The following is a 56,095-nucleotide window of genomic DNA, read 5'->3' on the forward strand; positions in this document are numbered from 1 at the left end:
CTACCCGAAGCATACCGGCTGACGACACCGTGCTCGCCGCATCTCGCCGCCGAGATCGACGGTGTCAGCATCGATGCGGACCGGCTTGCGCTACCCGAAATCGATGGTCCGCTGGTGGTCGAGGGCGCGGGCGGCGTGATGGTCCCCGTGACACGCGACCTGATCTTCGCCGACCTGTTCGCGCGGTGGAACACGCCGATCGTACTCGTCGCGCGCACTGGGCTCGGCACGATCAACCACAGCCTGCTCTCGATCGAGGCACTGCGCAGCCGCGCTGTCCCCATCCTGGGCATCGCCTTCGTCGGCGACCCGGTCGAGGATAGCGAGGCGACGATCGCCACGCTCAGCAAGGTCCGTCGGCTCGGCCGCCTGCCCCGCCTCGATCCACTCAACGCTGCGACGCTGGCGCAGGCGTTCGCCGCGAACTTCGACCTGGAGGCGTTCCGGTGACCGACTCTCCCGTCTGGCACCCCTTCACGCAGCACGGCCTGTGCGAGCCGATCCCGCTCGTCACGCATGCCGAGGGCGCCGCGCTTTACACCGCCGACGGCCGCCGGATCGTCGATGCGATCTCGTCCTGGTGGGTTACGACACATGGCCACGCCAACCCGAAGATCATGGCGGCGATCGCCGAGCAGGCGGGGAAGCTCGACCAGATCATCTTCGCCGGCTGGACGCACCAGCCGGCTGAAGACCTCGCGCGCGGCCTGACCGCGATTATGCCGCCCGAGCTTACGCGAGTTTTTTTCTCCGACTCAGGCTCGACCAGCGTCGAGTGCGCGCTGAAGATGGCACTCGGCTACTGGCTCGACCGCGGCGAGGATCGCCACCGCATCCTGGTGCTCGAACACGGCTATCACGGCGACACGATCGGCGCGATGTCGGTCGGCGCGCGCGGCGTCTACAACCGCGCCTACGCGCCGTTGCTGTTCGACGTCGGCACGATCCCCTTCCCCGCCGCCGGGTGCGAGCAAGCAACGCTCGACGCGCTGGAGAAAGCCTGCGCCGCACACCCCGCCGCGTTCATCGTCGAGCCGCTGCTGCTCGGCGCGGGTGGGATGCACATTTATCCCGCGCATATCCTCGCCGAGATGCGGCGGATCTGTTCCGCGCACGACGTCCTGTTCATCGCCGACGAGGTGATGACCGGCTGGGGCCGCACCGGCACTTTGCTCGCCTGCGAACAGGCGGGCGTGGTGCCCGATATCCTCTGCTTGTCGAAGGGCCTGACCGGCGGCGCGATCCCGCTCGCGGTGACGATGGCGACCGAGGCGATCTACCAGGCGCATTACGGCACCGACCGGGCGCGGATGTTCTTCCACTCCTCAAGCTACACCGCCAACCCGATCGCCTGCGCCGCCGCCAATGCGAACCTCGCGATCTGGCGCGACGAGCCGGTGCGCGAACGGATCGCCGACCTCGCCGCCCGCCAGGCCTCGCGGCTGGAAGCTCTCGCCCGCCACCCCCGCATCGCCAACGCGCGCCAGATCGGCACTATCACCGCGGTCGAACTCCGCGGCGAGGACGGCTATCTGTCGCAGATCGGCCCGCGCCTGCTTGCGTTCTTCGGCGAGCGCGACCTGCTGCTCCGCCCGCTCGGCAACACCGTCTACGTCATGCCGCCCTATTGCATCGACGATCCCGATCTCGACCGGATCTACGCGGCGATCACCGAAGCGTGCGATACGATCAGGCATTGATCCTGACGTTCTTGCTGCACTGCAGCAACAAATGATGTACTTGCGACGTTGAGATAAGATCGCGGCCGAGTACGCTGGCGACGAAAGGCTCGTTTACCGTGAGAAACATCGCCGATACCCTCGCCCGCATGGCGCGCGCCGGAGCCCCGACGCCGCGCGACACCGCGCCCAGCCGCCTGACGCCACTGGCCGAGTTCGGGACCAACCCGGGGGCCCTGCTGGGCTTCAGCTACGTTCCCGCCGATCTGCCAGTGAACGCGCCACTGGTCGTCGTGCTCCACGGCTGCACGCAGACCGCGGCCGGGTATGACCACGGGTCAGGCTGGTCGAAGCTCGCCGATCGCGCGGGTTTCGCGCTGGTCTTCCCCGAGCAGACGCGCGCGAACAATCCCAATCGCTGCTTCAACTGGTTCGCGTCGGAGGACACCGCGCAGGCGGGCGGCGAGGCCGAATCGATCGCGCAGATGACCGAGACGATGATCGCGCGCCACGGCCTCGATCGCAGCCGCGTGTACGTCACCGGGCTGTCGGCGGGCGGCGCGATGACGATGGCGATGCTCGTCACGCGCCCGGACCTGTTTGCGGGTGGCGCGGTGATCGGCGGGCTCGCCTACGGTACCGCGACCGGCGTGTCGCAGGCGCTCGATCGGATGCGCGGGCATGGCGACACCAGCGATGCCGCGCTGGTCGACATGGTCCGCAGCGGCGCTCGTGGCCACGACGGACGCTGGCCGACGCTCGCGATCTGGCACGGCGGCGCGGACGCGACGGTGAGCGTGGCGAACGCGGACACGATCGCGCGGCAATGGCGCGGCGTCCACGGCGTCGACGCCAAAGCGATGCGCACGGAGCGGGTAGGCACCGCCGTCCACCGGATCTGGTCGGACGCGGAAGGGCGCGATGTCGTCGAGGACTGGACCGTCCCGGGCATGGGCCACGGCACGCCGATCGATCCATTGCGTGGTGAGCGCTTGGGGGTTGCGGGACCGTTCATGCTCGATGTCGGACTTTCGAGCACGGCGGTGATCGCGAAGTCCTGGGGCCTGCTAGCGGCGGCGAGGGTGGAAACTGCGGCCAAGCCGGCCTCGGTCGAACGCGTCGCCAAGATCGCCATTCCCGTCTCGCCGAAACCTGCGGCAAAGCCCCGCACCGAAGCCCCCGCCGGTATCCAGGCGACGATCGAGAACGCCCTCCGCGCTGCCGGGTTGATGCAGTAGAATAGAGGCCAGCGTGGGGTCGGACGTCAGCGTGCGCCAAACTCCACCCGTCATCCTGACGAAAGTCAGGACCCAGAGCCAAACCGGACGACGTTCGTTACCCTGGATCCTGACTTTCGTCAGGATGACGGAGTGGTTGGGAAGCGTTGGGCAATTCGACTCGTGCCGTTCGCACCGAATTTGTGCCTATCGATCCTCTTCCGCCAGGGGGAGGTGGCAGGCACTCGCCTGACGGAGGGGGCGGCATGGATGACATCCGTTGCGTTTCCTCCCCCTCCGTCGTCTCGAACGCCCCCGCTCCCGGGGGAGGATCGACGGGAGCAATCGACAAGCCGCCCAACCCGGCTAAAGCCAGCGCATGACGTCCACCCCGCCCCGCCCCTGGCGCACCGAGTTCGCCGCCACACTGAAACTCGCCTGGCCGCTGGTCGCGACCAACCTCGCCCAGGCGCTAGTCGGCGCGACCGACGTCGCGATGCTCGGGCGACTGGGGTCGGACACGCTCGCGGCGGCGACGCTCGGGCTGAACCTCTACCTCGTCTTCCTGATCTTCGGCATGGGCCTCACCACCGCCGCCGTCCCGATGATCGCGCGCGAGCGCGGTGCGCGGCCGCATGCGGTACGCGACATCCGGCGAACCGTGCGCCAGACGATATGGGTCGCCGCCACGCTCTGCATCCCCTCGTGGATCGTGTTGTGGAATGCAGAGCCGATCCTAGTCCACCTGCTCGACCAGGATCCACTGCTTGCGCACGAAGCGGCGCGGTTCGTCCGCGCAGTGATGTGGGGGATGCTGCCCAGCCTATGCTTCCTCGTGCTCCGCGCATTCGTCGCTGCGCTGGAAAAACCGGCATGGTCGCTGGTGGTGATGGTCGGGTTGCTGGTCGTCAACGCCGGGCTCAACTGGCTGCTGATCTTCGGTCATGCCGGTCTCCCCGCGCTCGGCCTGCTCGGCTCGGGGATGGCGAGCAGCATCGCGAACGGCCTCAGCTTCATCGCGATGGCAGCGGTCATCGTCTACGCCAGGCCGTTCCGCCGTTATCGCCTGCTCGGCCGGTTCTGGCGCGCCGACTGGCCCCGATACCGCGCGGTCTGGAAGCTCGGCCTGCCGATCGCGATCACGCTCGGGTTCGAATCCACCGTGTTCATCGCGGCGGTGTTCCTGATGGGGCTGCTCGGCACCGTGCCGCTGGCGGCGCATGCGATCGCGATCCAGATCGCCAGCGTCACCTTCATGGTCCCGCTTGGCATCGCGCAGGCGGCGACGATCCGCGTCGGCCTGGCGTCTGGGCGTGGCGACCGCGCCGGCATAGGGCGCGCAGGTTGGGCGGCGTTCGCGATCGGCGAGAGCTTCATGGTGCTGACCGCCGCATTGCTGATCCTCGCCCCACAACTGCTGATCGGGATCATCCTCGACGTCGATGCGCCTGCGAACGCGCCGGTCGTCGCGCTCGCGATCTCGCTGCTCGCGGTGGCTGCGATATTTCAGGTGGTGGACGGCGCGCAGGTGATCGGCGCAGGCATGTTGCGCGGATTGGGGGATACCACGGTGCCGATGATCTTCGCCGCGATCGGTTATTGGGGGATCGGCATCGGGGTCGGCGCGTGGCTCGCCTTTGCCCGCGGCTGGGGCGGCGTCGGTATCTGGACCGGGCTGGCGACCGGATTGGCGGTGGTGTCGGTGCTGATGATGGCCCGGTGGCAGGCGCGCGAGCGGCTCGGCCTTGGTTGACGCTCCGCTGGGCGTGTTTTCGCGATAGGCCGGTACCGTTAACGCGTAGAGCGCGTTAACTTATATTGCATCACGGGCGCCTAACATGTCCGACCCAGACCGTATCGTCGCGATCGGACTTCTCACGCAACGCGACGTGTTTGCGCTGGGGCACGATCTTTCGCGCGTCTATCCGATCGACGATGCCCCCTGCTTCGGCGCATTGCTTGGCGCGATCGACGACGCCGACCGCGCATTTCATCGCGAGCACGATGCCCGCCAATCGCTTGCCGATCAGCAGATCAAGGTTGCAACACAAGCACGCTAGCAGCGTTCGAGACCCGCTGCTCTAGCGGAGATCGATCATGACGCATTTACCGACGGAATTGCTGCTGCTCGGCTGGTCGACGGTCCTGCTGTTTGCGTACGTCATGATCCAGGGGCAGACGGCTACGCGCGATCGCGGGCTCGACTGGAACGCGGGCCCGCGCGACGGCGAACAGAAGCCGCTCGGCGAGATGGCCGGCCGCGCCGAACGTGCGCTCAAGAATTTTCAGGAAACCTACCCGGTCTTCATCGCGCTAGCGCTGGGCTTGGCCGTGACCGATCGCACCGGCGGACTCGGTGCGATCGGCGCATGGCTCTGGTTCGGTGCGCGGATCGCCTACATCCCGCTCTACCTGTTCGGCATCAAATATGTCCGCAGCCTGTGCTGGACGGTGTCGATCCTCGGCCTGCTGCTGATGCTGATCCGCTTCCTCTAAGACCTAACCGCGCAGCGTGCGGATGATCGCCGAGAAGTCGAGGCTACCCTGCCCGGCCTCGGCAAACGCCTCGTAACGCTCGGCTGCTTTCGCGCCCATCGGCGTATCCGCGCCGGTGTCCTTTGCCGCCGCCATCGCAAGCCGCAGGTCCTTAAGCATCAGCGCCGCCGCGAACCCACCCTGATAGTCATGATCGGCGGGCGTATCGGGACCGATGCCGGGCAGCGGCGCGTACGTGGTCATCGACCAGCTCTGCCCGGACGAGACGCTGGCGATATCGTAGAACGCCTGCGCATCGAGGCCCAACTTCTCCGCCAGCACGAACGCCTCGCAGGTCGCGATCATCGTCGCGCCGAGGATCATGTTGTTGCAGATCTTCGCCGCCTGCCCCGCGCCGTTCGCACCAGCGTGAATCACCGCCTTGCCCATGTCGGCAAGGATCGCCTGCGCCCGGTCGAACGCCTCCGCCGACCCACCGACCATGAAGGTGAGCGTCCCTGCGTTCGCCGCGCCGATCCCGCCAGAGACGGGCGCGTCGACCGCAACGAGGCCCTTGGCCTGCGCCGCGGCGGCGACCTGCTTGGCGGTGGCGACGTCGATCGTCGAACAGTCGATCAGGATCGCGGACGGCGACGCGACGCCGAACAGCGCGTCATAGACCTCCGCGACATGCTTGCCGGCAGGGAGCATCGTCACGATCGCCTCGGCACCGTCCGCGGCTTCGGCAGCGGACGCGACCGGCAGGCATCCGGCGGCCTTCGCCTTGTCCAGCGCGTCGGCGCTCAGGTCGAACGCGCGGACGTCGTGGCCTTTCTTGGCGAGGTTCGCCGCCATCCCGCCGCCCATGTTGCCGAGCCCGATGAAACCGATCCGTGCCATGTTCTCTCTCCTAAATTCTACTCCCCTCCCGTTCACGGGAGGGGTTGGGGGAGGGCAGTGCCGCAAACACGTCTCGCGTGGTCGCGGCACGCCCCTCCCCTGACCCCTCCCGCAAGCGGGAGGGGAATTACGATCATTTCCCCGTCCAGGTCCCGGCGCGCTTCTCGACGAATGCGGCCATGCCTTCGCCCTGGTCTTCAGTCCCAAACAGCCCGTGGAACAACCGCCGCTCGAACTGGACGCCCATCGCAAGCCCCGTCTCGAACGCCGCGTTGACCATTTCCTTGTTCGCCAGCACCGCCAGCGGCGCCATCGCGGCGATCGTGGTCGCCGTCTTCACCGCCTCCTCGACCAACTCGTCCGCCGGCACGATCCGCGAGACGAGCCCAGCGCGCTCGGCTTCTGCCGCATCCATCATCCGCCCGGTCAGGCACATCTCCATCGCCTTGGCCTTGCCGACCGCGCGCGTGAGCCGCTGCGATCCGCCCATCCCTGGCGACACCGCCAGCTTTATCTCAGGCTGGCCGAACTTGGCGGTATCCGCGGCGAGGATGAAGTCGCACATCATCGCCAGCTCGCACCCGCCGCCGAGCGCATAGCCCGCGACCGCCGCGATCATCGGTTTCCGCGTCCGCGCGAAATGCTCCCAGCCCGCGAAGAAGTTGCTCGCGTACATCTCCGCGAAGCCCTGTGACTGCATCTCCTTGATGTCCGCCCCCGCCGCGAACGCCTTGGCCGAGCCGGTCAGCACCGCGCAGCCTTGCGACGTATCCGCATCGAACGCGGCAAACGCGGCGATCAGGTCGGCGAGCACCTGCGAATTGAGCGCGTTCAGCGCCTGCGGACGGTTCAGCGTGACGAGCGTAACGCCACCGCGCTGCTCGACCAGGATCGTTTCGTAGGTCATTCACTTACTCCTTGTATCCCCGCGAAGGCGGGGACCCAGTTTGGGCTCCCGCCTTCAGGGCCCCTTCAAAGTTATACTTTGAAGGGAAACCCTTCGCGGGAGAACATCGTTCGATCAGCCCGGGGTCCAAGCCTCATGTTCCGGCAAAGGCGCGAAGATCTGGTCGATCACGTGATCGGTGACATCCTCGGGCGTCGCGGGGTCCCAGCGCGGCGCATTGTCCTTGTCGACGATCACCGCCCGCACGCCTTCGATAAAGTCATGCAGCTGCACGACATGCGCGCCGACCGCATATTCCTGCCGCATCTCGTCGGCGAAACTCGCCATCGCCGCGCCCTCGTGGAGCAATCGAAGAGAGACCTTCATCGTCTGCGGCGACTTGGTCTTCAGCGTCGTGAGCGTCTGAGTCGCCCACTCCCCACCATCGGCGTCGAGCGCGTCATAGATTTCTTCCAGCACGTCCGACGCAAACAGCCGGTCAATATCGTCTTTGCACGCGAGGATCTTCGCGTCGGGTGCCGACGTCGCCAATGCGTCCAGCACGCCCACAATATCCTGCGGCGTCTCCGCAATCCGCGCCTTGGCCGTATCAAGCGTATCGCTCGCGAGAAAATGCGTCGCCAACCCAAGCGCGAGACACTCCGCGCCATCGAACCGGTGCCCGGTCAGCGCGAGATACTGCCCGATCCGCCCCGGCAACCGCGACAGATACCAGCCGCCACCAACGTCCGGGAACAACCCGATCCCCGTCTCGGGCATCGCGAACTTGGTGTTCTCCGTCGCCACCCGGAATCGGCACGGCAGCGCGAGACCGACGCCGCCGCCCATCGTGATCCCATCCATGAACGCAACGATCGGCTTGGCATACGTGAACAGCCGATGGTTCATGCGGTACTCAGCATGAAAGAACGCCCGCGCCTCAACGCCATCGGTCGCGCCCGAGGCTGCAAGCATGCGGATATCCCCGCCAGCGCAGAACCCACGCCCTTCCGCATGATCGATCACGATCGCCTCGACCGCCGCGTCATCGCGCCACGCCTCCAGCGCCTCAATCACGCCTTCGCACATCGCCAAGTTCAGCGCATGCAAGGCCTTAGGCCGATTGAGACGAATACGGCCGATCGGGCCCTCAACAGTGGTGATCAGGTCTTCGGTCATTCGCTCTTCCTTGTTCTCCCGCGAAGGCGGGAGCCCAGACTGGACTCCCGCCTTCGCGGGAGAACATGCTATTGCCGCGTCAGTTCGCGACCGACGATCATCCGCATGACCTGGTTCGTCCCCTCAAGGATCGAATGCACGCGCAGGTCGCGCCAGAAGCGTTCGATGGGGTAGTCTTGCAGATACCCATACCCGCCATGCAACTGCAACGCGCGGTCGACCACCGACGAGCCGGTATCGGTCGCGAGCCGCTTCGCCATCGCCGCGAACTTGGTCTTGTCGGGCGCGTTCGCCGTCACCTTCGCCGCTGCCATGTAAAGCAGCGCCCGCGCCGCCTCCAATTCGGTCGCCATGTCCGCCAGCATGAACTGCGTGTTCTGGAAGTCCGCGATCGCCTTCCCGAACTGTTTCCGATCCTTGGTATACGCGATCGCCTCGTCGAGACACCGCTGCGCGCCCCCCAGCGAGCACGCACCGATGTTCAGCCGCCCGCCATCGAGCCCCATCATCGCGATCCGAAAGCCCTCGCCCTCGCCGCCGACCATGTTCGCCGCCGGCACGCGGACGCCATCGAAGATTACCTGCCGCGTCGGTTGCGAATGCCACCCGAGCTTCTTCTCGTTCGCGCCGAACGACACGCCCGGCATGTCCTTCTCGATCACGAGGCAGGAAATGCCCTTCGGTCCGTCCTCACCGGTACGGACCATCGTCACGTACACCTCGTTCTCGCCCGCACCCGAGATGAACTGCTTCGAGCCCGTCACGATCCAGTCGTCGCCGTCGCGAACCGCGCGCGTCTTCAGCGCAGCCGCGTCGGAGCCGGAGCCCGGCTCTGTCAGACAGTAGCTGCCTAGCCGGTCCATCGTCACCATGCTGGGGAGATACTTGTCCTTCACGCCCTGTGATCCGAACCGATCGATCATCCACGCAGCCATGTTGTGGATACTGATGAACGCCGACGTCGAAGGACATCCGTACGACATTGCCTCCATGATCAGCGCCGCTTCGAGCCGCCCAAGCGCGATCCCTCCGCTCTCCTCGCTGACGTAGATCGCCGCGAAGCCGAGTTCGGCCGCCGCCTTGATCGTCTCGCGCGGGAAGATGTGTTTCTCGTCCCACTCGGCCGCGTGCGGGGTGATCCGGTCGGCAGTAAAGCGGCGCGCCAGCTCTTGGATTTCGCGCTGGTCGTCGGTGAGGTCGAACTGGTTGGTCATAGGTCTCTCTTCCGTCATGCTGGGCTCGACCCAGCATCCAGAGCCAGGAACGCCGAAACTGGTGGCTCGGAATCCTGACTTTCGTCAGGATGGCGACTTGGGGGAATGGTATGGCTAGGCAACCGGCGGTCTATATCATGGCGAGCTGGCGCAACGGAACGCTGTACGTCGGCGTGACGTCCAACCTGATGGCACGGATCGTTCAGCACCGCGAGGGGACATTCGATGGTTTCTCAAAACGATACGGCGTGAACCAACTGGTGTGGTTCGCGATGGCCGACACGATGGAAGCCGCCATTACCCGCGAGAAGCAGCTCAAGGTCTGGAAGCGCTCCTGGAAGATCGAATTGATTGAAACCCACAATCCCACCTGGCGCGATCTGGCCGAAGACTGGGGTTTCGATCCCCTCCCGTCATCCTGACGAAAGTCAGGATCCAGAGCCACGGGCGTAGCGCCTCGTAACTCTGGATCCTGGATCAAGTCCAGGATGACGGGATGGGAGGGCACCACCCTACTCACCCCATCGTCGGGATAACGAACGCGTCGTTATTCCGCGCCGGACCGCCATCCTCGGCCATCGCCGGCAGCGCAGACCCATCCGGCCAGCGCTGCGTGATCGTCTTGACCTTGGTCCAGAACTTCACGCCTTCCATCCCGTGCTGGTTGGTGTCGCCGAACGCCGAGCGCTTCCACCCGCCGAACGTGTGATACGCCACCGGCACCGGGATCGGCACGTTGATGCCGACCATCCCGACGTTCACCCGCGCCGCGAACTCGCGCGCCGCGTGCCCGTTGCGGGTGAAGATCGCGACGCCGTTGCCGTATTGATGCTCGCTCGGCAGGCGCACGGCCTCCTCGAAATCGGCGGCGCGGACGATCTGGAGCACCGGCCCGAAGATCTCCTCCTTGTACGCCGACATCTCCGTCGTCACATGGTCGAACAGCGACGGCCCGATGAAGAAGCCCTTCTCATGCCCCTGCAACGCGAACCCGCGCCCGTCGACGACCAGTTCCGCGCCCTCGTCGACTCCGGTCTGGATCCAGTTCTCGATGCGGGTGCGATGTGCCGCGTTCACCACCGGCCCGTAATGCGCGTCGTTGTCCGTCGACACACCAACCCGCAAAGCAGCGATCGCCGGGATCAGCTTCTCGCGGAGGGCAATCGCGGTCTTCTCGCCCACCGGCACCACCACCGGCAGCGCCATGCAACGCTCGCCGGCCGAGCCAAACGCCGCGCCCGACAGGTCCGCGACGACCTGGTCGAGGTCAGCGTCGGGCATGACGATGCCGTGGTTCTTCGCGCCGCCCATGGCCTGGACGCGCTTGCCCGCCTCGACGCCGCGGCGGTACACGTAATGCGCGATGTCGGACGATCCGACGAAGCTGACCGCCGAGATCGCCGGATGATCGAGGATCGCGTCGACCATTTCCTTGTCGCCGTGGACGACCTGAAAGATGCCCTCGGGCAGCCCCGCCTCGACGAACAATTCGCCCAACCGCACCGGCACCGATGGATCACGCTCGGACGGCTTGAGGATGAAAGCGTTGCCGGTGGCGATCGCGACGCCCGACATCCACAGCGGGATCATTGCCGGGAAGTTGAACGGCGTAATGCCCGCACCGATGCCAAGCGGCTGGCGCATCGAATAGACGTCGATCCCCGGCCCGGCGCCCTGCGTATATTCGCCCTTCAGGATGTGCGGGATGCCGCAGCAGAACTCGATCACCTCGAGCCCGCGCTGGATGTCGCCCTTCGAGTCCGCGATCACCTTGCCGTGCTCGGACGAGAGCAGCCGCGCGAGTTCGTCCATGTTCGCCTCGACGAGCCGCTTGAACTCGAACATCACGCGAGCACGACGCTGCGGGTTGGTCGCCGCCCAGCCCGGCTGCGCCTTCTGCGCCGCAGCGACCGCACGGTCCAGATCGGTCGCGCCGGACAGCCGCACGCGCGCCTGCACCTCGCCCGAATTCGGGTCGAATACATCACCGAAGCGCTCGGCCGTGCTGGCCGCACCGCTAACGAAATTCTCGATAGTCCGCATGGCATCCTCTTCTTGTTGCACGCACCGTCGGGCATAAGCGTTTCGCAGCCAAGCGGGGTTGTTTGCAGAATCGCTCTGCGAATATGCAGCATAGGGTGAGGCGTTCATGGATTGGGACGACGTCCGGTATTTCCTCGCTCTGGCGCGCACGCACCGGCTTGGGCCAGCGGCAAAACTGCTGGGACAGGACGCGACGACGGTGTCGCGGCGGCTGCAACGGCTGGAGCGACGACTCCAGACGACGTTGTTCGAACAGACGGTCGCCGGATACGCGCTGACCGAACGCGGTGCGGCGTTGCTCGACCATGCGGAGACGATGGAAGCGTCCGCGCTCGGTATCCAGGAGGTCGTCGGCAACGATGCAGGCGTGCTCGCCGGCCCGATCCGGCTGAGCGTGTCCGAAGGGTTCGGCAGCCGCATCCTTGCGCCGCGGCTTGCGTCGTTCACCAACCAGCATCCTCGGATCGCGATCGATCTGATCGCGTCGACCGGTTTCCTCAATCCCTCACGGCGAGAGGCGGATATCGCGGTAATGCTCGCGCGGCCGAAGAGTGGCCCGTTGGTGGCGCGGAAGCTGACGGACTATCACCTCGGGCTCTACGCGCATCCCGATCACCTCGCACGGTCGGGACCGATCGCGACCACTGCAGACCTGATGCGGCACCGCCTGATCGGCTACGTACCGGACATGATCTACGCGCCCGAACTCCGCTATCTCGCGGAGATCGACGGGCGCCTGGATGCGTCGATCCGCAGTTCGAGCATCGTCGCGCAGGCCGAGCTTATCGCCGCGGGCGCGGGATGCGGGATACTTCCGTGCTTCATCGGTGACCAAATGCCGGGACTGGTGCGCGTGCTGCCCGAAGCGGTCGACATCCAGCGCTCGTTCTGGCTCGTCGTCCACCGCGACGTCCGCCGGATCGCGCGGATCGACCGGTTCATCGCCTGGCTGGACGTCACAATCGGCGACCTGAAGCCGCTGATGCTGGGCGCGTCCTCCCCGCCGATTGCCGCCCCCGAGTGACGCCCGTATAGATCGATGTTGCATGGCAGCATCGCCGGGCCTGGAGCAGCGCGTTGATCCCCAAACTCTATCACCAGATGATCGACGCGATCGGCGACGGCACCGGCCTTCCCGATATCATCCTCCATATTCATGCGGGCATGGCGCTGCTGATGATTGCCCGGCTGATCACGCGGCGGTCATTCGGGACGTTCATTCCATGGTGGGTGGTCGTCGCGGGCGAGGCGTTCAACGAGATCATGGACCGATTAAATTTCGGCTCTTGGCGTTGGGAGGATACCTCGCTGGACATCATCAACACGTTGCTGTGGCCGACGGTGATCTGCCTTGGGGTGCGGTTGCGGCCGATGATCGCGCAGCGGGTTACGATCAAGACGGGTGAGGTGGAGACCGGGCCGGATGCTGTTGTCCCGGTAGAAGGCGCTCTCGTCGAGACCAACCACTAACCCCAACCCCTCCCTGGAAGGGAGGGGTTGGGGTGGGTCGGCCGATTGGCCGGCGCTGTGGATCCCAAGCAGCCTACCCACCCCTAGCCCCTCCCTTTCCAGGGAGGGGAACGCGTCGTGGTCGTGATTGAGTTCAGCCCAGCGCGATGTAACGCTGCAGATGATAATCCTCATCACCCAACTGGTGGTCGATCATCACCAGCCGCTTGGCGTAGTGCGACACCGCATATTCCCACGTCATGCCGATCCCACCGTGAAGCTGGATCGTCTCCTCCGCGACCAATGCCCCAGTCCGCCCGATCGTATATTTCGCCGCCGCCAGCGCCCGCTCGCGCGCCTTCGCATCATCGCCATCGAACGCCGACGCCGCGTTGATGACCGCCGAATGCGCTTGCTCGATTTCCAGCAACACCGTCGCCATCCGATGCTGGAGCGCCTGGAACTTGCCGATCGGCACGCCGAACTGTTTTCGGTCGCGGAGGTAACCGAGCGTCGCCTCCTTGACGAACTCCATCGCGCCGACAGCTTCGGCCGAAAGCGCGAGCAACCCCGCGCCGACCGCCGCATCGACGATCGCCTGCCCCTGCCCTTCGCCACCAACGCGCGCATCCGCGCCGACAATAACGTTCTCGAACGTTACATCACCAGCCGCGCCGCCTTCGACAACGTTGAAGCTGCGCACCGATATCCCGGCCGTATCCGCCGGTACGAGCAATACGAGCGGATCGCCATCCTGCTCGACCGTCACGACGAACACCGATGCCGCACCCGCCTGCGACACGACTGCTTTCGTCCCGCTCAGCATCCAGCCATCGCCACTCTCCGTCGCAGTCACCGGCGTCGCGCCGTCGTCGTACGCGAACGCGGCGATCGTCTCGCCGGACACGATTCCAGCGAGCGTCTCGTCATGCCCGCCGGCCTTCGCCAGCGCACGCCCCGCCATCAGCGCGCCCAGGAACGGCTCGACCACCAGCGCGCGGCCGAGTGCCTCGAACACCACCATGATGTCGAACCCGCTGCCGCCGAAGCCGCCCGCCGCCTCGTCGAACAGCGCGGAGACGATACCAAGTTCGCTCAACTGCTGCCAGACCGCCGGGTCATACCCCGTGTCGCCATACGCGCCCGCGTTGCGCGTCTCGATCGGATAGCCGTCGCGCAACGCCCGCACGAGCGTGTCGGCGAGCATGCGGCGGTCGTCGGTGTGTTCGAAGTTCATGGTATCAGAGACCCAGGATGGCTTTGGAGATGATGTTCTTCTGGATCTCGTTCGACCCGCCGAAGATCGACAGTTTGCGGTTGTTGAAATAGCTCGGCGCCGCCATCGCCGCGTCCTCCGGGCCGACATCCTCGCCATTCCACCCGGCCTCCAGAGCTTCGGGTATGTAGGGCGCCGCGTACGATCCATAGGCGCGACGCGTCAGCGACGTGATCTCCTGCCGGATCTCGGTGCCCTTGATCTTGAGCATCGAGCTCTCCGCACCCGGCGCACCGCCACCAGCGACCGCCGCGAGCACGCGGAGGTTGGTCGTCTGCATGTTGGCCAGATCGATCTCGACCCGCGCCATCCTTGCCGCGAACAACGGATCATCCGCCAGCGAACGCCCGCCTTTCTTCTGCATCTGCGCGACTTCCTTCAGCCGCTCGAACGACGCGATCGAGAAGCCGACGCCGGCGATGTTGGTGCGCTCATAGGTCAGCAGATACTTTGCGTAGGTCCAGCCTAGATTCTCTTCGCCGACGAGGTTGGCGACGGGCACCTCGACATCGGTGAAGAACACCTCGTTCACCTCCTGCTCGCCGTCGATCAGCGTAATCGGGCGGACCTCGATGCCCGGCGACTTCATGTCGATCAGCAGGAAAGAGATGCCCTCCTGCTTCTTCGCGGTCGCGTCGGTACGGACGAGGCAGAAGATCATGTCGGCATGCTGGCCGAGCGTCGTCCAGGTTTTCTGGCCGTTTACGACATAGACGTCGCCCTTCCGGACCGCGGTGGTCTTGAGGCCCGCGAGATCGGACCCGGCGCCCGGCTCCGAATACCCCTGGCACCACCAGTCGGAGCCATCGAGGATCCGCGGCAGCCACTGCTTCTTCTGCTCTTCGGAACCGAATTTGATCAGCACCGGTCCGAGCATGTTGACGCCGAACGGCACCACGCGGGGCGCGTGCGCGAGCGCGGACTCATTGTCGAAGATGAAGCGCTGGATCATGCTCCAGCCGGGGCCGCCCCATTCCTCGGGCCAGTGGTTCGCCAGCCAACCGCGTTCGTTGAGGATCGCGTGCCATTCCTCCATGTCCGACTTGCGCAGCCGCTTACCCTCGCGAACCAGCGTCGAGAGGCGCGCGGGCAGTTTGTCGCGGAAGAAGCTGCGGACTTCCTCGCGAAAGGCTTCTTCCTCGGGCGTGAAGCTGAGATCCATGGCCATGTGACTCCTGATGTTGGAGCCTGTGTGCCACAGTCGATCGTAGAATTGAAGGACCGGTATGGTCCGAAACGAAGAAAACGCGGCGCCGAACGACGCAGGTTAATCCAGACGGTATCCGACGTCTTTCCCCTCCCTGAAACGGAGGGGTCGGGGGTGGGTAGGCCGCTCGAACCACGCGCGTTCGACCATGCGGAAGCCGACCCACCCCCAGCCCCTCCCTTCCAGGGAGGGGGGAAAACGTCAAAACCGGTAGCTGATCCAGCCAGCCAGGAAGTCAGAGTTCTTGTATCCCGCGTTCGTCAGCGCAGGCCCGGCGATCAGATGCTCGTAGCGCCCGGTGAAGGACAGCCGCGAGGTGAACGGGTACACCGCCTGGAACCGCAGCGTATCGGCGATCTTCTTGCCCCCGAAATTCTGCGTGCCTGCAAACGCCGAGCCGTTCGCGCGGTACACCGCATCGCTCGTCGTATCGCGCCACGAGCGCTGATATTCCGCGGTCAGCCGCAGCTTGTCGAACACGCTGAACGTCACGTTCGGCGCCAGCGCGACCAGGTTGGTCGGCGTCGCGAACAGCTGATAGCTGTAATAGATGTTGTTGCCGAACGGCGCCAACGAGTTGCGCAACGTGCCGTTACCGTACGCGCCGCCGCCGCTCGCATAATCGGCGTGGAAGCCGACGCGGGGCGCGGACTTGCCTTCGCCGAGCTTGTAGGTCTGCGCCAACAGGATCAGCCACGCCTTGATCGAGCGATTGTCGTACGAACCGCCCTGGTAATTGATCGTCCAGTCGAGATTGACCGGCCCGGCATCACCCCAGACGTGCAGGCCGTAGAAGTTGCGAACTTCGCGCGCATTGTCCGTGCCCCATACCGCCGCGCGGTTGCGCAGGCGCCAGAGGAACGGATCGACGTACAGCTTCGAGCCCCCGAACAGCGTCTCCGGCACGACGATGCCCGTCGAGATGCCCGAGAAGCGCCGCGCGCTCTCCGCATTGTCATCCTGTGTACCGCCATTGCCATACGCAGTCGGCTTGAAGTCGAACACGTCGGCGCGGACGCCGGCGGTGCGTGCCCAGGCGCGGAAGCCGTTGAAGCCGAAGAACAACGTGTTGTTGTCGCGCGGCACGACCAGCAGGTTGGGACCGTCCGCAAACGTCTGGCGGCCATAGCGCACGCCGACGTCGACATCGGCGACCGTCCCGGTCAGATCGACGAACGCCTGCTGCACCGCAAGCTTGTTGCGCAGGTTGGGCAATGCGGTGCCGAGATTTCGACCGTCCAAAGTACCGTGGGCCAACTCGCCGTAGAAGCGGAGATGCTCACCGACATGCAGATCGGCCCCTCCAAACAGGCGGAGAATGTCCTGCCGCTGTGCCTCGGCATCGCGCAGATTGGGGTTGGTCGTCTGGTTGACGCGCAACCGCGCCTCTCCCGACAGCGTCAGATAGACGTCGCCATCACCCGAGATCGAGATGAACTTCAGCTGGTCGACGATGTCCTTGCGCTTCTTCGGATCGCGCAGCTTCGACCAGTCCTCCGCCCAGCGCGACTGGTTGTAACCACCCGCCGTCACGCCGTCACCGATCGCGGCATTGGGATAGCTCTCGGCGATCGGCGAGGCCTCGGCGATGCTCGACACGTCCTTGGCGCCGGCATTCGCCTGTCGCGAGGGCGGCGCTTCGGCCTGCGCCATGGCCGCGCTCGAAAAGGCCAGGGTCGAAAGTGCGGACGCGGCAAAGCCGGCCGCATACGCCATGCGGCGGATCGTCATCGAGGTCATAAGCAAATATCCGGTACAGGACGCGGGACCGGCGAACCGGCCCCGTACGCGTCAGTGGGCGGTAGCAGCGGCGGGGATCGCCGCCGGCACGAACTCGGGGAGCTTGCCCGACAAGGCGGCATCGAGCTTGTCGCGGTCGAGACCGCCTTCCCAACGGGCGACGACGATCGTCGCGACCGCGTTGCCGATGAAGTTGGTGAGGCTGCGGCACTCGCTCATGAAGCGGTCGACGCCAAGGATCAGCGCCATGCCCGCGATCGGCACCGTCGGCACGATCGACAACGTCGCGGCCAAGGTGATGAAGCCCGCGCCGGTGACGCCCGCCGCACCCTTCGAAGAGATCATCGCGACGACCAGCAACAGCAGTTCCTGGCCAAGCGTCAGGTGCGTGTTGGTCGCCTGCGCGATGAACAGCGCCGCCAGCGTCATGTAGATGTTGGTGCCGTCGAGATTGAACGAATAGCCGGTCGGCACGACCAGCCCGACGACCGACTTCTCGCAGCCTGCCGCTTCCATCTTCTGGATCAGGTTCGGCAGCGCGGCTTCCGACGACGAGGTGCCGAGGACCAGCAGCAGTTCCGCCTTCAGATAACGGATCAGCTTGAAGATCGAGAAGCCGGTCAGCCGTGCGACGGTGCCGAGGATGACGATCACGAACAGCGCCGCGGTCAGATAGAAGGTCGCGACCAGCGCGCCGAGATTGGCGAGGCTGCCGATCCCGTACTTCCCGATCGTGAACGCGATCGCACCGAACGCGCCGAGCGGGGCCGCGCGCATCAGGATGCCGACCAGCTTGAAGACGATCAGGCTGAGCCGCTCGAGGAAGTTCAGCACTGGCTTGGCAGGCTCGCCGACCAGGCTCAGCGAGATGCCGAACAGGATCGCGACGAGTAGGATCTGGAGGATGTTGCCCTCGGTGAACGCGCTGACCATCGTGTCCGGGATGATGCTCATCAGGAACCCGGTGATCGTCGTCTCGTGCGCCTTCACGGTGTAGTCGGCGATGCCCTTGGTATCGAGCGTGGCGGCGTCGATGTTCATCCCCGCGCCCGGCTGGACGACGTTGGCGACGATCAGACCGACGATCAGCGCCAGCGTCGAGAAGAACAGGAAGTAGGCGAACGCCTTGCCCGCGACGCGGCCGACCGAGCCGAGCTCCTTCATCCCGGCGATACCGGTGACGAGCGTCAGGAAGATCACCGGTGCGATGATCATCTTCACCAGCTTGATGAACGCATCGCCGAGCGGCTTCAGCGCCGCGCCATAGGTCGGATAGAAATGCCCGAGCGCCGCGCCGAGCGCGATCGCGATCAGGACCTGGATATAGAGCTGGCCGCTCCAGCGCTTCCGTGCGGGCGTTTCCGCGACGCCATATGTCTGAGTGGGTAGGGTCAACATCGCCTCCTGGTATTCTCGTCCACTCACGCGGGACGTTATGTGCGACGGTAATGCCGGGCCGGACCGGGGACTACAAGACCAGCCCCTTCATCGCTTAGAACGTTGGTTTTCAGCCATTTACCAGCATACCCATTGTTCGGACGTGTGGAAATCGCCGCGTTTCACCAATGGCGCGGCCAGTGCGTGTGTGATAATCCGCACAAAATGACGCGACTCCGATCTTCCCTTTTCATCACGGCGTTGACGGTGCTGATGGCGTTCGCGGCGCTTGGCACGATCGTCGCGGGAGTCGCCTCGATCTACGGCCAGCGCGCCGCTCAAGACGCGCGCGCAGGCGTTCGGATGCGCGCGGTCCAGCAGACGCGGAGCAACCTTCGCCTGCTCGAAGCCGAGTTGCAGACCTATCGCCTGCTACCGATCATGCTCGGCGAATATCCCGACGTCCGCGCGGCGCTGGCCTCGGGCAAGGTCGACCCGGCGCTCAACACCAAGCTCGCGCTGCTGGCGGAACGCACCGGCGCCCCGGTGATCTACGCACTCGACACGCAGGGCATGGCGATCGCCGCCTCGAATGCCGGGCGCCCCGACAGCTTCCTCGGCCACGACTACCGGTTCCGCGACTATTTCACCAAGGCGATGGTGTCGGGCGCGACCGAGTTCTTCGCGCTCGGCAGCGTCAGCGGGCGGCCGGGCCTGTACCTGTCGCGACGGATCGACCGCGCCGGTCGACCGCTCGGCGTGGTCGTGGTCAAGGTCGAGTTCGAGAAGATCGCGCGCGCGTGGATCCAGGACCGGATGGCGACCTTCGTCACCGATCCCGACGGCGTCATCCTGATCTCCAGCGATCCGAAGCTCGAATTTCGGACCACCCGCCCACTCTCGCCTTCGCGCCGCGCCGAGCTGGTCGAGACGCGCCAGTTCGGGGCATCGCCATTGGCCCCCGCCCTACTCACCCTTGCCGAGGGGGTTTCGCGGCTGCCCGACGGATCGCCTGCGATCACGGTGTCGCTGCCCGTGCCGATCTCGGGCTGGCGGCTGGTGCATATGGAGCCGCTCGACGCCGCCCTGCGCACCGCCGCCGCCCGCACGCGCTGGGCCACCGCGATCGCCGCGATGCTGACGATCGCGGCGATGCTCGGCGCGTGGTGGCTGTACGAACGGCGCAAGCGCAACGTCGGCGCGCGCGCGGAACTGGAGGCCGAGGTCGCCCGCCGCACCGCCGAGCTCCGCGCCACCGCCGACCGCCTCCAGATCGAGGTCGAGCAGCGCGAAGCGTCCGACCAGCGCTTCCGCCAGGCGCGCGAGGAACTGGCGCACGCCAACCGCGTCGGCTCGATCGGCACGATCACCGCCAGCGTCGCGCACGAGATCAACCAGCCCGTCGCCGCGATCCGCACCTTCGCCGACAATGCCGCGGCCTTCCTCGACCGCGGCGAACCGGCACGCGCGGCAACCAATCTCCAGTTGATCGTCGACCTCACCAGCCGGATCGGCACGATCACCGCCGGGCTCAGGCGCTATGCCCGGCGTGGCGCAGGCTCGATCGGCCCCGTGGCGCTCGACGAGGCGATCGACGGCGTCCGCTTGCTGATCGGCGACCGCTTCCGCGCCAAGGGCGTGACGTTAGACCTCCCAACCGGCCCCGAGGCGCGCTTGACGGTGATCGCCGGCCGCGTCCGCCTGGAGCAGGTGCTGGTCAACCTCCTCCAGAACGCGCTCGACGCGGCCGCCGACCGCCGAGATGCCCGGGTGAGCGTCACCGTCGGTCGGAAAGGGCGCGACGTCGTGCTGACCGTCGCCGACAACGGTCCCGGCATCGAGGCCGACATCGCCGACCACCTCTTCACCCCGTTCGCGACGAGCAAGAAGGACGGCCTCGGGCTCGGTCTCGGCATCGCGCGCGACATCATGACCGAGTTCGGCGGCACGCTCGACCTCGTCCCCGCTCCAGAAGGCGCCATCTTCCGTATGATCCTGGTGAAGGCATGAGCGAGCAGGCCGTCTTGCTCGTCGACGACGACGACGTGTTGCGCGGGGCGCTGGAGCAATCGTTCGAACTCGCCGGGATCGCGGTGATCGCCGAGCGCGACCCGACCGTCGCGCTCGCCCGCGTGACCGCCGGGTTCGACGGCGCGGTGGTGTCCGACATCCGCATGCCGAAGATGGACGGGCTCGAACTCTTCCGCCGGATCGCCGCGATCGACCACGAGATCCCGGTGCTGCTGATGACCGGCCACGGCGACGTCGCGATGGCGGTCGCCGCGCTCAAGAACGGCGCGTTCGACTTCATCCCGAAGCCCTTCGCCACCGATCACCTGATCGCCGGAGCGCGCCGAGCGCTCGAAATGCGCCGCCTCGTGCTCGACAACCGCCGCCTCCGCGCCGCCGCCGAGGAAACAATCGGTGCCGAACCGCTGATCGGCGAGACACCGGTAATGGTCCGCCTGCGCGAGACGATGCGCCAGATCGCGCAGGCCGATATTGACGTGCTGGTCGAAGGCGAAACCGGCACCGGCAAGGAACTCGTCGCGGTCCTCCTCCACCGCTGGAGCAACCGCCGCTCCCGCCCCTTCGTCGCGGTCAACTGCGCCGCATTGCCCGAGGCGGTCGCCGAGATCGAGCTGTTCGGCCATGACGGCGACTCGCGCCTGCCCCGCACCGGCCGGATCGAAGCCTCGAATCGCGGCACGCTGTTCCTCGACGAGATCGAGAGCACACTCCCCGCATTCCAGGCGAAGCTGCTCCGCGTGCTGGAGGAGCGCGAGGTGATGCCGGTCGGCGGCGACCTGCCGCGTGCGCTCGACCTCCGCGTGATCGCCGCCGCCAAACCCGGCCTCGAACAGGCAGTCGACGAAGGGCGGTTCCGCGCCGACCTACTCTTCCGGCTCGACGCTGTTCGCCTCCGCATCCCGCCCTTGCGAGAACGCCGCGACGACATACCGCTGTTGTTCGGCCACCTGCTCCATCAGGCGGCAGAGCGGTTCGGCCGCGAGGTGCCGACGATCGACACCGCGACGCTTGCCTATCTCGGCCAGCACGACTGGCCCGGCAATGTCCGCGAACTCGACAACCTCGCGAAACGCCTAGTGCTGCGCGTCGAGGCCGAGGATGCGGCGGACGAAGACGGCATCCCCCTCCCCGCCCGCGTCGACAAGTTCGAGGAAGCGACGATCCGCGCCGTGCTCCAACAGGTCAGCGGCGACGTCCGCTCGGCCTTGGCCGCACTCGGCATTCCGCGAAAGACATTCTACGACAAGCTCAAGCGCCACGAGATCGACGTCGAGGCGTATCGCCCGACGAAGGGCTGATAGCGCTCAAGCGATGCCCAACCAGTCTTCCGTCATGCCGGGCTTGTTCCGGCATCCACGGTCCCGCACAGTCAACGGCCGATGAGTATGCGGAACGGTGGACCCCGGAACCAGTCCGGGGTGACGGATCGATCGGGCAAGACCTCTCAATCTAAGTCGGAATACCCGGCGGCGGCACTCTGCCCTGCCGCGTTACCACGAACTTCGCGAGCGGCGGCCCGATCAGCAACACCCCCAGAAACCGCAACACCTGCAACGCCATCACGAACGGCACGTCCACCGGGCTCGACGCAGCGATGATCGCGACCGAATCCATTCCTCCCGGGCTCGTAGCCAGATACGCGGTGACCGGATCGATCCCCCACCAGCGCGTCAACGCCGCCGCGATCCCGCCGCAGAACGCGATCAGCAACGCCACCGACAACAGGATCCGCGGCATCGCCTTGCCCGCCACCCGCAACGTATCGCGCGTGAACGACAGCCCGATCCGCCACCCCACCACCGCATAGCTGATCGCCAGCAGCCACTGCGGCAACACTGGCTGCGCAACGCCGGTGACGTTGAGCGCCGCCCCAGCGACCAGCGACCCGAGCAGCGCGCCGGCGGGAAGCTTCAGCACGACGCCAACGCTCGCACCGACACCGGCAATCGCGATCGTCCGCAGCACGGCGACCGGGTCTACAGAGGCGAACCACGTCGCCGCGACATGATGCCCGCTCCCACCGCCGACCATCACCGCCGCCAGCACCGACGCGACCACCGCCACGCTCACCACCCGCGTGTAGGTCATCACCGCGACCAGCCGCGAATCCGCGCCATAGGCCTGCGCCATCAACACCATCGCGCTCGCCGCGCCCGGCGTCGATCCCCACACCGCGACGGTCCCCGGAAGCACCTGCCACCGGCTCAGCAAGTATCCAAGCACGCTGCTCGCCGCGAGCGTGACGAAATTGACCATTAGGAAAACCGGCCAGTGATCCGCCACCGTCGCGACGATCCCGGTCGTGATCGACCCCGCGATCAGCGTCCCGACCGCCGCCTGTGCGCCGCGAAACGCAGACGTCGGCACGCTCAGCGACCATCCCCGCACCGCCAGCACGACCGCGGCGACCATCGGTCCGAGCAGCAACCCCGCAGGCAGCCCGGCCAGCTCCAGCAGCCCCGCGATCACCGCCGACAGCGCGATCAAGACGGCCCACCGCCAGATCATGGCTTGGTAGCGAACCAGATCGTGTGCCGCGCGCCGCCCTTCCGCGTAGCCCGCGCGATAACCTCGTCGACCGCGAAGCCCGCTTCGACAAGTCGCATGGCGAACGGCTTGCTTGGCGCAGAAGACCATACGGCGAGCACGCCGCCCAGTCGCAACGCCGCACGTGCTTGAGACAACCCGCGCGCGCCGTAAAGCCGGTCATTACCCGGCCGCGAAATCCCGTCGGGTCCGTTATCGACATCGAGCAGGATCGCGTCCCAATCACCCTCCGCGATCGCCGCGGCGACATCGCCCTCGACGATCCGCGTCCTCGGATCGGTCAGGCTGTCCCCGTGCAGCGCCGCCATCGGCCCGCGCGCCCATTCGATCACCGCCGGCACGATCTCCGCCACAACTACCTCCGCGTCAGGCCCAAGCCGAGCCAGCGCCGCGCGGAGGGTAAACCCCATCCCAAGCCCACCGATCAGCATCCGAACACCCGGCCGCCCACCGATTCGCTCGCAAGCCTGCTCCGCCAGCGCCTCTTCCGATCCGCTCAGCCGGCTGTTCATCAACTCGTTCACACCGAGCATGATCGAGAACTCGGCACCACGCTGGAGCAACCGGAGCTCACCCCCACCCGGCACCTGCGCCGTCCCAAGGAGTACGCGAGGGATCATGCCGACCAAGCCGCGATATCGTCCTGCTCGCCAATCAAGGCCAGCCCATGCGCGATCGACGTCAGTTCGCCGCCACTCATGATCGCGGCCTCGCCGAACCGCTCGACGAAGATCCGCCGGATGCGCGGGATCAGCGACGATCCACCGGTCAGGAACACCCGGTCGATCTCGCCGCCACCGACGTTCGCCACCTCCAAGGCCCGGTCGACCGCCGCCTCGATCCGCACGACGTCGTCGGCGATCCAGCCCTCGAACTGCGCGCGCGTCACGTCCGCCTCGATCTCCAGCCCCGCGCCCGCAAAGTGGAAATGCGCCTCCTCACCACTCGACAGCGCGCGCTTGAGCGACCCGACCGCATCATACAGCGGATAGCCAAGTTCGTTCTCGATCACCGCAATCATCCGCCCGATCGCGTCCGGATCGACCGCGGTCTTCTGCAACCGCTCCAGCTCGGTCATCGTCTTGCGGTTGCGCATCAACGCCAGCCGCGACCAGTCCGCGAAGTCGGCGAAATACGCGCGCGGGATCTCCAGTTCCTTGCCGAACGACTTGTACGCGCCGCCCTTGCCCAGCATCGGCAGCACCAGCCGGTCGAGGATCCGGTAATCGAACCGATCGCCCGCGATCCCGACGCCTGCGTGACCCAGCGGCGTACACCGCCGCGCCGCGCCCGGTTCGGCCACGCGCACCACCGAAAAGTCGCTCGTACCGCCACCGAAATCCGCCACCAGAATGGTCGCCGGCTCGGTCAGCCGCGTCGCGTAGCTGTACGCCGCACCGAGCGGTTCGTAGACGTAATGGATCTCCGCGCCGAAGCCCTTGAACATCGCGTCATACCGCGTCCGCGCGAGCGCCTCGTCAGGCCGCGCGCCGGCATATTCGACCGGCCGCCCGACCACGATCCGGTGCGGCCGCGTATCGAGCTTGCCGTCGGCGTGCGAAATCAACTTTTCGAGGAACAGCTGGCCCATCTCCTCGAAGCGATAACGCTTGTCGAAGACCGAGGCCTGCTCGAACGTCTTCATCGCCGCGACCGACTTGAACGACTGGATGAACCGGCTGTCGAGCGGGTACTCCATATATTCCGCGATCGCCCACGGCCCTGCATCCGACGCGAGCCCCTTGCCGCTGTCGTCCTGCCAGAAGCACAGCGCCGAACGGAATACCGGGCTCGTCTCCGCAGGGGCGGCGAACGTCACGAGTTCGGGCGTCCCGCCGCGCGTCCCCAGCGCCACGACGCTGTTGGTCGTGCCGAAATCCAGCCCCAAAGCGGGGCCGCCAGCGTCCGTCTGCATCGCGTCGTCCTTCAATGAACGCGCGCCTATGCCGATGCGGGGGCCGGGATGGCAACCCCGTGCGTGCTTCGGCGGACCAGTTGAGCGGGTTTGGTTGAGCCGCGATCCATGACTGGATGACCGCACACAGCGGAAGCCCGTTAAGAGTCGGTCTCCAGCGGTTTGCCCTTTTCCGAGCGAGCCGTTCGCACAGATTTTATCGGGCACGCCTCTTTTCCCGCGGACGAAACAAGGCCGGTCCCTCGCAGCGTAACCAAACGCTAAGCTCTTGGGGATAAGCATGCGCGATGTTCGTATCGCTGACAGCGCGTATCACCGCGATCGGGCTCATAGTCCTCATCGCGTTGGCGTCTTTGGCGGGGCTCCTCGCCGATGCGTCGTATCAGGCCAGCCAGAGTGTTCACTGGGCCGCGCATTCCGCCGGGATCATCGAGACGACCGAGGCCGCGCTGGGCGATCTGCGCGAGGCCGAATCCGGCCAGCGTGGCTTCGTCATCACGCGCGATCCAGCCTATGCTCGGTCGTACGCCGAACGTGTGGATAGCGCTGCCCGAACCATCGCCCGAGTCGTTGAACAGACCGACGACAATCCGCTTCAGCATGCACGGGCGCAGGAAATCGCGTTGCTGATGAAGGAACGCTCCGCCTTTTTGCTGCAACCGTTGAATCTTGCCCGCCGGGGTGATTTTTCCGGCGCAGTCACGGTCATCGCGAGTGGCCGCGGCCGCGAACTGATGGATGCGATCAGCGTGCGCGCGCAGGGCTTTCTCGACGAGGAACGCGCGCTCCAGTCCACGCGGCAGGACGCGGCGGTTCAGCGGCTGGAAAGCGGCAAGAGACTGGCGATACTCGGCGCGATCGCCGTCGCCCTCGTCGTCGTCGGCAGCTTTGCACTGCTCGTTCGGGCGATCCGCCGCCCCCTGGCGACCATGATGCGAGCGATGACCGCGCTTGGCAGCGGCGAACAGGACGCCCGCATCGATACTGCGATGGGATCGCGCGAATTTACCCGCCTTGCCGTCGGCTACAATGCGATGGCCGACCGATTAAGGGGTGCCGTCGCAGACCAGGGCACCAGCGAGCGGCAATTGCAGATCGTCAACACCGAACTTGAGCAGAACACGAAGTCGCTGCGTGAACGCGGCGACGTGATCGAACTGCTCGGCGGCATGGCGCATCGCATGCAGGCCGCGCGCACCGACGACGAGTTGGCGCAGATCGTCCGAGTGTTCGTACCACAGGTGCTCCCCGACATCCCCGGCGCGCTGTACGCACACAACAACTCGCGCAATTGCCTTGCCCCCGTCGCGAGCTGGGGCGGCATCACCGTGCCGATCGAAGGCTTTGCGCCGGAGCGGTGCTGGGCGCTGCGTCGCGGCCAGAGCCACTCGGTCGAAGACCCCAGCCGAGAAATCGTCTGCGGGCATGTCGCGGAGAACGAGGTGTATCACTGCGAACCCCTGCTCGCGGGCGGCGAGGTCATCGGCGTGCTCTATCTCCAGGGCAGGATCGGAGCCGAGAACCGCTTCCGGATGAACGTGCTGACCGAGAACATCGCATCCGCGCTGGTCAACCACCGCTTGCAGCGATCGCTGCGCGAGCAGACGATCCGCGATCCGCTCACCAGCCTGTTCAATCGTCGCTACATGGAAGAAACGCTCAAGCTGGAGATCGCCCGATCCTCGCGCGCGGGAACTCCGCTCAGCCTCGTCATGTGCGACATCGATCATTTCAAGCGGTTCAACGACGAGTTCGGCCACGATGCCGGCGACTCTGTGCTGCAGATGGTCGCGGCGGAGATGCGCAGCCGGTTCCGCGACGGCGATGTCATCTGCCGCTTCGGCGGCGAGGAGTTCACGATCATCGCGCCGGGCACGACCGCGGAAGCGCTTGCCGGTCGTGTCGAGACCGTGCGACGCGCCATAGCGGAACTGGCCGTCCGACACGGCAACCGCACGCTGGGCTCGACTAGCATGTCGTTCGGCATCGCGACCTGGTCCGACGCCATGGACCGGGATGGCGCGACACTCATCCAGGCGGCGGACATGGCGTTGTATCAATCCAAGCTTGACGGCCGCAACCGCGCCACCATCAGCATGCTAGCGGCTTGATCCGGGTCGTTCGGACCGGTCCCGGCGCGCCGTCGACTGGAACAGCGTCGCATTGAGAACCGGATTGCCCGGATAGACGATCTCACCGGACTGAAGTCTCTCTCAGACCCCGCTCCGCTTCCAATCGGCTGCGGCAGGAATCACATCAGCGGTAGCGCGCAAGCCACGCGGTGCGCCGATCGGTCTGCTTGGTCAGGCAGGCGGGATGGTTCAGGCGTTCAATCGTGCCGACGCCGTCGCCTTGATCGAGCGGGCAGGCAGCGTCGCGCTGCTTGATCCAGGCGCGCTGCGACGTGCGCAATGCGGCGCGACGCGCAGACGGCAACCGTTTCATGGCGGCGGCATAGGTCCTGTTCAGTCGCCCATCTGCCCGCTTGTAATCCGCGCCGAAACAGGCCGCCATCGCTGGGGTGATACCCTGTGCGGCCTCCCCGGTGTTGAGGCAGCGGTCGAGGTCGGATGAGCCGGCCAGGGTGAGGGCAAACGCTAGAATCAGCATTTCAGGTCTCCTTTCCCAGTCCAACGTCGCAAGGCCGGGTCGGTTCTGTTGCGCATGCGTAAATCGTCAGCCACGCGGGAGCGACGTATCGGCACGGAGCGCGATTGCGGTATCTAGCGCACCGGAATTGACAATTCGGAGGTCGCGATGCGCGTGTTGGTGACGGGATTGGGCGACATCGCTCACAAGGGGTATCTGCCGGTGCTGGCGGCCAACCCCGAACTGGAGCTGCATCTGGCGACGCGCGATCAGCAGGTTCTCCGTGAAGCCGGACGTTCGTTCCGCGTGCCCCACCTCCATGCCAGCGTAGAGCGTGCATTGGCGGCGGCGACCTTCGACGCGGCCTTCATCCACGCCGCGACCGGTGCGCATCCGGCCCTCGTTCGACTGTTGCTGGAGCGGCGTATCCCCACCTTCGTCGACAAGCCACTCGCCGACAATCTTGCTGAAACCCAACAGCTTGTGGCGCTGGCCGAACACCAAGAGACCCTCCTGACAGTCGGGTTCAACCGCCGGTTCGCGCCGGACTATGCGGCGCTTCGTGGTACCGGCCCGAGCTTGATCGTCATGGAAAAGCACCGTCACCGACAGGCCGACACCCCGCGCAAAGTGGTGTTCGACGACTTCATCCATGTCGTCGACACGCTGCTGTTTCTGGCGCCTGCCCCAGTGCAACGCCGCACGATCGAGACTCATGTCGAGCATGGACTGCTCAAAGCGGTGACGCTGATGCTGGCCGGCGACGGCTATACGGCCATCGGCACGATGCACCGGGATAGCGGGCTCGATGAAGAACGACTGGACGTGATCGGGAACGGCGTGCGGCAGTCGGTCCGGAACATGGCGGAACTGGTGCGCTCGGCAGGCACGGAGTGCCACCACCGGCGCGGTGACTGGACTTCCGTCGGCCGTCAGCGTGGCTTCGAAGCGATGTGCGCCGACTTTCTGACGGCAGCACGCGCGGGCCGTACCACCCCGGCCGCAGACATTCTGGCGACACACGCGCTCTGCGAAGCCATCACCGCCCATGCGGATGCGGAAGCAACACCGGACCGACCGTCTTATACAAATATTTCAGCTAATTAGAACATCATTCGAGGCACTTGAGAAATACGCATCAAGTATCTCAAACCAAATCGGTTGGGTTTGAGCGTCGAATTCTCCTCGTCGTAAGCAACTAGTCCGCATCAATAACCGCTACAATTATCTGTCCGATCCGGACATGTTATCATCAGGAACTCACTCGGTCTGGAATCGTTGGTGCCCCGCAGCCGCAACGGCTGTTCCATGAGAAGAGTGACTTATGATTAAAACATTGATTCTCGGCGCGTCCGCCGTCGCCATGACTGCCCTGCCAGTTGCGGCCAACGCCGCGCCTGTCGCCAATTCGGCACAGTCGCTCTCGGTCGCGTCGCCGGTTCGTGCAGGCACGTCGTCGAAGAAGGCGAGCAATCTCACGGGCGTGAGCATTGTTCCGCTGATCATCGGCGTCGGCATCGTCGCTGGCGTGACGTACCTGATCGTCGACCATGAAGACGACAACAACTCCGACAGCAACTAAGTGAAATGGGTCGGGTAACACCGGCCCATTTTTCTATCGAACAGATTGCCGCGGATCGACCCGCATCGAGGCGAACCGATGACCCGCGCATGGCTTCTCCTGACGCTGCTGGCATCGCCCGCCGACCTTGCCGCAATGCCGTCGGGTGATCCTACCGGCACCAGCTTGGCGCGTTGCCTCGAGCGCGAATCCAACGCCTCCACCGCCGGCCAGACCGAATGCCAAGCTACAGCGCTGCGCGACTATGATCGGCGCCTGAACCTTGCGTACGCGGCACTGCTGCGGCGGCTCCCTGCCTCGGCAGCGCAATCCCTGCGCCAATCGCAAAGGGCCTGGATCACCTTCCGGGATGCCGAGGACAGGGCGCGAACTGCTATCTACGCCACCCGCAGCGGCACGATGTACGTCCCGATGGAGGCGGCCGCCGGAACAATCCTGACGCGAGACCGCGCGCTGCAACTGGAAGGCTATGCGCGCATACTCTCGATTGAGCGCTGACCGTCCGATCGCCTAGTTGGCCAGCCGGGCGACGAGGAAGTCGACGAACACGCGCACGCGCGCCGGCGTGTTCGTGCCGCCGACGAACACCGCGTGGATCTGCTCGACATCGCCAGGGTTGAAGTCCTCGAGTACGGGCACGAGCCGTCCTGCGGCGATGTCGTCGACGACGCTGAACGCGCCGACACGCGCGATTCCGACCGCCGCACAGGCAAGCTGGCCCAGCGTCTCGCCGTTGTTTGCCTCGATATTGCCCTTCACCGACAACGCGATATCCTGCCCGTCGCGGCGGAATGGCCAAACCGGTTCGACGCGACGAAAGTTGAAGTTGAGGCAATTGTGCGTGTGCAGGTCTTCGGGGACCATCGGCGTCCCGCACCGTGCGAGATAGTCGGGCGCCGCGACGATGACGCGCCCGCTTTCGCCCAGCTTGCGCGCGGTCAGCAGGCTGTCGGCCAGCGGACCGAAGCGGACCGCGACGTCCGCTTGCCCGCCCGCGACATCGACGAGCGTATCGGTCAGCGCGAAATCGACCAGGATATGCGGGTACGAACGCGCGAACTCGCCCAGCAACGGCACGATGCACAACCGCCCATGCGATAGCGCGGCGCTGATCCGCAGCCGCCCGCGCGGCGCGCCCTGATCGGCGATCTGCTGCTCCGCGTCGTCCAGGTCGGCAAGAATCCGCCGCGCGGTCTGCAGATAGACCTGCCCCTCGACGGTCGGCGTCAGGGCCCGCGTAGAGCGCAGCAGCAACCGCACGCCAAGCCGTGTCTCGATCCGGTCGATCGACCGCGCCACCGCCGATGGCGTCAGCCCCAGCGCGCGCCCAGCCCCCGAGAAACTGCCCTCGCGCATCACCGTCGCGAAGATCTCCAGCGCACGGGCCCGGTCGGCGCCTATCCCGATCTTTGCGTCCACGTCACAAATCCTTCGCCGTCACATCGTCTAATAAGGGGGCACCATACCGTCCATCTATGCACCAACGCGAACATCGGGGATACGCACATGGACTATCGGCAATTGGGATCATCGGGCTTGCGCGTTCCCGTGTTGAGCTTCGGCACCGCGACCTTCGGCGGCACCGGGCCGTTGTTCGGCGCATGGGGACGCAGCGACGAGACCGAAGCACGGCGGCTGGTCGATGTCTGCCTGGAAGCGGGCGTGACATTGTTCGACACCGCCGACGTCTATTCGAACGGTGCCTCGGAGTCCGTGCTCGGCGCGGCGATCAGGGGGCGGCGCGACCGGGTGTTGATCTCGACCAAGACCGGCCTGCCGATGGGTGACGGCCCGCAGGATTGGGGCGCGTCGCGGTCGCGACTGATCCGCGCGGTCGAGGATTCGTTGCGGCGGTTAGGAACCGATTACATCGACCTGCTCCAACTTCACGCCTTCGATGCATCGACCCCGACGGAGGAGGTGATGGGCACGCTCGACATGCTGATCGCTGCGGGCAAGATCCGCTATGCGGGCGTGTCCAACTATCCAGGCTGGCAGGTGATGAAGGCGCAAGGCATCGCCGACCGCCACGGCTCGCCGCGGCTGGCCGCGCACCAGGTCTATTACTCGCTGATCGGCCGCGCGTACGAGGCGGACCTGATGCCGGTCGGCGCGGACCAGGGAGTCGGCGCGCTGGTGTGGAGCCCGCTTGGTTGGGGTCGCCTGACCGGCAAGATCGGGCGCGACCGGCCGATCCCCGCGGGCAGCCGCCTGCACGACACCGAACAGTTCGCACCGCCGGTCGAGGCCGAGCACCTCTACCGCGTGATCGACGCGCTCGAGGCGGTCGCGGCGGAGACGGGCAAGACGGTGCCGCAGGTCGCGATCAACTGGCTGTTGCGCCGCCCGACCGTATCGTCCGTCATCATCGGCGCACGCAACGAAGCCCAGTTGCGCGACAATCTGGGGGCGGTCGGCTGGGAACTGACGGCCGCACAGGTCGCTGTGCTCAATACGGCCAGCGATGTGCTGCCGCCCTACCCCCATACGCCCTATCGCCAGCAAGAGGGTTTCGCCCGGCTGAACCCCGCGCTGGTCTGAGGAACGACATCATGAAACTCAATCCCGGCCTGCTGGCCCTCGCCGTCGGCGCGTTCGGCATCGGCGTGACCGAATTCGCGCCGATGGGGCTGCTTCCCGTCATCGCGAGCGATCTCGGCGTGTCGATCCCGACCGCGGGATTGCTGATCAGCGCCTATGCGCTCGGCGTCGTTATTGGTGCGCCATTGATGACGTTGACCACCGGGCGGGTGCCGCGGCGGACGTTGCTGATCGCACTCGCCGGTATCTTTACCATTGGCAACCTGCTCGCGGCGGTATCGACCGGCTACGGCATGCTGATGGCCGCGCGGATCCTGACCTCGTTCAACCACGGCGCGTTCTTCGGCGTCGGGTCGATCGTCGCGGCCAGCCTCGTGCCGGCGGAACGGCGCGCGGGCGCGGTGGCGGCGATGTTCATGGGCCTGACGATCGCGAACGTCGTCGGCGTGCCGCTCGCGACCTGGGCAGGCGACCATCTCGGCTGGCGCGCGTCGTTCTGGGGCATATCGGCACTCGGCGTGGCAACGATGGCGGCGCTGCGGCTGACGCTGCCGGCTTTGCCTGCGCCCGAGGGCAGCGATGCGATGGCGGAACTGCGTGTGCTGACACGGGGCCCCGTGCTCGGCGCGCTTGGCCTGACCGTGGTGGGCGCGAGCGCGATGTTCACCGTGTTCACCTACATCACGCCGATCTTGCGCGAAGTGACTCACGCCTCGCTCGGCTACATCACCGCGATGCTGGTGACCTACGGCCTGGGGCTGACGCTCGGCAACTGGCTCGGCGGCCGTTTCGCCGATCGCTCGGTCGACAAGACGTTGATCATCACGCTCGCCTCCCTGACGGCGATCCTGATCGTGTTCGCACTGCTGATGCCGTTCAAGATTCCGACCGCGATCCTCATCTTCCTCTGGGGTATCGCGAGTTTCGCGCTCGTTCCGCCGCTGCAGATCCGCGTGATGCATGCCGCGGCGGACGCGCCCAACCTCGCATCCGCCATGAACATCGGTGCGTTCAACCTGGGCAATGCGATCGGCGCGGCGGTCGGCGGCGGCGTGATTGCGGCAGGGTTCGGGTATCCGGCGGTGGCGATGGCGGGTGCCGTCTCGTCGGCGCTTGGCCTCGTCGCGGTGATCGTCAGCGTTCGTCGGAATACGGTACGCGATCAACGCCATCCGGCTTCGGCGAGTCCGGTCGAGGTTATGTAGAAGCCGCCCCCTGATCGATGGGGACCGAACGCGCATCGCCTGCGTTGTACGGCCGCTATCATCAGGAGACGCGGCATGAATCCGACCGGCAACACCATCCTCATCACCGGCGGCGGGTCGGGTATCGGCGCCGCGCTGGCGCAGCGTCTCCACGATGCGGGCAACGCGGTGATCGTTGCCGGCCGACGTCAGGAAGCGCTCGACGAGACGATCGCGGGGCGCGAGAACATGAGCGCGATGACGCTCGACATCGACGATCCCGCCGCGATCGAGGACTTTGCGCAGCGCCTAATTGCCGAACATCCCGCGCTCAACGTTCTGGTCAACAATGCCGGCATCATGAAGCTGGAGGACGCCGCGACCCGCCGTGATCTGACCGATGCGGAGGCGACGATCGTCACCAATCTGCTGGGTCCGATCCGACTGACCAACGCGCTGGTCGATCATCTTGCAGCGCAATCCGGCAGCACGATCGTCAACCTGACGTCTGGGCTTGCCTATGTCCCGCTGACCGCCGCCCCCACGTATTCGGCGACCAAGGCGGCGATCCATTCCTACACCGTGTCCCTGCGTCGCGTTCTGGACGGCAAGGTCGAGGTGATCGAGATCGCACCCCCCGGCGTACAGACCGGCCTTACCCCCGGGCAGGAAACGCGTCCCGGCTATATGCCGCTGGAGGCGTTTGCGGATGAGGTCATGACGCTCTGGACGCAGCAGCCGACGCCTAACGAGATACTCGTCGAACGTGTTCGGCCGTTGCGCAATGCCGAAGCCGATCATCGCTTTCCGGAAGCCGTCGTGCAGTTGAACGAGATGGCCGAACGCGCGCGCCGCGGGGGCTGATCGCTGGTGCCTCGACGTACGAAACGTCGAGGCACCACCCGCCTTTTCTGCTAACTATTCTCAATAGCCTTGATCTGCCTGTCGCGAGCCGATAGGCGGACGACTGTGAACGCCTCCCAAACTTCCCCGTCGCCCGCGACGATCGCCAAGCGCAAACGCAAGTGGCGAAGCTGGTGGCTCAAGCAATTGCACAGCTGGCACTGGATCAGCGCGGCGCTGTCGCTGACCGCGATGCTGCTGTTCGCGATCACCGGCATCACGCTCAATCACGCGGCATCGATCGGTGCCAAACCGGTCGTCGTGGAGAAAAGCGGCACGTTACCGCGCTCGCTGCTCCACATGCTGAGCGCGCCGCATACCGCCGACGCGCCGCTTCCCGTTCCCGTGGCTAAGGCGGTCGTCACCGCGGTCGGGCTCGATCCCGCCGGCAAGCCCGTCGAATGGTCCGATAGCGACGCCTATGTCGCCTTGCCCCGCCCCGGCGGCGACGGCTGGGTCAGCATCGCGCGCGCGACCGGCGCGATCACCGCGGAAACCACCGATCGCGGCTGGATCTCCTATCTGAACGACCTGCATAAGGGTCGCAACGCGGGCGCGGCGTGGTTCTGGTTCATCGACGTCTTCGCGGGCGCGTGCATCCTGTTTACGCTTACCGGGCTGCTGTTGCTGCAACTCCACGCGCGGCACCGGCCTTCGACCTGGCCGATCGTCGCGGCCGGGCTCGCGCTTCCCGTCTTGCTCGCCATCCTGTTCATCCATTGAGGGGTTTCGCCATGCGTCCTACCGCGTTCCTGTTGCTCGGCGGGGCGATCACCGCGCCTGCCCTGTTGTCGCCTGCGGTTGCAGCGCCGCCCGGTGCGGTGACGATCACGATTCCGCGGCTCGACGTCGCCGAATATCATCGCCCCTATGTCGCGGTGTGGCTGGAGCCGGTCGGTGGGGGCGCGCCGCGGACGCTGGCGGTCTGGTACGACCTTAAGAAGCGCGGCAACGATCCCGGCACCAAATGGCTCGCGGACCTGCGCGCCTGGTGGCGCAAGGGCGGCCGCAGCATGACGATGCCCGCCGACGGCGTCAGCGGCGCGACGCGGACGCCGGGCCAGTACACCATCCCCCTGCCCGCCGACGTCAAACCCGGCCAGTATGTCCTCAACGTCGAGGCTGCGCGCGAGACCGGTGGTCGCGAACTCGTCTCCGTACCGCTTACCGCCGGAGCCCGCACCACGGGCAAGACCGAGCTCGGCGCCGTCGCCATCTCCGCCCGCTAAGGATCACAGCATGAAGCCTTTTGTTGCACGCCTGATGGCCGCCGCTGCGCTGCTGTCGATCCCCGCCGCACTGTCGGCGCACCGCATGTGGTTGTTGCCGTCGGCCACCGTGTTCTCAGGGACCGATGGCTGGGTCACGGTCGACGCCGCCGTCTCGAACGACCTGTTCTTCTTCGATCACCAGCCGCTTCGCCTCGACGGCATGAAGGTCTGGCAGCCCGACGGTAGCGAAGGCGCACTGCAGAACGGCGCAACCGGGCGCTATCGCTCGGTATTCGACGTGAAGCTCGACAAGCCCGGCACGTGGAAGATCGGCACGCAGATGTCCGCCGTCATGGGCAGCTTCAAGGTCGATGGCGTCGAGAAGCGCCTCGGCGGTCGTCGTGGTCCGCCGCAGCCGAACGCGCCTGCCCCGCTGACCGTCGCCGACATCCCCGCCAACGCGACCGACGTTAAGGTCACCGAGGTGTCGGGCCGCAACGAGATCTTCGTGACCGCGGGCGCGCCGACCACCACCGTCTTCAAGCCGACCGGCAAGGGCCTCGAGTTCGCGCCGATCACCCACCCCGACGAGCTGGTCGCGGGCGAGACCGCCAAGTTCCGCTTCCTCGTCGACGGCAAACCCGCGACGGGGCTGAAGGTGACGGTGATCCCAGGCGGCAAGCGTTATCGCAATGAAGAGGGTGCACGCGAGCTGACCACCGGCGCTGACGGCGTGCTCAGCGTCTCGTGGCCGACCGCCGGGATGTACTGGCTCAACGCGACGCTGGCCGACGCCAAAGCGACTTCGCCGCGGGCAACCGAACGGCGGATGAGCTACGTCACGACGCTCGAAGTGCTTACGCCCTGAGGCGTTCGGCATGAGTTTGGCGGCATGAGTTTGACGGCATGAGGATCGCGCTGCCGCCGACGATCGACGCCGCGGCGTTCGCGGCGCGCGATCCGTCGGCGGTGGTGCTCGATCTGCACGGCGAGACGATGGGGACGTCGTGGAGCGTACGCTTCGCCGCGCCCGCCGGCACCGATCCGTCGTCGATCCGCGCCGTGATCGTCGCGCGGCTGGCCGGGCTCGTTGCGGAGATGAGCCACTGGGCATCGGATTCGCTGCTGTCCCGCTTCAACCGGTCGCCGGGCGGCACCTGGACGACGCTCCCACCCGACTTCGCACACGTCATGACGCGCGGCCTGGCGATCGCGGAGATAACCGACGGCGCGTTCGATCCGACGATCGGCAGGCTCGTCGATGCCTGGGGGTTCGGCCCCATCCCCGTCGTCTGCCCCCCCGGCACGCTCGAAATCGAGAAAGCGCGCGCGACATCGGGCTGGTCCCGGCTCTCGTTCGCCGCCACCGGCGCGCACCTCCGCCAACCCGGCGGCATCGCGCTCGACCTGTCGGGGATCGCCAAGGGCCACGCGGTCGACGCCATCGCCGACCTGCTGCACGACGTCGGCATCGCCAACGCGCTAATCGAGATCGGTGGCGAACTCGTCGGTCGCGGGATCAAGCCGGACGGCGATCCCTGGTGGGTCGACCTCGAAAGCCCCCCAGGGCTGACACTCCCCCCGCTCCGGATCGCGCTCCACGGCCAAGCGGTGGCAACCTCCGGCGACTACCGCCGCGGCGCTCACACGCTAGATCCACGCACCGGACGCCCGATCGAAACGCACGTCGTATCCACCAGCGTTATCCACCACACCGCGCTCGACGCCGACGCCTGGGCAACCGCACTCACCGTGCTGGGGCCGGACGGCCTCGACCTCGCGCGCAATCACGGCATCGCCGCCCGCCTCGTCACCGAGATCGACGGCACCGCGCAGGAGTATTTGTCGCCTGCCCTGTCGGCGATGCTCGAAGACTGACCACCACCGTCATTCCCGCGGAGGCGGGGCCCCATATCGGCAAGCCTCACGATACGATCATGAACTTTCCGAGGGTAAGCAATTCCGTCGGTGCAGCGACCATGCCTGCGCAAGACCAGCCTTCGCAAAATTGGGACGCAGGAGCATGCCCGCTCCACCCCACGACGCTACCCGATCCCGCCCTCGCGCGTTACCAAAGCCAATGACCGACGCGCTCCCCTCCGCCATCCCCGCCGCGACGCTCGTCATCTTCCGCGACACGCCAGCCGGCCCCCCGGAACTGCTGATGGTCGAGCGTGCCAAGGCGATGGCGTTCGCGGGCGGCGCACTGGTATTCCCTGGCGGCCGCGTCGATCCCGGCGACCACGCGCTGGCGGCGGTGCTAGGCTCGCCCGACAACGAAACCGCCGCGCGCATCGCCGCGATCCGCGAAACGATCGAGGAGGCCGGCCTGCCGATCGGCCTGTCACCGATGCCCTCTATTCAAGCCTTCGAGCGGTTGCGCGCCGCCCTTCACGCCGGAACCGCGTTCGGTGAAGCACTGGCGGACGCAGACACGTCCCTCGATCTCGATGCACTGGAATATTTCGCCCGCTGGCGGCCAGCACACGCCCACGCGCGCATCTTCGACACGCGCTTCTATCTCGCCCGCCTGCCCGCCGACGCCCCCGCCCCGCGGGTCGACGAGACCGAGAATGTCCACCTGTTCTGGGCAACCGCCGCGCACATTCTCGCCGAGACCGATGCCGGACACGCGACGATCATCTTCCCGACCCGCCGCAATCTCGAACGCCTCGCGCAGTTCGCCGATTTCGACGCCGCGGTCGCTAACGCCCGCGCGCATCCGATCCGCACCGTCACGCCGTGGACCGAGATACGCAACGGCGTCGAGTATCTCTGCATCCCCGACGACCTCGGTTATCCGATAACGTCGGAGCCGATGTCGGACGCGGTGCGCGGCTGACATGCGCGCGGTGCGGAGGACGATCGGGTGGCTGGTGGCGCTGGTCGTCATCGCGACGCTGGCGCTGATGCTGTGGGCGGGCCTGCGTGGCCGGCCGCAGGACCTGCCTTGGGCGCCGCTCGATCTCGGCCAGCCGGTCGGCCTGTTCACGGGCCGCGCGCTCACCGCGCTGACCGAGGATTTCCCGCAATGCCGCGCGCTGCTCGACCGCGCCGGCGTCCGCTACACCGTCCTGCCACCGCGCAAGGGCGACGGGCAGTGCGGCTATGCAGACGGCGTGCGCCTGACCGGCGGTGCTCGAAAGATCGCCTTCGCACCTGCCGGGTTGGGCGTCGCCTGTCCGGTCGCCGCGGCGCTGGCGATGTGGGAATGGAACATCGTCCAGCCTGCCGCCGAACGGCACTTCGGCGCACGCGTCGCGACGATCGATCATTTCGGCAGCTATAGTTGCCGCCGCATCGCCGGCAGCCATTCGAGCAACTGGAGCGAACACTCGACCGCCGACGCAGTCGACATCGCCGGCTTCCGACTGACCGACGGCACGCGCATCACCGTCGCGCGAGACTGGAAAGGCGACGATCCCAAGGCCGCATTCCTCCGCGAAGTCCGCGACGGCGCCTGCCAGCTGTTCGCGACGACGCTGTCCCCCAACTACAACGCCGCGCATGCCGACCACCTGCATCTCGACCAGGCGAACCGTGGGTCGATGGGATGGCGTGCGTGTCGGTGATCCGATCCCCCCTGGTTACCCCACCCCCGGCGAAGGCCGGGGTCCAATTGGGAGACCTCGCTAAACGAAGGGGTGTGCATCGTTACTGCGACCTCTCCAATTGGGCCCCGGCCTTCGCCGGGGTGGATAACGCCCTGGCAGTCCGCCTCGCTAACCGCGAGATTTCAGCTCGCCAAGGTTGTCCCCGAATCCACCTTCTCGACCCAGTAAGGAAAGAAAGCCGGCTGCCGGTTCGACCAACCCGACGCGGTCGCCGCCGCCTCGCTGATCGACTGAAGCAGTTTGCGCCGCAGTTCCGGATGCAGATGCGGCAGCGCCGCCGCCGCGCAGAACGCAGACGGCAGCCAGGGCCGAACCTCAGCCCCGATCAACCGCTCGTACAGGAACCGCAGCGCCGAAAAACTCGTCAGCCGTCCCTGCCCTAGGTCGAACGCGACCAACGTCATCAGCGGCGCCAGGAACGGCTCGATCGCGTCAACCCCGCTGTCGTCCGGCACCATCGTGCGCAGATCGGAAAGATTGTTGTACAGCCGCGCCTGCGCCCGGATGCTTGCCGCCTCGACCACGTCGCGCGACCAGCGCTGCATCGCGTCCTCACGGTCCAGCCCCACGTCGAGCGAACGCCGGATATACCGCTGCGTCGAACTCGGAAAAGCCGCGAATTCCTTCATCTCGGCGAGGGTCGTCGACCCCTGTGCCGGTTTCATTCTGGAAGCCATGTCGTCACCCCGCTCTCGTCAAGGAACCGGCAGACTATGCGCTCGGATGGTTAACAACGACCCTATCGCGCGTCATCTTTCCGTAACACCAAGCGACCATGAAAGCTGTTGCGCTGCAACAAGGCTGCGACGAACCGAACGAAACTAAGCGATTTGATCGTCTTGCGCGGCGTTTGGGCAACAAAAAAGCGCCGGTCGTTGCCGACCGACGCCCGTTCGTTGAGCAGATGCGAGGCTTACGCCTGCTTTTCGCGCAGCGCCCGCTCGGCATCCTCGTCATAGCCCGACGACTTCGCCGGCTCGGTACCAGACCCCGGCTGCGTCGCAGAGATCGGATCGCTGCCGTCCATCGACTCGTCGAGCCCGTTGTCGAGACGCGCGTCTGCGCTGTCGGGATTCTTCTGCAGGCGCTTGCCGATCGACTTGTCCTGGCCCGCCTCCTGACGCGGATCGCGGCCCGAGCTCTTGCCCTCCGCATCCTTGTCGTCGGGCGCTACGGACAGGCTATCCAACGCGCTCTTGTCTATGTCGGTCATTGCGACGTCCCTTTTTAATCTTGGCGATGACCAACGGTCGAAGTGCGCTTTGTTTCCCCGCGAAGGGCCCCGGGAAGCGGCTCAATCGAGCGGCGTCACCTTCACCGTCTGCTCCCACAGATATGCCTGCCCGAACACCGTCATGAACGCGATATCGGTCGCATCGCGCCCCACGCAGACCCGCGCGATATCGCTGCACGTCGCCATCTTGGTCGCATCGATCAACCGCCAGTCGCCGGCGAGCCACAGCTCCGCGACCGCATGGAAGTCGGGCGGATCGACCCCCGGCGCATAGGCCGACACGCACCGCGCCGGGATCCCGCCCGCCCGCGCGAGCGACACGAGCAGATGCGAATAATCCCGACACACACCCGAGCGCGACGCAAACGTATCGAGCGCGGTCGTCTCCCCGCTGCTCGATCCACAGCGATAGTCGAGCGACTGATACACCCACTCGGTGAGCGCCGCCGCCAGCGGACCGCCTTCCAGCCCGCCGAACTCGCGCGCGACAAAGCCCTCGAAGCGGTCCGACGGACAATAGCGGCTCGGCATCAGATACGGCGTCAGCTCGCCATCGAGCATCCGCGGCGGCGTTGCCGGATACAGCTCGAGCTGCACCCGCTCGCGATTTACGGAAACGATGGCCTTATACTCGGCCGTGAACCGCCCATGTCCGCGTGACCAGCAACGCTGGCCGATGCCGTCCTCGCCGCGCACCGCCCGGATCGGACTATCGGACCACAAAGTGAGGGACTCGGACTCGATCTTCTGGTCGGCCATCGCCGCCGCCTCGATTTGGAGGAGCACATCGGCATCCCCCGCGATCCCGTAATCCAGACGCACGTCGATCGAGAGCCGCATTGCGCGTCCCATTCCTGTTCCGAAGCCAAAAGAAAAGGGCCCGGCGGTGTCCCGCCGAGCCCTGCGTTCGTCACACCCTTAGCGGGAGTTAGTTGCGGCTGCTACCAAACAGACGCAGCACGAACATGAACATGTTGATGAAGTCGAGATACAGGCTCAGCGCCGACATGATGACGACCTTGCCGACCATGTCCGTACCCGCGACCTGCGCATACAGGCTCTTGGTACGCTGCGTGTCGTAGGCGGTGAGGCCCGCGAACAGCAACACGCCGACGCCGCTGATGACCAGCTGCATCACGCCCGACTGCAGGAACATGTTGATCAGGCTCGCGACCAGCAGGCCGACGACACCGATGATCAGGAACGTCCCGAACGCCGACAGGTCGCGCTTGGTGGTGTAGCCGTACAGGCTGAGACCAGCAAAACCGGCTGCAGTGGCGAAGAACGCACCCGCGATCGACGTGCCGCTATAGACCAGGAAGATCGTCGACATCGACAAACCCATCAGGACGGCAAAGCCCCAGAAGAGCATCTGCATCGTGCCGGTCGACATCTTGTTCTGGCCGTAGCTCATGCCGAACACTATCGCGAGCGGCGAGAACATGATGACGTACTTCAGGATACCGCCGCTCATGAACACCTGTGCGGCAGGCGATTCTGCGCCGCCCCATGCGAACAGCATCGCGACGATGCCAGTGAGCAGGACTGCAGAACCCATGTAGTTATACACGGACAGCATGTACGAACGGAGACCAGCGTCATAGGCCTCGGTACGCTGGCCCGTGGCCGACGTTCCGAACGGCGCGGCGCGGGGCTGGGGGTCAGACCAATTAGCCATTTTGAAATCAGCTCCTTTGTCCGGCATGGTGCCGGTTACGGTGAATATCGTCTTTTACAGGACGCTTTTCAAGCAGAGTGGTTGCATCGGCATGGTGGTTCGCGGTTAACCTGCCGCAATCCATGATCCGCCTTTTTGTCGCCCTCCGCCCGCCACCCGCTATCCGTCAGAGCTTGCTCGACATAATTGAGGGCGTGCCGTCCGCGCGCTGGCAGGACGAGGAACAGCTGCACGTTACGCTGCGCTTCATCGGCGAGGTCGAACGACCGGTGGCGGAGGACGTCGCGGTAGCGCTGAGCCAGATCGTCGCGCCGGTCCCGAGCGTGTCGCTGACCGGAGTCGGCCGCTTCGAGAAGCGCGGAAGGACCGATACGCTCTGGGCCGGCGTGACGCCCCCCGACGCGCTCGCCGCGCTCCACCGCAAGGTCGACCAGGCGTGCGTTCGTGCCGGCCTCCCGCCCGAACATCGCGCCTATCTCCCGCACATCACCGTCGCGCGGCTGGCACGGGCGGCGGGCGTCGGGTTCGCGATCGAGGACTGGCTCGCCACCCACGCCGCGCTGTCGAGCGCGCCCTTCCCGCTACCCCATCTCGTGCTGTACGAGAGCCATCTCGGCCGCGACGGCGCGACGTACGAACCCGTCGCTCGCTGGGCGCTTGGAACCTGACGCGCGGCGGAGGGTTCGCCAGAGTATCAACAGGGAGAGACACTATGCGGATTGCGACACTGGCACTGCTCGGCGCGGCGACTATCGGGCTGACCGCCTGCGAGAAGACTGGAATGGAGACCGGTGCCCCCGTATCTGGCGGGCAGCGCGCCACGGCAACGCTCCAGACCGCGACCGGCAGCGATGTCGGCCGCGCGACGGCGACCGAAGTGGCCGGCGGCCTCCGCTTCACGCTCGACGCCAAGGCAATGCCCCCCGGCACGCACGGCGCGCATATCCACATGGTCGGCCGCTGCGACGCCCCCGACTTCACGACCGCGGGCGGCCACTGGAACCCAACCAACATGAAGCACGGCAGCATGAACCCGCAGGGCCCGCACGAAGGCGACCTGCCCAACCTCGTGATCGGCACCGACGGCCGCGGCACGATCGGCATCACAATTCCGGGCGCGACGATGGCGGGGCTGATGGACGCGGACGGCTCGGCCTTCGTGGTCCATGCGGGTCCGGACGATTTGATGACCGACCCGGCTGGTAATAGCGGTGGGCGGATCGCCTGCGGGGTATTCCAGGCGGGCTAAGTGCGTGGCCCCTCTCGCGCGTCGGGAGGGGCGCATTCGCATGCGCAACTTCCGCTCGTGCTAAGTAGAGACCGAGTAGTCGCAAGGCGGCGTATCGAGGGCTCGTATCTAAGCACATTTCTCGCGTACTGACCTGCCCCCCGTTCGCCCTGAGCGTAGTCGAAGGGCATGCGCCAAGCGTAAGTGCTTCGACATCGCTCAGCACGAACGGAAGAGGGTGGCCGGGATAGGTTCAACAGGAGCGGTTAAACCGCTTCCCCCGCCGCCCGCGCCCTATCCTCCCGCGTAGCCTCGGCCCCAGGCGCAAGCCGATACGCCGCCACCGCACACGCCAAAGTGATCGGCGTCACCACCAACAACGACAGCATCCCGATCGACAAGCTCCCGGTCAGCGTCGACACCCGCCCCGCCATATATGGCCCAAGCGCGAGCCCGATCAGCGTCGTCCCGATGAAGAACGTTGCCGTCGCCGTCCCCCGCATCCGCGGCAAGACCATGTCCTGCGTGGTCGCCGCCGCCGCACCCAGCGCACACGACGCGGTCAACTGCGCGAGGAATATCCCGGTATAAAACGCGACCGGCGACGACGCGGTGAAGGCCAGGATCAGGAACGGCACCGGCACCACCGCGCCGAAGATCACCACCCACAACCGCCCCGCCGGGTTGCCCTGCCGCAACCGATCCGACACCACGCCGCCGATCGTTAGCCCGAGGAACCCCGCGGTCGCGCCAAGGCTGCCGATCATGAACCCCGCCGACGCCGGCGTCGCGCCAAGCTCGCGCAACGCATAGGGCGCCGCCCAGAAACTCGCCGCATAGCTCAGGAACGCGTTCAACCCGTACGCGACTACCGTGCACAGGAACGCCGGCGTGCCGACGATCAGCGCAAAGGTCGGCGGATCGCGCCGCTTCAGCGCCGACGCCCATGAGAACACCGCATACACGCCGATCCCGATCGCCACCCATTGCGGCCAGGGCTCGCCCGCCGCCACCAGCCCCGACACCGCCGCAACCACCAACGCGAGCGCAACGAGGTTGTACCCCAGCGCCCGCGCTCCCCCCATCGCCGCGCCGATCAACGTCAGCGGCGGCACGATCGTCACCAGTTCGGCCCCGAACGCGCGGAACGGCGCCGGATGCTTCTCCGGCTCGGGCAGCCCCTCGACCAGCCCGCGGATCGGCTCCTTCAACGTCGCGATCCAGACGGCGAGCAACAGCCCCGGCACGCCGACCGCCATGAACGCCGCCTGCCAGCCGACCAGCCCGAGCGGCCCGCCACCCGGATAGGCCTTGTTCCAGCCCTGCACGATCAACCCGCCGATGAACAACGAACAGCCGCCGCCGACGTAGAGGCCTGCGGAGTAGATCGACAAAGCCGTTGCCCGCAGCCGCTTCGGGAAATAGTCGGAGATAATCGAATATGCCGAAGGACTAGCCGTCGCCTCGCCGATCCCGACGCCGATCCGTGCCGCGGCAAGATGCCCGCCGGTCTTCGAAAAGCCCGATAGCGCGGTCATCACCGACCACAGCGACAACCCGATCGTCATCAGCCTGACGCGGTGCCAATTGTCCGCCAACCGCCCCAGCGGAATACCGAACAGCGAATAGAACACGCCGAACGCAGTGCCGTACAGGAACCCGAGATCCTGGTCCTTGAGCCCCAGGTCGCGCTTGATGTCCTCCGCCAGGATCGAGATGATCTGCCGGTCGACGAAGTTCAGGACGTAGACGAGGAACAGGATCGACAACACGTACCAGGCGTAGCGCGACGCGCCTTTCTCCGGCTCGCCCATAACGGTTTCGGCGTTTGCCATGATCCCTCCCGATGTTTTTCGAGCTATGGGTATCAGAGGCAAGAAGAGAGAAACAGTGCTTTCGGCAGGCTCGGGTACGCCAGATCGAGCGGTGCGCGTCTACCTCAGTGTGACCCGATCCGCCCGCGACGAAGCGCCCCCTGCTCCAGTCGCTGCAAGAGCGTCTCGATCGTCGGCGGCACAGGCGGCTCAGCCTGCGCACGCAGAGGCCGGGCGATCGGCGTCGGCGCGCTGACCTCCTCCACCGGTTCGGACGTTTCGACGACCGGCGGCTCGACTGGCTTCGGCACAGGCGCGGTCACGAACGTGTCCGGCTCGACGGTCGGCGACATTTCGATCACCGGCGCGACCATCGTTGGCTGCGCCAGCGGCGCGACCGGCCGGGCAGGCTCCATCGGCACCGGCCGCATCGCCTTCGGATCATAGGCGGCGAGCGGCAGGTCGAGATCGGCGGGAATAGCCCGTTCATCACGCGGGGCCCCATCGGCCGAACCCGCGACGCCAACCTCCATCAACGGCGTACCGAGATCGGCCGCAGACATAGGCTTGCGCGGCGGTGCGTCGGGATGCGCGTCGGCGCGGCGGATCACCGGCACGCCGTCTTCCCGCGGTCGCGCACCGGCAAACACCCCACCCGGCCCGAACAGCAAATACAGCGACGACCACAGGATCGCCGCGATCAACGCCCCCGCCCCCAGCGAAAGTATCGCGCGCGCAGTCGCCCCGAGCGGTGGTGCCGCCATCGGGATCAGCGCCGCGATACCCGTATCCGATACGAGCGCCTCCAGCGCATCGCCGGACGACAGCATCACGCCTGCCGCCGCGATCACGCCCCCGGCAATCGCACCGACGATCGGCACCAGACGATTCAGATTGCCGCGCTGCAAAGTCCGAAGAGCAAACTCTGCCATTAATTTTCCCGCACCGCGGCCGCGATCAGCCGTTCATAGACTGGAGCATAGCGACGAATGTTTGACGACCAGTTACGCTCTTCCTGGACGAATGCACGCCCCCGTGCGCGCCGTTCGTCCCACCCCGAGCGATCCGCGAACATCCCCGCCAGCGCATCCGCAATCGCCTGCGGATCGTCGGGCGGAAACAGCGTGCCGGTATCACCGTCGCGGATCAGCTCGCGGTGCCCGCCGACGTCCGACGCCGCGACCAGCCGCCCCTGCGCCATCGCCTCCAGCGGCTTCAATGGCGTGACCAGATCGGTCAGCCGCATCCGCTTGCGTGGGTAGGCGAGGATGTCGACCAACCCGTAATAGCGCTCGACCTCCTGATGCGGCACGCGCCCAACGAAGGCGATCGCATCCGCCACCGGCGATGCCCCCCCCTGCGCGCGCAACGCCGCTTCCATCGGCCCGCCGCCGACCATCAACAGCCGAGCTTTGGGCCGCAGCGCCAGTAGGGCAGGCATCGCCGCGATCAGATCGTCGAGCCCTTCGTAATCGTAGAAGCTGCCGATGAACCCGACGACGTCGGCACCGTCGAGCCCCAACTCAGCCCCCAGCGCATCGTCACGCGGCGGCGCGTTGCCGAACAGGTCGAGGTCGACGCCGTTGGGCGACACCATGATCTTGTCCCTGGAGATGCCCCGCGCGACCAGGTCGCCGCGCAGGCCCTCGCAGATCACCGCCACCGCATCCGCCCGCCGCACCGCCCACGTCTCCAGCGCCCGCGTCGCACGGTAGCGCATCGACGTCGCCGTCCCCGTCCCGTTGCCGACCGCCGCATCCTCCCAGAACGCGCGAATCTCGTAGACCAGCGGCAGCTTCCGCTTGCGCGCGACGATCAGTGCGGCGAGCGCATCGATTACCGGCGAATGCGCGTGGAGGATGTCGGGCTTGAAGGCATCGACCGCCGCCTCGATCCGCTTGGCGAACGCCGCGATCCCGACGGCTTCGCCGACCGGTCCCGGCTTCACACCGGCATCCGTACGGTGGAAGGTCAGCCCGTCGACCGACTCAACCGAGGCAGGCGCGACACCGTGCCGCGGGCCGGTCACCGCAGCGACAGTCCAGCCGAGCGCCTCCTGCGCCTTGAGGATCGCCCGCGTGCGGAACGTGTAGCCACTTTGCAGCGGCAGGCCGTGATCGAGGATATGAAGGATACGCATCGTGCTATCCCCCTGCCACAGATCGCTTAACGGCGCGTCAACCGACTATACCTACAGACGATTCCGTGATGTCCGCATATCCGGAAAGGAGGCCGTACCTATGATCGACAATCTCGCGCTCGGCCTCAGCCACGGGTTGATGATGCTTGCGGCGTTCCTGTTGCTCAAGCGTCCCGATCTCGATCGCGAGCCCAGCCCACACGACAGTTCGGATACCAAGCGCAAGTCCACCGAGAAACCCCGCCACGATGCGTGACCTCGCGTTCATCGCGTTCCTGCTCGCGTTCTTCGGAATGGGGTTCAAGCGGCCGTTCCTGCTCGTGCTCGTCTATGTCTATATCGACATCGTATCGCCGCAGCGGCTGACCTACCTGCTACTCAATTCGGTGCCGATCTCGCTGATCGCGGTCGCGCTGGCGGTCGGCGGGTGGATCCTCGCCGACGACAAGCGCGACACGCGGGTCGGTGGGCGACAGGTGCTGATCGTGCTGCTGCTGCTCTATTGCTGGGGCACGACGATCACAGCAGACTTTCCCGTCGAGGCCAAGGAGAAATGGGACTGGGTGTGGAAGGCGCTCGCCTTCGCCGCGTTCCTCCCCCTGACGCTGCGCACGCGCGTGCGGATCGAGGCGCTGCTGCTGTTCATGATCCTCGCCGCATCGTCGATCATCGTCGTCGGCGGCATCAAGACGATCGCCAGCGGCGGCGGCGGTTACGGCCAGTTGAACCTGATGGTCGACAATAATTCAGGACTGTACGAGGGCAGCACGATCAGCGCGGTGGCAATCGCGATCGTCCCGATCATCGTCTGGTTCATGCACCACGGCACGATCTTCCGGCCGGACTGGCGGGTAAAGGCTTATTGCCTGGCGCTCGTCTTCGCCTGCCTGCTGATCCCAGTCGGCACGTCGACGCGCACCGGGCTGCTCTGCATCGGCCTGCTCGCGCTGCTGTCGATCCGCAACGTGAAACGCAAGGTCGCGTATCTGGCGATGCTCGGCGTGCTGGGGCTGGCGGCGATCCCGTTCCTGCCCTCGACCTTCACCAACCGCATGAACACCATCAAGACCTACGACGCCGACGAATCCGCCTCGACGCGCCTTGCGGTATGGAAATGGACGATCGAATACGCAAAGGCGAACCCGTTCGGCGGGGGCTTCAACGCGTATCTGGGCAACCACATCCGCTACGATTTGAAGACCACGCCCGGCGCTGCCGAGGCCCCCAAGGTCGAAGTCGATAAGGCGCGCGCGTATCACAGCGCGTATTTCGAAATGCTCGGCGAGCAGGGCTATCCCGGCCTTGCGATATGGCTCGCGATCAACCTGATCGGCATCGTCCGCATGGAGTTCATCCGCCGCCGCTACCGCGACCCGGACGGGGAATTCGCCTGGGCCGGACCGCTCGCGGCCGCGCTGCAAAGCGGGCACATCGTCTACCTGCTCGGCGCAGGGTTCATCGCGATCGCGTTCCAGCCGTTCGTCTACATGCTGATCGGCGCGCAGATCGGCCTCGATACCTATCTGGCGCGCAAGCGGAGCGAGCAGTCGTTCCGGCCGATGCGCCGCAGTGCCGTGCCATCTCCAGCGTGACGGATCGTACACCGGTTCACGAACTGCGCGCGCTGACCGGCGTGCGCGGGATCGCCGCATGGTTCGTCGTCTTCTATCACATCCGCCTGTCGATCGCGGGGCTGCCCAGCGGCGTGCGCGACGTCTTCGCCAAAGGTTATCTGGCGGTCGACTTCTTCTTCCTGCTGTCCGGCTTCGTAATCTGGCTGACCTGGTCCGACCGCATTCGTACCGGCGGGGTGGCTAGCATTCCGCGGTTCCTGCGAAAACGCATCGCCCGTATCTGGCCGCTACATCTGGTCACCTTGGGGGGCGCCGTGGGACTGGCCCTGCTGCTCCGCGCAACCGGCCGCAGCGATCCGCAGTTCGTCTTCCCGGAATTGCCGCTCCACATCCTGCTGCTCCAGAACTGGGGCTTCACGCATCAGCTCGCCTGGAACGACCCCGCCTGGTCGATCAGCGCCGAACTGGGTGCGTACCTGCTGTTTCCGTTGCTGGTTATGGCGGTGGACTGGCGGCGCTTGCCGAGCTGGGCATTGCTGGCAATTGCCGGCGGCCTGCTGGTCGGCCTGCACCTGGCGATGGATGCGACTACCCTCGGCGCCAACATCCCGCGCTACGGCCTGCTTCGCTGCCTGGTAGAGTTTACGACGGGCAGCATCGTCTGCGCCCTATGGTTGCGGTGGCGCGGCGTCTTGCGAGCGCCGCTATGGGCGGCGCTCGCAGCCATGGTCGCTGCCGGTAGTTGGATCGCGGGTGCACCGGAAACGCTGGTCGTCCCCGCGTTGTTCGCCGTCGTCCTGCTGCTGCTGGCACTGACTGGAGGTAAGCCAGGAAACCCGTTCGAACTGGGACCAACGCACTATCTGGGCGAGATCAGCTATGCGACCTATCTCAGCCATTTCATCTTGTGGAAGGCGTTCAAGCTCGTCTTCGTCAGCGACGCGACCGCCGTGTCGCCGATGTATGTAGCCTTGTATCTGGGCTTGGTCCTGATGGCCTCGATTACCCTCTATCACCTGATAGAACGCCCCGCCCAACGCTGGCTCAACAGGCTCCCCTCCCGCTCGTGGGAGGGGTTGGGGGAGGGGCAGCCATAAACGTCGGCGCCCAATCCCCTCCCCTAGCCACTCCCGCAAACGGGAGGGGAACAGGTCAGTCGACCGGCTCGTCGGACAGCTCTTCCTCAAGTGCGGCGATGATCGCCTTGTTGAACGCGGGGATATCGTCCGGCTTGCGGCTCGTGATCAAATTGCCGTCGACGACGACCTCTTCGTCCACCACGTCCGCGCCCGCATTCTCCAGGTCCGTCCGGATCGACGGGAAGCTCGTCACGCGGCGTCCGTCGATCACGTCCGCCTCGGCCAGCAGCCACGGCGCATGGCAGATCGCGGCGATGATCTTGCCGTCCTCCATGAACTCGGTGATGATCTCGATCGCGCGCTCCTGCTGGCGCATCGCGTCCGGGTTGGCGACGCCGCCCGGCAGCACCAGCGCGTCGTAATCGTCGGTATCGACCTCGTCGAGCGTCAGGTCGGGCGTCGCCGTCTCGGCCTTGTTGATGTCGCCCTTCATGCCCTGGATCGGGTCGGTCTTGATCGAGGCGAGCGTCACTTTCGCGCCCGCCGCCTCCAGCGCTTTCCTCGGTTCGAACAGTTCGACGGTCTCGAAACCATCGGCAGCGAGCATCAATACGCGAGCTTGGGAAAGATCGGCCATGTCATGTCTCCAGTGAAATCCCGTGCCCCCTCAACCAAGCGCAGCCCGCCTCGTTCCGGAACGATGCGCCTTCCCGAACATTTGCAGAGATAGTTCGAACGAGACCCTCGAGGGACCACCGCATTGCCCATCAAGATCGTGTATTCCGACGACTCCAAGCCCGGCATCACCCGCAAGAAGATGCGGAACGGCTGGGGCTATTGGGATGCCAAGGGCGAACGCATCACCGACCGCGACGAGATCGACCGGCTGAATGCAGTCGGCCTGCCCCCCGCCTACCGCGACGCGTGGTTCTGCCCCAAGCCCAACGGCCATATCCAGGCGGTCGGCTGGGACGAGAAGGGGCGCAAACAATACCGCTATCATCTCGGCTTCCGCGAAGCGCAGGAGGCCGCCAAATACGAACGCTGCGCCGATTTCGGCCACGCACTCCCCAAGATCCGCAAGGCGGTCGAAGCCGATCTCCGCAAGCGCTCGCTGACCCGCGAACGCGCGGTCGCCGCGGTTATCCGCCTGCTCGACGGCGGCCACATCCGCATCGGCAACGAGGCTTATGCCGAGGCGAACGAGAGCTTCGGCGCCACCACGCTGCGCAAGCGCCACGGCGAAGTGAAGGGCTCGACGCTCAAGCTCCAGTACAAGGGCAAGTCCGGCAAGATGCGGACGCTCAAGATCACCGACCGCTCGCTCAGCAGCTTCGTCAAGAAATGCCAGGACCTCGACGAACAGCATCTGTTCGCGTGGCTCGACGACGCCGGCGTCGCGCACCCGGTCACCTCGACCGACGTGAACTGCTACATCCGCGACGTCACCGGCACCGATTTCACCGCCAAGAACTTTCGCACCTGGGCCGCCAGCGTTGCCGCGTTCGAGGCACTCGCGTCGGCCGAACGCGACCTCAGCCTCAAGACGATGCTCGAACCCGTCGTCGCCCGGCTCGGCAACACCCACGCGATCGCGCGCAAAAGCTATGTCCACCCGTCGCTGATCGCGCTCGTGAAAACCGGTCAGTCGACCTTCCGCAAGGCGCTCCGCCTCCCGCGCGCCAAGCGCTACATGAGCCGCGAGGAATGTGGCCTGATCACCTTCCTCGAAGCCGGCACGCCCGCTGTTGCGACACTGGCAAGAGCGGCCTGACGAGTATTTCCATGACCAATACCACTGCCGCCGCCAAGCAACCGATCTTCGACGCGGGCGACGTCGGCGACCAAGCGCAGGGCTTAGTCACCGCCAGCTTCGCTTGGGTGCAAGCCTATTGGCTCCAGATCCTGATAGCATTCGGGATCGGCGCGGTGATCGTCGTCGCGCTCCACACTGCGCGCCGCTTCGGCAGCAAGCTCTGCGAACGCCCGCGCGCGCTGAACGGCTGGGGTATCGTCGTCGGCAAGGCGATCGCACGCACCGGCAATTTCTTCATCGTCATGCTCGCCGCCAAGCTGGTCGCCGGATACTCCGCCGCCCCCGGCGAAGTCGCGACGACGATCAATTTCCTCTTCACCGTCGCCGCGGTGTTCCAGGCCGCCGTCTGGGTCCGCGAGATCATCCTCGGCGCGATCGAGCACCGCACGCAGTCCGAACATTATTCGGGCGAAGCGCTGCTCTCGGCGATGGGGCTGATCCGCCTGCTCGTCACTTTCGTCGTCTTCGCGGTCGCGCTGGTGGTCGTCCTCGACAATCTCGGCGTCAACGTCACCGGCCTCGTCGCGGGTCTCGGCGTCGGTGGCATCGCGATCGGCCTGGCGGCACAGGGCATCTTCGCCGACCTGTTCGCCGCGCTCGCGATCATCTTCGACCGCCCGTTCCGCCGCGGCGACTCGATCAGCTACGACACCGCCTCGGGCAGCGTCGAGGCGATCGGCCTCAAGTCAACGCGCATTCGCGGCATCGACGGCGAGGAGCGCGTGATCTCGAACAAGAACCTCCTCAACAAGGAGATTCTTAACAACACGCAGCGCAACCACCGCCGCGCGAAGTTCGTCATCGGCGTCACCTATTCGACGCCCCCGGAGGTCTGCTCGCGCATCCCCGCAATGCTGAAGGAGATCGTCGAAGCCAACGACAAGATCTTCACCCGCGCAGGTTTCACCGGCTTCGGCGCGTCGAGCCTGGATTTCGAGGTCCAGTTCGACAGCAAGGGGCCCGACTATGCGAGTTTCTACGACGGTCGGACGGCCGTTGGCATCGCAATCCTGAAGCGGTTCAACGACGAGAAGATCGAGATCGCGTTCCCGACGCAGGTCAACATGATGGCCGCGCCGGATGGCTCGATGGTGATGCCGTATCTCGAAGGGCGACGGGCGGACACGGAAGCAACGCCCGCCTGATTATCTACCCGGCCGCTCGACGCCTTCGCCTTCGGCTTCGGAATGTACGCGCCGGTTAGGGTAGCCCTACCCTATCTTGTTCTCCCGCGAAGGCGGGAGCCCAGTCTGGGTCCCCGCCTTCGCGGGGAAACAATGCTTGCTAGAGTACCGTGAAATCGAGTCGGCCGAGACAAGCTGGACATAAAGAGCTCGCCGCCACGCCCAACACCACCCCGGCGAAGGCCGGGGCCCAATTGGCAAGGTCGCAGTAACGAAGCGCGACGGTCGTCAGCACAGTTCCCCAATTGGACCCCGGCCTCCGCCGGGGAGGTGCTCTACAAGTGACCCACGCGTAGGCCGTGTCCGGTTGAGGAGAGACTAAATTCCACCCTCATCCAACGACAGCAACGTCGCGTTCCCGCCCGCACTCGTCGTATCCACCGAAACCGCCCGCTCGGCACAGAACCGATAAAGATATCGCGGCCCACCAGCCTTCGGCCCCGTCCCCGAAAGCCCCTCACCACCAAAAGGCTGAGACCCCACGACCGCGCCGATCATCGACCGGTTGATGTACAAATTTCCCACCGCAGCCTCGGCCTCGATCACCTCGGCCGCCCGCGCGATACGGCTGTGCAGGCCCATCGTCAGCCCATACCCCTTCGCGTTGACCCGAGCGATCGTCTCGCTCAGCTTCCCCGCCTCCCACGTCGCCACGTGCAGGATCGGCCCGAACCACTCCTGGTTCAAATCCTCGATCGCCCCGATCCGAACCAGAGTCGGCGGCACGAACAGCCCATCCGCCGGCGCATCGAGCGTCTTGACGATCTTCGCCTTCACGCTCTCGCGGTAGGCCATCAGCCGATCATACGCGGCCTGGTCGATTACCGGCCCGACATCGGTCGCGGGATCGCCCGAGCGCCCGATCCGCAACGTCTCCATCGCCCCCGACAGCATCTCGATCACGCCGTCGGCGATGTCCTCCTGCACCAGCAGCAAGCGCAGCGCCGAGCACCGCTGCCCCGCCGACCGGAACGACGACGCGATCACGTCCGCCACCACCTGCTCAGGCAGCGCGGTGGAATCGACTATCATCGCGTTGATCCCGCCGGTCTCCGCGATCAGCGGCACGATCGGCCGCGTCTCGTCGTCGAGCAATGACCGTGCGATCTTCCGCGACGTCGCGGTCGATCCGGTGAACGCGACACCCTGGATGCGCACATCCGCCGTCAGCGCCGCGCCAACCTCCGGCCCGCCGGTCACGAGCACCAGCGCATCGACCGGCACGCCAGCCTCATGCGCAAGCTCAACCGCACGCGCCGCGATCCGCGGGGTCTGCGGCGCAGGCTTGGCAACCACGGTGTTGCCGGTGACGAGCGCCGCCACCGTCTGTCCGAGAAAGATCGCCAGCGGGAAGTTCCACGGCGCAATCGTCGCCCAGACACCCCGACCCTCGATATGCAGCGTGTTCCGCTCGCCCGTCGGCCCCGGCAGTTCGATCGGATGCAAGTTCAGCCGCGCCTGCTGCGCATAGTAGCGACAGAAATCGGCTGCTTCGCGCACCTCGCCAATCGCGTCGCCAATCGTCTTGAACGCCTCCTGCACGCAGATCGCCATGAGTTCGTCGTGATGCTTCTCGAGCAGGTCGGCAAGCCGTTCGAGGCAAGCCGCGCGTTCGTCGACGGGCGTGGTCGACCAAGCCGGAAACGCCGCATGTGCACGCGTGATGGCATCTTCTACCGTTCCCCCGCGAAGGCGGGGGCCCAGCCCCTCCAAATCACGCGCGTCAGCGCGGTCGGCGCTTCGCGCCGAGTCTGGGCCCCCGCCTTCGCGGGGGAACGGCGTATGGGCCAACGGTGCGTTCACGGCCTTCACCACCGCCTCCAGCGTCCCCACATCACTCAAATCCAATCCAGCAGAATTGCGGTGCCCGCAGGCCCCGAACAAATCCACCGGCAACGGAATGCTGGGATGCCGCTTCCCCCCCACCGCAGCGATCTTCGCCACCGGATCCGCCAGAATCTCCGCCTCGGTCAGCCGCTCGTCCGCCAACTGATGCACGAAACTCGAATTAGCCCCATTCTCCAACAACCGCCGAACAAGATACGCCAGCAAATCCCGATGCCCGCCAACCGGCGCGTAAACCCGGCAATGATAGCCATTCTCCTGCACCAGCCGCTCGTACAGCCCGTCACCCATCCCGTGCAGCCGTTGGAACTCGAAGTCGCGCGAGTTGCCCGCCCACTCCATGATCGTCGCGACCGTCAGCGCGTTGTGGCTCGCGAACGCCGGCCGGATATTCTCCGCGGCCAGCATGTCCTTCGCCACGGCCAGGTACGACACGTCGGTCGCCGCCTTGCGCGTGAACAGTGGATAGTCCGCCAGCCCCTCGACCTGCGTGCGCTTGATCTCGCTGTCCCAATACGCGCCCTTCACCAGCCGCACGTTCATCACGCGGTCCAGCCCGTTCGCCCATTCGATCACCGGCCGCGCGCGCTTGCCATAGGCCTGCACCGCCATGCCGAACCCGTCCCAGCCCTTCAGCGACGGCAGCCCAGCGACCGTGCCGATGATGTCGAGGCTCATCTCCAGCCTTTCGGATTCCTCCGCGTCGACGGTAAGCGCGATGCCCTTCGACGCCGCCTGCACCGCAAGCGCTTCCAGCATCTCGGTCAGCGCGGGCACGCACTCACTCCACCGCGCCACTTCGTACCGTGGATGCAGCGCCGACAGCTTGACCGAGATCGAGTGCCCCGCCGCCGGATCGCGCCCGACCGCGTCGACCGCACCGACATACGCCTGGAAGTATCGCTGCGCATCGGCATGCGTCCGCGCCGCCTCGCCGAGCATATCAAAGCTCGCCGTGAAGCCCTTGTTCTCCGGCCGGCGCATCCGCTTCATCGCCTCGTCGATGGTGCGACCCATCACGAAGATCTCGCCCATCATCTTCATCGCCGCGCCGACCGCCTGCCGCACGAACGGCTCGCCCGCGCGGCTGATCAGGCGCCGCAGCGGTCCCGTCGATCCCTCGCCGACCAGCACGCGGCCGACCACCAGCCCCCAGGTCGCCGAATTGACCAGCTTCGAATTCGACTTGCCCGCATGCGCGCGCCAGTCGGCATCGCCCAGCTTGTCCGCGATCAGCAGGTCCGCCGTCTCGGGATCGGGCACGCGCAGGAACGCTTCCGCCAGCGACAGCAACGCGACGCCTTCCGACGAATTGAGCCGATATTCCTGGAGGAACTGGTTCACCCAGCCCTTGCTCTGCGCCGCTCGCAGGTCCGCGAGCAGGCCCAGCGCATGCCCCATCACACGTTCGCGCGAATCCGAATCGAGCGCGGCGCGGTCCAGCAGCGGTTTTAGAACATCGGGTTCGCTCGCGCGGTACAGCTTTGCCATGATATCGCGGGCATTGGACGTTACGGCAGTCGACATTTTCCAGCTTCCGGTTGGGTGAGGCTTGCGATCCGCTCGCCTGTACGCCTAGAGACATTGCAGCGCTTAGCGCCAAATGAGCTTTGAGGGGAATGCCGTGGCGACGATCACCACCGCGCAGATGCACCAGCGCATCGGCACCGAGACGGTTTCCGACTGGGTCGAGGTCACGCAAGACATGATCGACAAGTTCGCCGACGCGACCGGCGACCACCAG

Annotated in this window: 55 protein-coding genes (2 of these 55 running past the window's edge); 32 read left to right on the forward strand and 23 right to left on the reverse strand. The window is 66.1% G+C overall.

Annotated elements, in window-relative coordinates:
* The 6 genes from bioD to J4O76_RS10485 form a co-directional block, all read left to right on the forward strand.
* On the forward strand, positions 1–450 hold the 3' portion of the coding sequence (bioD, locus tag J4O76_RS10460; protein WP_426281719.1) for a dethiobiotin synthase. It extends 168 nt beyond the left edge of the window; 450 of the gene's 618 nt are visible here — the last part of the coding sequence; its start codon lies off the left edge, out of view; its stop codon occupies positions 448–450.
* The gene (locus J4O76_RS10465; RefSeq protein WP_426281722.1) at positions 447–1,700 is read left to right on the forward strand and encodes an adenosylmethionine--8-amino-7-oxononanoate transaminase; all 1,254 of its coding nucleotides are present in this window, start codon (positions 447–449) and stop codon (positions 1,698–1,700) included. The genes bioD and J4O76_RS10465 overlap by 4 nt, the downstream gene beginning before the upstream one ends.
* A gap of 98 nt (positions 1,701–1,798) precedes the next feature.
* Positions 1,799–2,917 (forward strand): extracellular catalytic domain type 1 short-chain-length polyhydroxyalkanoate depolymerase, encoded by a 1,119-nt coding sequence (locus J4O76_RS10470; RefSeq protein ID WP_426281724.1) that lies wholly within the window; start codon positions 1,799–1,801, stop codon positions 2,915–2,917.
* Positions 2,918–3,275: 358 nt separating this feature from the next.
* Entirely contained in the window at positions 3,276–4,649 is a 1,374-nt protein-coding gene (locus tag J4O76_RS10475; protein WP_426281726.1) for an MATE family efflux transporter, read from the forward strand.
* Positions 4,650–4,734: 85 nt separating this feature from the next.
* A complete protein-coding gene (locus J4O76_RS10480) occupies positions 4,735–4,956 on the forward strand; it encodes a hypothetical protein (protein ID WP_136191053.1) in 222 nt (73 codons plus the stop codon).
* Positions 4,957–4,993: 37 nt separating this feature from the next.
* Positions 4,994–5,392 carry an MAPEG family protein gene (locus tag J4O76_RS10485; RefSeq protein WP_426281729.1) on the forward strand — a complete coding sequence of 133 codons (399 nt, stop codon included), beginning with the start codon at positions 4,994–4,996 and terminating at the stop codon, positions 5,390–5,392.
* A 3-nt stretch (positions 5,393–5,395) separates the two neighbouring features.
* On the opposite strand, the gene mmsB is transcribed toward J4O76_RS10485, so the two are convergent.
* The 4 genes from mmsB to J4O76_RS10505 all read right to left on the reverse strand — a co-directional run bounded on the left by mmsB (position 5,396) and on the right by J4O76_RS10505 (position 9,550).
* Positions 5,396–6,271 carry a 3-hydroxyisobutyrate dehydrogenase gene (gene mmsB, locus J4O76_RS10490; RefSeq protein ID WP_426281731.1) on the reverse strand — a complete coding sequence of 292 codons (876 nt, stop codon included), beginning with the start codon at positions 6,269–6,271 and terminating at the stop codon, positions 5,396–5,398.
* Between the two features lie 133 nt (positions 6,272–6,404).
* Positions 6,405–7,178, reverse strand: a complete 774-nt coding sequence (locus J4O76_RS10495) for an enoyl-CoA hydratase (protein ID WP_426281733.1) — start codon at positions 7,176–7,178, stop codon at positions 6,405–6,407.
* Between the two features lie 114 nt (positions 7,179–7,292).
* Positions 7,293–8,336: an enoyl-CoA hydratase/isomerase family protein gene (locus J4O76_RS10500; protein WP_426281735.1), complete on the reverse strand. Its 1,044-nt coding sequence runs from the start codon at positions 8,334–8,336 to the stop codon at positions 7,293–7,295.
* Between the two features lie 68 nt (positions 8,337–8,404).
* The gene (locus J4O76_RS10505; protein WP_426281737.1) at positions 8,405–9,550 is read right to left on the reverse strand and encodes an acyl-CoA dehydrogenase family protein; all 1,146 of its coding nucleotides are present in this window, start codon (positions 9,548–9,550) and stop codon (positions 8,405–8,407) included.
* Between the two features lie 110 nt (positions 9,551–9,660).
* On the opposite strand from J4O76_RS10505, the gene J4O76_RS10510 reads away from it, so the two are divergent.
* Positions 9,661–9,972, forward strand: a complete 312-nt coding sequence (locus tag J4O76_RS10510; protein ID WP_426281861.1) for a GIY-YIG nuclease family protein — start codon at positions 9,661–9,663, stop codon at positions 9,970–9,972.
* Positions 9,973–10,066: 94 nt separating this feature from the next.
* Here the strand turns inward: J4O76_RS10510 and J4O76_RS10515 are convergent, their stop codons facing one another.
* Positions 10,067–11,593: a CoA-acylating methylmalonate-semialdehyde dehydrogenase gene (locus J4O76_RS10515; RefSeq protein ID WP_060527230.1), complete on the reverse strand. Its 1,527-nt coding sequence runs from the start codon at positions 11,591–11,593 to the stop codon at positions 10,067–10,069.
* Positions 11,594–11,699: 106 nt separating this feature from the next.
* On the opposite strand from J4O76_RS10515, the gene J4O76_RS10520 reads away from it, so the two are divergent.
* Complete coding sequence (locus tag J4O76_RS10520; RefSeq protein WP_426281739.1) at positions 11,700–12,617, forward strand: LysR family transcriptional regulator; 918 nt, start codon at positions 11,700–11,702, stop codon at positions 12,615–12,617.
* A gap of 77 nt (positions 12,618–12,694) precedes the next feature.
* The gene (locus J4O76_RS10525) at positions 12,695–13,063 is read left to right on the forward strand and encodes a hypothetical protein (RefSeq protein WP_426281742.1); all 369 of its coding nucleotides are present in this window, start codon (positions 12,695–12,697) and stop codon (positions 13,061–13,063) included.
* Positions 13,064–13,196: 133 nt separating this feature from the next.
* On the opposite strand, the gene J4O76_RS10530 is transcribed toward J4O76_RS10525, so the two are convergent.
* The 4 genes from J4O76_RS10530 to J4O76_RS10545 all read right to left on the reverse strand — a co-directional run bounded on the left by J4O76_RS10530 (position 13,197) and on the right by J4O76_RS10545 (position 18,663).
* Positions 13,197–14,279 carry an acyl-CoA dehydrogenase family protein gene (locus tag J4O76_RS10530; RefSeq protein WP_426281743.1) on the reverse strand — a complete coding sequence of 361 codons (1,083 nt, stop codon included), beginning with the start codon at positions 14,277–14,279 and terminating at the stop codon, positions 13,197–13,199.
* 4 nt (positions 14,280–14,283) lie between these two features.
* Positions 14,284–15,480 (reverse strand): acyl-CoA dehydrogenase family protein, encoded by a 1,197-nt coding sequence (locus tag J4O76_RS10535; protein WP_426281862.1) that lies wholly within the window; start codon positions 15,478–15,480, stop codon positions 14,284–14,286.
* 246 nt (positions 15,481–15,726) lie between these two features.
* Positions 15,727–17,265 carry an alginate export family protein gene (locus tag J4O76_RS10540; RefSeq protein ID WP_426281744.1) on the reverse strand — a complete coding sequence of 513 codons (1,539 nt, stop codon included), beginning with the start codon at positions 17,263–17,265 and terminating at the stop codon, positions 15,727–15,729.
* Positions 17,266–17,316: 51 nt separating this feature from the next.
* On the reverse strand, positions 17,317–18,663 hold the full coding sequence (locus tag J4O76_RS10545; RefSeq protein ID WP_426281745.1) for a dicarboxylate/amino acid:cation symporter: 1,347 nt from the start codon (positions 18,661–18,663) through the stop codon (positions 17,317–17,319).
* Positions 18,664–18,867: 204 nt separating this feature from the next.
* Between J4O76_RS10545 and J4O76_RS10550 the strand changes: the two genes are divergently transcribed.
* Complete coding sequence (locus J4O76_RS10550) at positions 18,868–20,652, forward strand: sensor histidine kinase (protein WP_426281747.1); 1,785 nt, start codon at positions 18,868–18,870, stop codon at positions 20,650–20,652.
* Positions 20,649–21,971 carry a sigma-54-dependent transcriptional regulator gene (locus J4O76_RS10555; protein WP_426281749.1) on the forward strand — a complete coding sequence of 441 codons (1,323 nt, stop codon included), beginning with the start codon at positions 20,649–20,651 and terminating at the stop codon, positions 21,969–21,971. Before J4O76_RS10550 ends, J4O76_RS10555 begins: the two co-directional genes overlap by 4 nt.
* A 151-nt stretch (positions 21,972–22,122) precedes the next feature.
* Here the strand turns inward: J4O76_RS10555 and J4O76_RS10560 are convergent, their stop codons facing one another.
* The 3 genes from J4O76_RS10560 to J4O76_RS10570 are packed head-to-tail and all read right to left on the reverse strand — an operon-like array spanning position 22,123 to position 25,135.
* Positions 22,123–23,181 (reverse strand): AbrB family transcriptional regulator, encoded by a 1,059-nt coding sequence (locus J4O76_RS10560; protein WP_426281751.1) that lies wholly within the window; start codon positions 23,179–23,181, stop codon positions 22,123–22,125.
* Positions 23,178–23,840 (reverse strand): spermidine synthase, encoded by a 663-nt coding sequence (locus J4O76_RS10565; RefSeq protein WP_426281753.1) that lies wholly within the window; start codon positions 23,838–23,840, stop codon positions 23,178–23,180. The genes J4O76_RS10560 and J4O76_RS10565 overlap by 4 nt, the downstream gene beginning before the upstream one ends.
* Positions 23,837–25,135: an Hsp70 family protein gene (locus tag J4O76_RS10570; protein ID WP_426281755.1), complete on the reverse strand. Its 1,299-nt coding sequence runs from the start codon at positions 25,133–25,135 to the stop codon at positions 23,837–23,839. The genes J4O76_RS10565 and J4O76_RS10570 overlap by 4 nt, the downstream gene beginning before the upstream one ends.
* Positions 25,136–25,422: 287 nt before the next feature.
* On the opposite strand from J4O76_RS10570, the gene J4O76_RS10575 reads away from it, so the two are divergent.
* A complete protein-coding gene (locus J4O76_RS10575; RefSeq protein WP_426281756.1) occupies positions 25,423–27,246 on the forward strand; it encodes a diguanylate cyclase in 1,824 nt (607 codons plus the stop codon).
* A gap of 145 nt (positions 27,247–27,391) precedes the next feature.
* Here the strand turns inward: J4O76_RS10575 and J4O76_RS10580 are convergent, their stop codons facing one another.
* Positions 27,392–27,745, reverse strand: coding sequence for a lysozyme inhibitor LprI family protein (locus J4O76_RS10580; protein WP_426281757.1), 354 nt, complete (start codon positions 27,743–27,745; stop codon positions 27,392–27,394).
* 147 nt (positions 27,746–27,892) lie between these two features.
* Here J4O76_RS10580 and J4O76_RS10585 point away from each other — a divergent pair, with 147 nt between their 5' ends.
* The 3 genes from J4O76_RS10585 to J4O76_RS10595 all read left to right on the forward strand — a co-directional run bounded on the left by J4O76_RS10585 (position 27,893) and on the right by J4O76_RS10595 (position 29,804).
* The gene (locus tag J4O76_RS10585; RefSeq protein ID WP_426281759.1) at positions 27,893–28,831 is read left to right on the forward strand and encodes a Gfo/Idh/MocA family protein; all 939 of its coding nucleotides are present in this window, start codon (positions 27,893–27,895) and stop codon (positions 28,829–28,831) included.
* Positions 28,832–29,048: 217 nt separating this feature from the next.
* Positions 29,049–29,306, forward strand: a complete 258-nt coding sequence (locus J4O76_RS10590; protein ID WP_426281760.1) for a hypothetical protein — start codon at positions 29,049–29,051, stop codon at positions 29,304–29,306.
* A gap of 78 nt (positions 29,307–29,384) precedes the next feature.
* Entirely contained in the window at positions 29,385–29,804 is a 420-nt protein-coding gene (locus tag J4O76_RS10595) for a lysozyme inhibitor LprI family protein (RefSeq protein WP_426281761.1), read from the forward strand.
* A gap of 12 nt (positions 29,805–29,816) precedes the next feature.
* On the opposite strand, the gene J4O76_RS10600 is transcribed toward J4O76_RS10595, so the two are convergent.
* Entirely contained in the window at positions 29,817–30,725 is a 909-nt protein-coding gene (locus tag J4O76_RS10600) for a LysR family transcriptional regulator (protein ID WP_426281762.1), read from the reverse strand.
* 87 nt (positions 30,726–30,812) lie between these two features.
* On the opposite strand from J4O76_RS10600, the gene J4O76_RS10605 reads away from it, so the two are divergent.
* From J4O76_RS10605 to J4O76_RS10645, 9 genes are all read left to right on the forward strand, one after another.
* Entirely contained in the window at positions 30,813–31,847 is a 1,035-nt protein-coding gene (locus J4O76_RS10605; protein WP_426281764.1) for an aldo/keto reductase, read from the forward strand.
* A gap of 11 nt (positions 31,848–31,858) precedes the next feature.
* Complete coding sequence (locus J4O76_RS10610; protein WP_426281766.1) at positions 31,859–33,052, forward strand: MFS transporter; 1,194 nt, start codon at positions 31,859–31,861, stop codon at positions 33,050–33,052.
* A 75-nt stretch (positions 33,053–33,127) separates the two neighbouring features.
* Positions 33,128–33,895: an SDR family oxidoreductase gene (locus tag J4O76_RS10615; protein ID WP_426281767.1), complete on the forward strand. Its 768-nt coding sequence runs from the start codon at positions 33,128–33,130 to the stop codon at positions 33,893–33,895.
* 105 nt (positions 33,896–34,000) lie between these two features.
* On the forward strand, positions 34,001–34,657 hold the full coding sequence (locus J4O76_RS10620) for a PepSY-associated TM helix domain-containing protein (RefSeq protein ID WP_426281768.1): 657 nt from the start codon (positions 34,001–34,003) through the stop codon (positions 34,655–34,657).
* An 11-nt stretch (positions 34,658–34,668) separates the two neighbouring features.
* Entirely contained in the window at positions 34,669–35,163 is a 495-nt protein-coding gene (locus J4O76_RS10625) for a DUF2271 domain-containing protein (RefSeq protein ID WP_082453308.1), read from the forward strand.
* 10 nt (positions 35,164–35,173) lie between these two features.
* Positions 35,174–36,013: a DUF4198 domain-containing protein gene (locus J4O76_RS10630; RefSeq protein WP_426281770.1), complete on the forward strand. Its 840-nt coding sequence runs from the start codon at positions 35,174–35,176 to the stop codon at positions 36,011–36,013.
* 38 nt (positions 36,014–36,051) lie between these two features.
* On the forward strand, positions 36,052–37,023 hold the full coding sequence (locus tag J4O76_RS10635) for an FAD:protein FMN transferase (protein ID WP_426281771.1): 972 nt from the start codon (positions 36,052–36,054) through the stop codon (positions 37,021–37,023).
* Between the two features lie 202 nt (positions 37,024–37,225).
* Positions 37,226–37,987 (forward strand): NUDIX hydrolase, encoded by a 762-nt coding sequence (locus J4O76_RS10640; RefSeq protein WP_426281772.1) that lies wholly within the window; start codon positions 37,226–37,228, stop codon positions 37,985–37,987.
* A gap of 1 nt (position 37,988) precedes the next feature.
* Positions 37,989–38,717: an extensin family protein gene (locus J4O76_RS10645; RefSeq protein ID WP_426281773.1), complete on the forward strand. Its 729-nt coding sequence runs from the start codon at positions 37,989–37,991 to the stop codon at positions 38,715–38,717.
* Positions 38,718–38,881: 164 nt separating this feature from the next.
* On the opposite strand, the gene J4O76_RS10650 is transcribed toward J4O76_RS10645, so the two are convergent.
* The 4 genes from J4O76_RS10650 to J4O76_RS10665 form a co-directional block, all read right to left on the reverse strand.
* Positions 38,882–39,436, reverse strand: a complete 555-nt coding sequence (locus tag J4O76_RS10650) for a hypothetical protein (protein ID WP_426281774.1) — start codon at positions 39,434–39,436, stop codon at positions 38,882–38,884.
* 236 nt (positions 39,437–39,672) lie between these two features.
* Positions 39,673–39,972: a hypothetical protein gene (locus tag J4O76_RS10655; RefSeq protein WP_056051272.1), complete on the reverse strand. Its 300-nt coding sequence runs from the start codon at positions 39,970–39,972 to the stop codon at positions 39,673–39,675.
* Positions 39,973–40,053: 81 nt separating this feature from the next.
* Entirely contained in the window at positions 40,054–40,833 is a 780-nt protein-coding gene (locus tag J4O76_RS10660) for a transglutaminase-like domain-containing protein (protein ID WP_426281775.1), read from the reverse strand.
* Positions 40,834–40,921: 88 nt separating this feature from the next.
* The gene (locus J4O76_RS10665; RefSeq protein WP_353466461.1) at positions 40,922–41,671 is read right to left on the reverse strand and encodes a Bax inhibitor-1/YccA family protein; all 750 of its coding nucleotides are present in this window, start codon (positions 41,669–41,671) and stop codon (positions 40,922–40,924) included.
* 173 nt (positions 41,672–41,844) lie between these two features.
* On the opposite strand from J4O76_RS10665, the gene thpR reads away from it, so the two are divergent.
* Positions 41,845–42,339 carry an RNA 2',3'-cyclic phosphodiesterase gene (gene thpR / locus J4O76_RS10670; RefSeq protein ID WP_426281777.1) on the forward strand — a complete coding sequence of 165 codons (495 nt, stop codon included), beginning with the start codon at positions 41,845–41,847 and terminating at the stop codon, positions 42,337–42,339.
* A 44-nt stretch (positions 42,340–42,383) separates the two neighbouring features.
* Positions 42,384–42,920, forward strand: a complete 537-nt coding sequence (locus J4O76_RS10675; protein ID WP_426281778.1) for a superoxide dismutase family protein — start codon at positions 42,384–42,386, stop codon at positions 42,918–42,920.
* A 245-nt stretch (positions 42,921–43,165) separates the two neighbouring features.
* Here the strand turns inward: J4O76_RS10675 and J4O76_RS10680 are convergent, their stop codons facing one another.
* The 3 genes from J4O76_RS10680 to J4O76_RS10690 all read right to left on the reverse strand — a co-directional run bounded on the left by J4O76_RS10680 (position 43,166) and on the right by J4O76_RS10690 (position 46,853).
* Entirely contained in the window at positions 43,166–44,734 is a 1,569-nt protein-coding gene (locus J4O76_RS10680) for a spinster family MFS transporter (RefSeq protein WP_426281779.1), read from the reverse strand.
* Between the two features lie 104 nt (positions 44,735–44,838).
* Complete coding sequence (locus tag J4O76_RS10685) at positions 44,839–45,645, reverse strand: hypothetical protein (protein WP_426281780.1); 807 nt, start codon at positions 45,643–45,645, stop codon at positions 44,839–44,841.
* A complete protein-coding gene (locus tag J4O76_RS10690; protein WP_426281781.1) occupies positions 45,645–46,853 on the reverse strand; it encodes a TIGR04063 family PEP-CTERM/XrtA system glycosyltransferase in 1,209 nt (402 codons plus the stop codon). Before J4O76_RS10690 ends, J4O76_RS10685 begins: the two co-directional genes overlap by 1 nt.
* Positions 46,854–46,953: 100 nt before the next feature.
* On the opposite strand from J4O76_RS10690, the gene J4O76_RS10695 reads away from it, so the two are divergent.
* From J4O76_RS10695 to J4O76_RS10705, 3 genes are read left to right on the forward strand one after another with little or no spacing between them, the layout of a single operon-like run.
* Positions 46,954–47,109 (forward strand): hypothetical protein, encoded by a 156-nt coding sequence (locus J4O76_RS10695; protein ID WP_426281782.1) that lies wholly within the window; start codon positions 46,954–46,956, stop codon positions 47,107–47,109.
* Entirely contained in the window at positions 47,102–48,445 is a 1,344-nt protein-coding gene (locus tag J4O76_RS10700; RefSeq protein ID WP_426281783.1) for a putative O-glycosylation ligase, exosortase A system-associated, read from the forward strand. The genes J4O76_RS10695 and J4O76_RS10700 overlap by 8 nt, the downstream gene beginning before the upstream one ends.
* The gene (locus J4O76_RS10705; protein ID WP_426281784.1) at positions 48,442–49,524 is read left to right on the forward strand and encodes an acyltransferase family protein; all 1,083 of its coding nucleotides are present in this window, start codon (positions 48,442–48,444) and stop codon (positions 49,522–49,524) included. Before J4O76_RS10700 ends, J4O76_RS10705 begins: the two co-directional genes overlap by 4 nt.
* Positions 49,525–49,579: 55 nt before the next feature.
* Here the strand turns inward: J4O76_RS10705 and J4O76_RS10710 are convergent, their stop codons facing one another.
* Complete coding sequence (locus tag J4O76_RS10710) at positions 49,580–50,143, reverse strand: type 1 glutamine amidotransferase domain-containing protein (RefSeq protein ID WP_426281785.1); 564 nt, start codon at positions 50,141–50,143, stop codon at positions 49,580–49,582.
* Positions 50,144–50,323: 180 nt separating this feature from the next.
* Between J4O76_RS10710 and J4O76_RS10715 the strand changes: the two genes are divergently transcribed.
* Positions 50,324–51,280 (forward strand): DNA topoisomerase IB, encoded by a 957-nt coding sequence (locus J4O76_RS10715; protein WP_426281863.1) that lies wholly within the window; start codon positions 50,324–50,326, stop codon positions 51,278–51,280.
* Between the two features lie 11 nt (positions 51,281–51,291).
* Positions 51,292–52,467 carry a mechanosensitive ion channel family protein gene (locus J4O76_RS10720; protein WP_426281786.1) on the forward strand — a complete coding sequence of 392 codons (1,176 nt, stop codon included), beginning with the start codon at positions 51,292–51,294 and terminating at the stop codon, positions 52,465–52,467.
* Between the two features lie 357 nt (positions 52,468–52,824).
* Here the strand turns inward: J4O76_RS10720 and putA are convergent, their stop codons facing one another.
* A complete protein-coding gene (putA, locus tag J4O76_RS10725) occupies positions 52,825–55,842 on the reverse strand; it encodes a bifunctional proline dehydrogenase/L-glutamate gamma-semialdehyde dehydrogenase PutA (protein ID WP_426281864.1) in 3,018 nt (1,005 codons plus the stop codon).
* A 157-nt stretch (positions 55,843–55,999) separates the two neighbouring features.
* On the opposite strand from putA, the gene J4O76_RS10730 reads away from it, so the two are divergent.
* Positions 56,000–56,095, forward strand: the 5' portion of a protein-coding gene (locus J4O76_RS10730; protein WP_426281866.1) for a MaoC family dehydratase. Its footprint extends 339 nt past the window's final position; 96 of the gene's 435 nt are visible here — the first part of the coding sequence; its start codon is at positions 56,000–56,002; its stop codon lies beyond the right edge, outside the window.

This window comes from Sphingomonas sp. NFX23, assembly GCF_049887795.1.
Taxonomy (GTDB): Bacteria; Pseudomonadota; Alphaproteobacteria; order Sphingomonadales; family Sphingomonadaceae; genus Sphingomonas.

Bases quoted from the DNA above. Each gene is read 5' to 3' on its own strand.
- J4O76_RS10710 (WP_426281785.1), bottom strand. From the start codon at position 50,143: ATGGCCGATCTTTCCCAAGCTCGCGTATTGATGCTCGCTGCCGATGGT.
- J4O76_RS10515 (WP_060527230.1), bottom strand. From the start codon at position 11,593: ATGCGGACTATCGAGAATTTCGTTAGCGGTGCGGCCAGCACGGCCGAG.
- J4O76_RS10545 (WP_426281745.1), bottom strand. From the start codon at position 18,663: ATGTTGACCCTACCCACTCAGACATATGGCGTCGCGGAAACGCCCGCA.
- J4O76_RS10635 (WP_426281771.1), top strand. From the start codon at position 36,052: ATGAGGATCGCGCTGCCGCCGACGATCGACGCCGCGGCGTTCGCGGCG.
- J4O76_RS10660 (WP_426281775.1), bottom strand. From the start codon at position 40,833: ATGCGGCTCTCGATCGACGTGCGTCTGGATTACGGGATCGCGGGGGAT.
- J4O76_RS10645 (WP_426281773.1), top strand. From the start codon at position 37,989: ATGCGCGCGGTGCGGAGGACGATCGGGTGGCTGGTGGCGCTGGTCGTC.
- J4O76_RS10560 (WP_426281751.1), bottom strand. From the start codon at position 23,181: ATGATCTGGCGGTGGGCCGTCTTGATCGCGCTGTCGGCGGTGATCGCG.
- J4O76_RS10715 (WP_426281863.1), top strand. From the start codon at position 50,324: ATGCGGAACGGCTGGGGCTATTGGGATGCCAAGGGCGAACGCATCACC.
- mmsB (WP_426281731.1), bottom strand. From the start codon at position 6,271: ATGGCACGGATCGGTTTCATCGGGCTCGGCAACATGGGCGGCGGGATG.
- J4O76_RS10505 (WP_426281737.1), bottom strand. From the start codon at position 9,550: ATGACCAACCAGTTCGACCTCACCGACGACCAGCGCGAAATCCAAGAG.
- putA (WP_426281864.1), bottom strand. From the start codon at position 55,842: ATGGCAAAGCTGTACCGCGCGAGCGAACCCGATGTTCTAAAACCGCTG.
- J4O76_RS10540 (WP_426281744.1), bottom strand. From the start codon at position 17,265: ATGACCTCGATGACGATCCGCCGCATGGCGTATGCGGCCGGCTTTGCC.
- J4O76_RS10495 (WP_426281733.1), bottom strand. From the start codon at position 7,178: ATGACCTACGAAACGATCCTGGTCGAGCAGCGCGGTGGCGTTACGCTC.
- J4O76_RS10580 (WP_426281757.1), bottom strand. From the start codon at position 27,745: ATGCTGATTCTAGCGTTTGCCCTCACCCTGGCCGGCTCATCCGACCTC.
- J4O76_RS10680 (WP_426281779.1), bottom strand. From the start codon at position 44,734: ATGGCAAACGCCGAAACCGTTATGGGCGAGCCGGAGAAAGGCGCGTCG.
- J4O76_RS10565 (WP_426281753.1), bottom strand. From the start codon at position 23,840: ATGATCCCTCGCGTACTCCTTGGGACGGCGCAGGTGCCGGGTGGGGGT.
- J4O76_RS10500 (WP_426281735.1), bottom strand. From the start codon at position 8,336: ATGACCGAAGACCTGATCACCACTGTTGAGGGCCCGATCGGCCGTATT.
- J4O76_RS10530 (WP_426281743.1), bottom strand. From the start codon at position 14,279: ATGAACTTCGAACACACCGACGACCGCCGCATGCTCGCCGACACGCTC.
- J4O76_RS10605 (WP_426281764.1), top strand. From the start codon at position 30,813: ATGGACTATCGGCAATTGGGATCATCGGGCTTGCGCGTTCCCGTGTTG.
- J4O76_RS10550 (WP_426281747.1), top strand. From the start codon at position 18,868: ATGACGCGACTCCGATCTTCCCTTTTCATCACGGCGTTGACGGTGCTG.
- J4O76_RS10485 (WP_426281729.1), top strand. From the start codon at position 4,994: ATGACGCATTTACCGACGGAATTGCTGCTGCTCGGCTGGTCGACGGTC.
- J4O76_RS10690 (WP_426281781.1), bottom strand. From the start codon at position 46,853: ATGCGTATCCTTCATATCCTCGATCACGGCCTGCCGCTGCAAAGTGGC.
- J4O76_RS10510 (WP_426281861.1), top strand. From the start codon at position 9,661: ATGGCTAGGCAACCGGCGGTCTATATCATGGCGAGCTGGCGCAACGGA.
- J4O76_RS10615 (WP_426281767.1), top strand. From the start codon at position 33,128: ATGAATCCGACCGGCAACACCATCCTCATCACCGGCGGCGGGTCGGGT.
- J4O76_RS10590 (WP_426281760.1), top strand. From the start codon at position 29,049: ATGATTAAAACATTGATTCTCGGCGCGTCCGCCGTCGCCATGACTGCC.
- J4O76_RS10520 (WP_426281739.1), top strand. From the start codon at position 11,700: ATGGATTGGGACGACGTCCGGTATTTCCTCGCTCTGGCGCGCACGCAC.
- J4O76_RS10585 (WP_426281759.1), top strand. From the start codon at position 27,893: ATGCGCGTGTTGGTGACGGGATTGGGCGACATCGCTCACAAGGGGTAT.
- J4O76_RS10575 (WP_426281756.1), top strand. From the start codon at position 25,423: ATGTTCGTATCGCTGACAGCGCGTATCACCGCGATCGGGCTCATAGTC.
- J4O76_RS10685 (WP_426281780.1), bottom strand. From the start codon at position 45,645: ATGGCAGAGTTTGCTCTTCGGACTTTGCAGCGCGGCAATCTGAATCGT.
- J4O76_RS10525 (WP_426281742.1), top strand. From the start codon at position 12,695: ATGATCGACGCGATCGGCGACGGCACCGGCCTTCCCGATATCATCCTC.
- J4O76_RS10700 (WP_426281783.1), top strand. From the start codon at position 47,102: ATGCGTGACCTCGCGTTCATCGCGTTCCTGCTCGCGTTCTTCGGAATG.
- J4O76_RS10595 (WP_426281761.1), top strand. From the start codon at position 29,385: ATGACCCGCGCATGGCTTCTCCTGACGCTGCTGGCATCGCCCGCCGAC.
- J4O76_RS10640 (WP_426281772.1), top strand. From the start codon at position 37,226: ATGACCGACGCGCTCCCCTCCGCCATCCCCGCCGCGACGCTCGTCATC.
- J4O76_RS10650 (WP_426281774.1), bottom strand. From the start codon at position 39,436: ATGGCTTCCAGAATGAAACCGGCACAGGGGTCGACGACCCTCGCCGAG.
- J4O76_RS10655 (WP_056051272.1), bottom strand. From the start codon at position 39,972: ATGACCGACATAGACAAGAGCGCGTTGGATAGCCTGTCCGTAGCGCCC.
- J4O76_RS10720 (WP_426281786.1), top strand. From the start codon at position 51,292: ATGACCAATACCACTGCCGCCGCCAAGCAACCGATCTTCGACGCGGGC.
- J4O76_RS10675 (WP_426281778.1), top strand. From the start codon at position 42,384: ATGCGGATTGCGACACTGGCACTGCTCGGCGCGGCGACTATCGGGCTG.
- J4O76_RS10570 (WP_426281755.1), bottom strand. From the start codon at position 25,135: ATGCAGACGGACGCTGGCGGCCCCGCTTTGGGGCTGGATTTCGGCACG.
- J4O76_RS10665 (WP_353466461.1), bottom strand. From the start codon at position 41,671: ATGGCTAATTGGTCTGACCCCCAGCCCCGCGCCGCGCCGTTCGGAACG.
- J4O76_RS10480 (WP_136191053.1), top strand. From the start codon at position 4,735: ATGTCCGACCCAGACCGTATCGTCGCGATCGGACTTCTCACGCAACGC.
- J4O76_RS10630 (WP_426281770.1), top strand. From the start codon at position 35,174: ATGAAGCCTTTTGTTGCACGCCTGATGGCCGCCGCTGCGCTGCTGTCG.
- J4O76_RS10695 (WP_426281782.1), top strand. From the start codon at position 46,954: ATGATCGACAATCTCGCGCTCGGCCTCAGCCACGGGTTGATGATGCTT.
- J4O76_RS10555 (WP_426281749.1), top strand. From the start codon at position 20,649: ATGAGCGAGCAGGCCGTCTTGCTCGTCGACGACGACGACGTGTTGCGC.
- J4O76_RS10535 (WP_426281862.1), bottom strand. From the start codon at position 15,480: ATGGATCTCAGCTTCACGCCCGAGGAAGAAGCCTTTCGCGAGGAAGTC.
- J4O76_RS10610 (WP_426281766.1), top strand. From the start codon at position 31,859: ATGAAACTCAATCCCGGCCTGCTGGCCCTCGCCGTCGGCGCGTTCGGC.
- J4O76_RS10625 (WP_082453308.1), top strand. From the start codon at position 34,669: ATGCGTCCTACCGCGTTCCTGTTGCTCGGCGGGGCGATCACCGCGCCT.
- J4O76_RS10475 (WP_426281726.1), top strand. From the start codon at position 3,276: ATGACGTCCACCCCGCCCCGCCCCTGGCGCACCGAGTTCGCCGCCACA.